General features: G+C 64.2%; 54 protein-coding genes and 1 tRNA gene (1 of these 55 cut by a window edge). 31 read left to right on the top strand and 24 right to left on the bottom strand.

Features of this window, described 5'->3' with window-relative positions:
- Positions 1–1,005: the 3' portion of a fatty acid desaturase gene (locus DBV08_RS02420; protein ID WP_003940700.1), read on the top strand. The gene continues 237 nt to the left of window position 1, outside the view; the window shows 1,005 of its 1,242 coding nt (coding positions 238–1,242); the start codon falls outside the window, past its left edge; it ends in the stop codon at positions 1,003–1,005.
- 101 nt (positions 1,006–1,106) lie between these two features.
- On the opposite strand, the gene rsgA is transcribed toward DBV08_RS02420, so the two are convergent.
- Together rsgA and aroA are read right to left on the bottom strand one after the other, a co-directional pair.
- Positions 1,107–2,144 carry a ribosome small subunit-dependent GTPase A gene (gene rsgA / locus DBV08_RS02415; protein ID WP_124566400.1) on the bottom strand — a complete coding sequence of 346 codons (1,038 nt, stop codon included), beginning with the start codon at positions 2,142–2,144 and terminating at the stop codon, positions 1,107–1,109.
- Positions 2,093–3,406: a 3-phosphoshikimate 1-carboxyvinyltransferase gene (gene aroA / locus DBV08_RS02410; protein ID WP_124566399.1), complete on the bottom strand. Its 1,314-nt coding sequence runs from the start codon at positions 3,404–3,406 to the stop codon at positions 2,093–2,095. Before aroA ends, rsgA begins: the two co-directional genes overlap by 52 nt.
- 49 nt (positions 3,407–3,455) lie before the next feature.
- Between aroA and DBV08_RS02405 the strand changes: the two genes are divergently transcribed.
- Positions 3,456–4,208, top strand: a complete 753-nt coding sequence (locus DBV08_RS02405; protein WP_124566398.1) for an SOS response-associated peptidase — start codon at positions 3,456–3,458, stop codon at positions 4,206–4,208.
- A gap of 3 nt (positions 4,209–4,211) precedes the next feature.
- Here the strand turns inward: DBV08_RS02405 and DBV08_RS02400 are convergent, their stop codons facing one another.
- Positions 4,212–4,925 carry an SIMPL domain-containing protein gene (locus DBV08_RS02400; RefSeq protein WP_058226475.1) on the bottom strand — a complete coding sequence of 238 codons (714 nt, stop codon included), beginning with the start codon at positions 4,923–4,925 and terminating at the stop codon, positions 4,212–4,214.
- Positions 4,926–4,949: 24 nt separating this feature from the next.
- Positions 4,950–5,444, bottom strand: a complete 495-nt coding sequence (gene ybaK / locus DBV08_RS02395; RefSeq protein ID WP_095969104.1) for a Cys-tRNA(Pro) deacylase — start codon at positions 5,442–5,444, stop codon at positions 4,950–4,952.
- 206 nt (positions 5,445–5,650) lie between these two features.
- Here ybaK and DBV08_RS02390 point away from each other — a divergent pair, with 206 nt between their 5' ends.
- Entirely contained in the window at positions 5,651–6,349 is a 699-nt protein-coding gene (locus DBV08_RS02390; protein ID WP_095969105.1) for a sigma-70 family RNA polymerase sigma factor, read from the top strand.
- On the top strand, positions 6,346–6,627 hold the full coding sequence (rsrA, locus tag DBV08_RS02385) for a mycothiol system anti-sigma-R factor (RefSeq protein WP_003940722.1): 282 nt from the start codon (positions 6,346–6,348) through the stop codon (positions 6,625–6,627). The genes DBV08_RS02390 and rsrA overlap by 4 nt, the downstream gene beginning before the upstream one ends.
- A 101-nt stretch (positions 6,628–6,728) precedes the next feature.
- Here the strand turns inward: rsrA and DBV08_RS33210 are convergent, their stop codons facing one another.
- Positions 6,729–6,803, bottom strand: a complete 75-nt coding sequence (locus DBV08_RS33210) for a 50S ribosomal protein bL37 (protein ID WP_022597109.1) — start codon at positions 6,801–6,803, stop codon at positions 6,729–6,731.
- Between the two features lie 136 nt (positions 6,804–6,939).
- On the opposite strand from DBV08_RS33210, the gene DBV08_RS02380 reads away from it, so the two are divergent.
- Together DBV08_RS02380 and DBV08_RS02375 are read left to right on the top strand one after the other, a co-directional pair.
- On the top strand, positions 6,940–7,155 hold the full coding sequence (locus DBV08_RS02380; RefSeq protein ID WP_124566397.1) for a biotin/lipoyl-binding carrier protein: 216 nt from the start codon (positions 6,940–6,942) through the stop codon (positions 7,153–7,155).
- Positions 7,156–7,163: 8 nt separating this feature from the next.
- A complete protein-coding gene (locus tag DBV08_RS02375; RefSeq protein ID WP_124566396.1) occupies positions 7,164–8,666 on the top strand; it encodes a sensor histidine kinase in 1,503 nt (500 codons plus the stop codon).
- 119 nt (positions 8,667–8,785) lie between these two features.
- Here DBV08_RS02375 and DBV08_RS02370 read toward each other — a convergent pair whose 3' ends face one another.
- Positions 8,786–9,040: a WhiB family transcriptional regulator gene (locus DBV08_RS02370; protein ID WP_003940950.1), complete on the bottom strand. Its 255-nt coding sequence runs from the start codon at positions 9,038–9,040 to the stop codon at positions 8,786–8,788.
- 255 nt (positions 9,041–9,295) lie between these two features.
- The gene (locus DBV08_RS02365; RefSeq protein ID WP_095969107.1) at positions 9,296–10,252 is read right to left on the bottom strand and encodes a diacylglycerol kinase family protein; all 957 of its coding nucleotides are present in this window, start codon (positions 10,250–10,252) and stop codon (positions 9,296–9,298) included.
- A gap of 41 nt (positions 10,253–10,293) precedes the next feature.
- Here DBV08_RS02365 and DBV08_RS02360 point away from each other — a divergent pair, with 41 nt between their 5' ends.
- Positions 10,294–10,776 (top strand): hypothetical protein, encoded by a 483-nt coding sequence (locus DBV08_RS02360; RefSeq protein ID WP_124566395.1) that lies wholly within the window; start codon positions 10,294–10,296, stop codon positions 10,774–10,776.
- A 4-nt stretch (positions 10,777–10,780) separates the two neighbouring features.
- On the opposite strand, the gene DBV08_RS02355 is transcribed toward DBV08_RS02360, so the two are convergent.
- The gene (locus tag DBV08_RS02355) at positions 10,781–11,260 is read right to left on the bottom strand and encodes a GNAT family N-acetyltransferase (RefSeq protein WP_003940724.1); all 480 of its coding nucleotides are present in this window, start codon (positions 11,258–11,260) and stop codon (positions 10,781–10,783) included.
- Positions 11,261–11,277: 17 nt separating this feature from the next.
- A complete protein-coding gene (locus DBV08_RS02350; RefSeq protein WP_095969282.1) occupies positions 11,278–11,901 on the bottom strand; it encodes an acid phosphatase in 624 nt (207 codons plus the stop codon).
- A gap of 71 nt (positions 11,902–11,972) precedes the next feature.
- Between DBV08_RS02350 and DBV08_RS02345 the strand changes: the two genes are divergently transcribed.
- The gene (locus DBV08_RS02345) at positions 11,973–12,770 is read left to right on the top strand and encodes a ParA family protein (protein WP_095969281.1); all 798 of its coding nucleotides are present in this window, start codon (positions 11,973–11,975) and stop codon (positions 12,768–12,770) included.
- Between the two features lie 13 nt (positions 12,771–12,783).
- Here DBV08_RS02345 and DBV08_RS02340 read toward each other — a convergent pair whose 3' ends face one another.
- Both DBV08_RS02340 and DBV08_RS02335 read right to left on the bottom strand, forming a co-directional pair.
- Positions 12,784–13,986 (bottom strand): hypothetical protein, encoded by a 1,203-nt coding sequence (locus tag DBV08_RS02340; protein WP_185564403.1) that lies wholly within the window; start codon positions 13,984–13,986, stop codon positions 12,784–12,786.
- Positions 13,987–13,995: 9 nt separating this feature from the next.
- Positions 13,996–15,600, bottom strand: a complete 1,605-nt coding sequence (locus DBV08_RS02335) for a DEAD/DEAH box helicase (protein WP_124566394.1) — start codon at positions 15,598–15,600, stop codon at positions 13,996–13,998.
- A gap of 377 nt (positions 15,601–15,977) precedes the next feature.
- Between DBV08_RS02335 and DBV08_RS02330 the strand changes: the two genes are divergently transcribed.
- Positions 15,978–16,673 carry a ferritin-like fold-containing protein gene (locus tag DBV08_RS02330; protein WP_029255047.1) on the top strand — a complete coding sequence of 232 codons (696 nt, stop codon included), beginning with the start codon at positions 15,978–15,980 and terminating at the stop codon, positions 16,671–16,673.
- Positions 16,674–16,780: 107 nt separating this feature from the next.
- Positions 16,781–17,011, top strand: a complete 231-nt coding sequence (locus tag DBV08_RS02325) for a DUF3107 domain-containing protein (RefSeq protein WP_003942312.1) — start codon at positions 16,781–16,783, stop codon at positions 17,009–17,011.
- A gap of 72 nt (positions 17,012–17,083) precedes the next feature.
- Here the strand turns inward: DBV08_RS02325 and DBV08_RS02320 are convergent, their stop codons facing one another.
- Positions 17,084–17,755, bottom strand: a complete 672-nt coding sequence (locus DBV08_RS02320) for a TetR/AcrR family transcriptional regulator (RefSeq protein WP_095969111.1) — start codon at positions 17,753–17,755, stop codon at positions 17,084–17,086.
- A gap of 328 nt (positions 17,756–18,083) precedes the next feature.
- On the opposite strand from DBV08_RS02320, the gene DBV08_RS02315 reads away from it, so the two are divergent.
- Genes DBV08_RS02315 through DBV08_RS02305 form a run of 3 tightly spaced genes read left to right on the top strand, consistent with a single transcriptional unit; the run spans position 18,084 to position 21,265 of the window.
- Positions 18,084–19,130, top strand: a complete 1,047-nt coding sequence (locus DBV08_RS02315; protein WP_206029098.1) for a DUF3152 domain-containing protein — start codon at positions 18,084–18,086, stop codon at positions 19,128–19,130.
- 47 nt (positions 19,131–19,177) lie between these two features.
- Positions 19,178–20,365 (top strand): adenylyltransferase/sulfurtransferase MoeZ, encoded by a 1,188-nt coding sequence (gene moeZ / locus DBV08_RS02310; protein WP_124566392.1) that lies wholly within the window; start codon positions 19,178–19,180, stop codon positions 20,363–20,365.
- 45 nt (positions 20,366–20,410) lie between these two features.
- A complete protein-coding gene (locus DBV08_RS02305; protein WP_007731227.1) occupies positions 20,411–21,265 on the top strand; it encodes a TIGR02569 family protein in 855 nt (284 codons plus the stop codon).
- Here DBV08_RS02305 and DBV08_RS02300 read toward each other — a convergent pair.
- Positions 21,262–21,942: a FadR/GntR family transcriptional regulator gene (locus DBV08_RS02300; protein ID WP_095969114.1), complete on the bottom strand. Its 681-nt coding sequence runs from the start codon at positions 21,940–21,942 to the stop codon at positions 21,262–21,264. The two genes, DBV08_RS02305 and DBV08_RS02300, sit on opposite strands and share 4 nt — an antisense overlap.
- A 93-nt stretch (positions 21,943–22,035) precedes the next feature.
- Between DBV08_RS02300 and DBV08_RS02295 the strand changes: the two genes are divergently transcribed.
- The 7 genes from DBV08_RS02295 (at position 22,036) to DBV08_RS02265 (ending at position 30,352) form a co-directional block, all read left to right on the top strand.
- Entirely contained in the window at positions 22,036–23,298 is a 1,263-nt protein-coding gene (locus DBV08_RS02295) for an MFS transporter (RefSeq protein WP_124566391.1), read from the top strand.
- Positions 23,299–23,411: 113 nt separating this feature from the next.
- Complete coding sequence (locus DBV08_RS02290; protein WP_085989607.1) at positions 23,412–24,812, top strand: nitrate/nitrite transporter; 1,401 nt, start codon at positions 23,412–23,414, stop codon at positions 24,810–24,812.
- Between the two features lie 46 nt (positions 24,813–24,858).
- Positions 24,859–27,363, top strand: a complete 2,505-nt coding sequence (nirB, locus tag DBV08_RS02285; RefSeq protein WP_124566390.1) for a nitrite reductase large subunit NirB — start codon at positions 24,859–24,861, stop codon at positions 27,361–27,363.
- 90 nt (positions 27,364–27,453) lie between these two features.
- The gene (gene nirD, locus DBV08_RS02280) at positions 27,454–27,867 is read left to right on the top strand and encodes a nitrite reductase small subunit NirD (RefSeq protein WP_095969117.1); all 414 of its coding nucleotides are present in this window, start codon (positions 27,454–27,456) and stop codon (positions 27,865–27,867) included.
- A complete protein-coding gene (locus tag DBV08_RS02275) occupies positions 27,864–29,024 on the top strand; it encodes a uroporphyrinogen-III synthase (RefSeq protein ID WP_095969118.1) in 1,161 nt (386 codons plus the stop codon). The genes nirD and DBV08_RS02275 overlap by 4 nt, the downstream gene beginning before the upstream one ends.
- Positions 29,011–29,760: a sirohydrochlorin chelatase gene (locus DBV08_RS02270; protein WP_124566579.1), complete on the top strand. Its 750-nt coding sequence runs from the start codon at positions 29,011–29,013 to the stop codon at positions 29,758–29,760. The genes DBV08_RS02275 and DBV08_RS02270 overlap by 14 nt, the downstream gene beginning before the upstream one ends.
- Positions 29,705–30,352 (top strand): maleylpyruvate isomerase family mycothiol-dependent enzyme, encoded by a 648-nt coding sequence (locus tag DBV08_RS02265; protein ID WP_124566389.1) that lies wholly within the window; start codon positions 29,705–29,707, stop codon positions 30,350–30,352. Before DBV08_RS02270 ends, DBV08_RS02265 begins: the two co-directional genes overlap by 56 nt.
- Positions 30,353–30,383: 31 nt before the next feature.
- Here the strand turns inward: DBV08_RS02265 and DBV08_RS02260 are convergent, their stop codons facing one another.
- Positions 30,384–31,151: a hypothetical protein gene (locus tag DBV08_RS02260; RefSeq protein WP_095969121.1), complete on the bottom strand. Its 768-nt coding sequence runs from the start codon at positions 31,149–31,151 to the stop codon at positions 30,384–30,386.
- A gap of 89 nt (positions 31,152–31,240) precedes the next feature.
- On the opposite strand from DBV08_RS02260, the gene DBV08_RS02255 reads away from it, so the two are divergent.
- Positions 31,241–31,819 carry a hypothetical protein gene (locus tag DBV08_RS02255; protein WP_124566388.1) on the top strand — a complete coding sequence of 193 codons (579 nt, stop codon included), beginning with the start codon at positions 31,241–31,243 and terminating at the stop codon, positions 31,817–31,819.
- Complete coding sequence (locus DBV08_RS02250) at positions 31,816–32,169, top strand: hypothetical protein (RefSeq protein ID WP_095969123.1); 354 nt, start codon at positions 31,816–31,818, stop codon at positions 32,167–32,169. The genes DBV08_RS02255 and DBV08_RS02250 overlap by 4 nt, the downstream gene beginning before the upstream one ends.
- A gap of 5 nt (positions 32,170–32,174) precedes the next feature.
- Here DBV08_RS02250 and DBV08_RS02245 read toward each other — a convergent pair whose 3' ends face one another.
- Genes DBV08_RS02245 through DBV08_RS02235 form a run of 3 tightly spaced genes read right to left on the bottom strand, consistent with a single transcriptional unit; the run spans position 32,175 to position 35,065 of the window.
- The gene (locus DBV08_RS02245) at positions 32,175–33,920 is read right to left on the bottom strand and encodes an NTP transferase domain-containing protein (protein WP_124566387.1); all 1,746 of its coding nucleotides are present in this window, start codon (positions 33,918–33,920) and stop codon (positions 32,175–32,177) included.
- Positions 33,921–33,969: 49 nt separating this feature from the next.
- The gene (locus DBV08_RS02240) at positions 33,970–34,266 is read right to left on the bottom strand and encodes an MGMT family protein (protein WP_095969124.1); all 297 of its coding nucleotides are present in this window, start codon (positions 34,264–34,266) and stop codon (positions 33,970–33,972) included.
- A gap of 10 nt (positions 34,267–34,276) precedes the next feature.
- On the bottom strand, positions 34,277–35,065 hold the full coding sequence (locus DBV08_RS02235) for an alpha/beta hydrolase (protein ID WP_185564400.1): 789 nt from the start codon (positions 35,063–35,065) through the stop codon (positions 34,277–34,279).
- 52 nt (positions 35,066–35,117) lie between these two features.
- Here DBV08_RS02235 and DBV08_RS02230 point away from each other — a divergent pair, with 52 nt between their 5' ends.
- Both DBV08_RS02230 and DBV08_RS02225 read left to right on the top strand, forming a co-directional pair.
- Entirely contained in the window at positions 35,118–38,480 is a 3,363-nt protein-coding gene (locus tag DBV08_RS02230; RefSeq protein WP_124566386.1) for an ATP-dependent DNA helicase, read from the top strand.
- Positions 38,481–41,873, top strand: coding sequence for an ATP-dependent DNA helicase (locus DBV08_RS02225; protein ID WP_124566385.1), 3,393 nt, complete (start codon positions 38,481–38,483; stop codon positions 41,871–41,873). It abuts the gene before it with no gap.
- Here DBV08_RS02225 and DBV08_RS02220 read toward each other — a convergent pair.
- Positions 41,870–42,271, bottom strand: coding sequence for a hypothetical protein (locus tag DBV08_RS02220; RefSeq protein WP_095969128.1), 402 nt, complete (start codon positions 42,269–42,271; stop codon positions 41,870–41,872). The two genes, DBV08_RS02225 and DBV08_RS02220, sit on opposite strands and share 4 nt — an antisense overlap.
- Before the next feature lie 157 nt (positions 42,272–42,428).
- Here DBV08_RS02220 and DBV08_RS02215 point away from each other — a divergent pair, with 157 nt between their 5' ends.
- Together DBV08_RS02215 and nudC are read left to right on the top strand one after the other, a co-directional pair.
- Positions 42,429–43,496 (top strand): TrkA family potassium uptake protein, encoded by a 1,068-nt coding sequence (locus DBV08_RS02215; RefSeq protein WP_095969129.1) that lies wholly within the window; start codon positions 42,429–42,431, stop codon positions 43,494–43,496.
- Positions 43,497–43,534: 38 nt separating this feature from the next.
- On the top strand, positions 43,535–44,434 hold the full coding sequence (gene nudC / locus DBV08_RS02210) for an NAD(+) diphosphatase (protein ID WP_124566384.1): 900 nt from the start codon (positions 43,535–43,537) through the stop codon (positions 44,432–44,434).
- 30 nt (positions 44,435–44,464) lie between these two features.
- Here nudC and DBV08_RS02205 read toward each other — a convergent pair whose 3' ends face one another.
- Positions 44,465–44,722, bottom strand: coding sequence for a mycoredoxin (locus DBV08_RS02205; RefSeq protein WP_003942350.1), 258 nt, complete (start codon positions 44,720–44,722; stop codon positions 44,465–44,467).
- 103 nt (positions 44,723–44,825) lie between these two features.
- Between DBV08_RS02205 and DBV08_RS02200 the strand changes: the two genes are divergently transcribed.
- Both DBV08_RS02200 and DBV08_RS02195 read left to right on the top strand, forming a co-directional pair.
- The gene (locus tag DBV08_RS02200; RefSeq protein WP_124566383.1) at positions 44,826–46,964 is read left to right on the top strand and encodes an ATP-dependent DNA helicase UvrD2; all 2,139 of its coding nucleotides are present in this window, start codon (positions 44,826–44,828) and stop codon (positions 46,962–46,964) included.
- Between the two features lie 513 nt (positions 46,965–47,477).
- Positions 47,478–47,801 (top strand): WhiB family transcriptional regulator, encoded by a 324-nt coding sequence (locus tag DBV08_RS02195; protein ID WP_095969131.1) that lies wholly within the window; start codon positions 47,478–47,480, stop codon positions 47,799–47,801.
- Positions 47,802–47,827: 26 nt separating this feature from the next.
- Here the strand turns inward: DBV08_RS02195 and DBV08_RS02190 are convergent, their stop codons facing one another.
- From DBV08_RS02190 to DBV08_RS02180, 3 genes are all read right to left on the bottom strand, one after another.
- Positions 47,828–49,171: an AarF/ABC1/UbiB kinase family protein gene (locus tag DBV08_RS02190; protein WP_185564398.1), complete on the bottom strand. Its 1,344-nt coding sequence runs from the start codon at positions 49,169–49,171 to the stop codon at positions 47,828–47,830.
- A gap of 4 nt (positions 49,172–49,175) precedes the next feature.
- Entirely contained in the window at positions 49,176–50,114 is a 939-nt protein-coding gene (locus DBV08_RS02185) for a hypothetical protein (protein WP_124566381.1), read from the bottom strand.
- A gap of 101 nt (positions 50,115–50,215) precedes the next feature.
- Positions 50,216–51,616: a zinc-dependent metalloprotease gene (locus DBV08_RS02180; protein ID WP_095969133.1), complete on the bottom strand. Its 1,401-nt coding sequence runs from the start codon at positions 51,614–51,616 to the stop codon at positions 50,216–50,218.
- Between the two features lie 123 nt (positions 51,617–51,739).
- On the opposite strand from DBV08_RS02180, the gene DBV08_RS02175 reads away from it, so the two are divergent.
- Positions 51,740–52,762, top strand: a complete 1,023-nt coding sequence (locus DBV08_RS02175; RefSeq protein WP_185564396.1) for a PDZ domain-containing protein — start codon at positions 51,740–51,742, stop codon at positions 52,760–52,762.
- 26 nt (positions 52,763–52,788) lie between these two features.
- Here DBV08_RS02175 and DBV08_RS02170 read toward each other — a convergent pair whose 3' ends face one another.
- Positions 52,789–53,391 carry a PPA1309 family protein gene (locus tag DBV08_RS02170; protein ID WP_019747831.1) on the bottom strand — a complete coding sequence of 201 codons (603 nt, stop codon included), beginning with the start codon at positions 53,389–53,391 and terminating at the stop codon, positions 52,789–52,791.
- A 174-nt stretch (positions 53,392–53,565) separates the two neighbouring features.
- On the opposite strand from DBV08_RS02170, the gene DBV08_RS02165 reads away from it, so the two are divergent.
- Complete coding sequence (locus DBV08_RS02165) at positions 53,566–56,481, top strand: UPF0182 family protein (protein WP_251012067.1); 2,916 nt, start codon at positions 53,566–53,568, stop codon at positions 56,479–56,481.
- A 90-nt stretch (positions 56,482–56,571) separates the two neighbouring features.
- On the opposite strand, the gene DBV08_RS02160 is transcribed toward DBV08_RS02165, so the two are convergent.
- Positions 56,572–57,126: a transglycosylase family protein gene (locus tag DBV08_RS02160; protein ID WP_095969135.1), complete on the bottom strand. Its 555-nt coding sequence runs from the start codon at positions 57,124–57,126 to the stop codon at positions 56,572–56,574.
- A 448-nt stretch (positions 57,127–57,574) separates the two neighbouring features.
- Here DBV08_RS02160 and DBV08_RS02155 point away from each other — a divergent pair.
- Positions 57,575–57,648 (top strand) — tRNA-Met (locus DBV08_RS02155).
- The last annotated feature ends 23 nt before the right edge of the window (positions 57,649–57,671 follow it).

The following is a 57,671-nucleotide window of genomic DNA, read 5'->3' as shown; positions in this document are numbered from 1 at the left end:
TCGAAGATCATCGAGAACATGGAACTCGGGCACAACGTGATGCACGGGCAGTGGGACTGGATGAACGACCCGGAGATCCACTCCACCTCGTGGGAGTGGGACGTCACCGGCCCGTCTGCACACTGGAAGCAGACCCACAACTACCTGCATCACAAGTACACCAACGTCCTCGGAATGGACGACGACGTCGGATACGGCCTCCTTCGCGTCACCCGCGATCAGCGCTGGAAGCCCTTCAATGCCGGCAACCTGGTCTACAACACGCTGCTCGCTCTGTTCTTCGAGTACGGCATCGCCGCTCAGCACCTCGAGCTGGGCAAGGTGGCCAAGGGCCGCGCCGACAAGGAAGAGACGCAGCGCAAGCTTCGCGAGGTCGGCGAGAAGATCGGCAAGCAGGTCCTGCGCGACTACGTCATCTACCCGGCCATCACCGGACCGGCGTGGAAGAGCACGTTGTCGGCCAACTTCACCGCCAACACCCTGCGGAACGTGTGGACCAACGCGGTCATCTTCTGCGGTCACTTCCCGGACGGTGCCGAGAAGTTCACCAAGGAAGACATCGACAAGGAAACACAGGCTCAGTGGTACCTGCGTCAGATGCTCGGCAGCGCCAACATCGAGGGCAGCGCGCTCATGGACTTCATGACTGGCAACCTGAGCTACCAGATCGAGCATCACCTGTTCCCCGATCTGCCCAGCAACCGCTACAAGGACATCGCGGTCACGGTGCGTCAGCTCGCGGACAAGTACGACTTGCCGTACACGACGGGCCCGCTTGCCGTGCAGTACGCCAAGTCCTGGCGCACCATCGCCAAGCTGTCGCTGCCGAACAAGTACCTCAAGGACACCGTCGACAATGCGCCCGAGACGGCGTCGGAGCGGATGTTCGACGGCGAACTGACGTCGACCGTCGATCCCGTGACCGGGCGTCGCAGCGGCCTCAAGAGCGCCATCGCACGCAAGCGTAAGAGCGGCAAGCTGCGCAGCCTCCTGGGCCTTCGCTGATTTCCCGCCTGCGCTGACCAGAACAGAAGCGGCCCGACACCATTCGATGGTGTCGGGCCGCTTTGCTGTTCTCGCGCTGGGGCGTCGTGCAGGGGTGTCGCTCAGTACTGATCGTTGGACTTGATCGCTTCCAGCAGTTGTCGCACCGCGACGACGCGTCGAGCTGATTTGCCCTCCAGCAGGTCGAGCTTGCATTCGGGATCCGCCGGCGGCCCCAGATGCGTGCATCCGCGCGGGCAATCCTCGATCGCCGCGGCAAGGTCCGAGAATGCCGCCACCACATTCTCGGGTGAGATATGTGCAAGGCCGAACGAACGGATGCCGGGAGTGTCGATGACCCAGCCGCCGCCGGCGAGGGGGAGTGCCACCGATTGTGTCGACGTGTGCCGGCCCTTGCCGACGCCGGACACGATGCCGACCGCTCGATTGGCGTCGGGGACAAGACGATTGACCAGTGTCGACTTTCCGACGCCGGAATGCCCGATCAGGGCGGTCAGCTTGTGCTCGAGGATCTGCGTCAGTTCGTCCAGTGGATCGTCGCGACCGGCGACGACCACTTGGATGTCGAGGTCGGCGAAAGTGCTCGCGAATTCCTCGGGTGGTTCGAGGTCGCTCTTGGTCAGGCAGACGATCGGTGTCAGGCCGCCCACGTAGGCGGCGACCAGTGCGCGCTCGACGAAGCCGGTGCGCGGCGGGGGATCGGCGAGTGCCACGACGATGAGTAACTGCTGGGCGTTCGCGACGACGATGCGTTCGAAGGGATCGGTGTCGTCCGCGGTTCGGCGCAGAACCGTAGAACGCTCGGAGACCCGGACAATGCGAGCCAGAGTATCGGTTTTACCCGACAGGTCGCCGACAATGTCCACCTGATCGCCGACGACGATCGGGGTGCGGCCCAACTCGCGGGCGCGCATCGTGACGATCAGCCGGTCGGGATCACCGCCGAGGACGCAACCCCAACGGCCACGATCCTTCGACACCACCATCCCCGATTCAGCCGAGAGATGTTCGGGCCGAGTCTTCGTACGGGGGCGGGATCCGCGTCCGGGGCGTACCCGGACGTCGGACTCGTCGTACTGCCGCGGACTCAGAAGCTTGCCTTCGGCGTCGCAGTCGAACTCTCGAGCATGTCGACCCACATGTTCTCGAAGCCGGGCAGTGTCTTGGCGGTGGTTCCTACATCGTCGACCTCGACGCCGTCGACGACCAGGCCGATGATGGCGCCGGCTGTTGCCATGCGGTGGTCGGCATACGAGAGCCATTGTCCGTCATGAAGTTCCGCGGGAACGATCGTCAGGCCGTCATCGGTTTCGGTGACGGAGCCGCCGAGCTTGTTGATCTCGTCGGCGAGGGCGGCCAGACGGTCGGTCTCGTGCCCGCGCAGGTGTGCAATACCCCGTAGATGCGAGGTGCCCTCGGCGAGGGCGGCCAGGGCCGCGACGGTGGGGGTCAGCTCTCCCACGTCGTGGAGATCGATGTCGATGCCGCGCAGTTTCTCCGGGCCGCGAACGGTCAGCACACCATCGGCGAGAGTGACGTCGGCGCCCATCGAGGCGAGGATCCCGCGGATCGCGTCGCCGGGTTGCGTGGTCGACGACGGCCACATCGGAACGCTGACGGTTCCGCCGGTCACTGCGGCAGCGGCCAGGAACGGGGTGGCGTTGGAGAGATCGGGTTCAATCGCCCAGTCCACGGCGCGCACCGGCCCCGGTGCCACACGCCAGGTGTCCGCGTCACCGCCCGTGGCTGGTGTCGTCACGGAAACTCCGGCTTCGCGGAGCATCTCGACGGTCATGTCGATGTGCGGCATGGACGGGACGGGCTTGCCGTCGTGGTGGACGGTGACACCCTCTTCGAAGGCAGCAGCCGAGAGCAGGAGACCGGAGACGAACTGCGACGAACCGGATGCGTCGATGGTGACCGTCCCGCCGCGTAGGGATCCGGTTCCGGTGACGGTGAACGGGAGTGCGTCACCCTCGATGTGTGCGCCGAGACCGCGCAGGGCTTCCAAGATGGTGCCGAGTGGTCGTGTGCGTGCCTGCTCGTCGCCGTCGAAGCGAACGATGCCGTCGGCCATCGCGGCGAGCGGCGGCAGGAAGCGCATCACGGTGCCGGCCAGGCCGCAGTCGACCTCGCCGCCGCGCAAGGGCCCCGGGGTGATGCGAAGCGTGGTCGGATCGCCGGCTTCCTCGATACCGATGCCGAGGTCGCGCAGAGCTGCGATCATCAGGTCGGCGTCACGGCTGCGGAGTGCACCGGTGATCGTGGACGGGCCATCCGCAAGTGCGGCAAGAATCAGAGCTCGATTGGTGATGGACTTGGATCCGGGCAGCGTCACCACTGCATCGACGGGTGCTTGGGCCCTCGGGGCGCTCCACAGACTCAGACTCACATGGTCCATCTTCTCTCATCGGTGGGGGAATGGTCGAAACCGTGCCACCCTGGGTGTCATGTGCGGAAGGTATGCGACCACAGCGGACCCGGCCACCCTGGCGGTGGAACTCGATGCGCTCGACGAGACGGACCACTCGGCGCCCGTCGAAGCCGACTACAACGTGGCCCCCACGACCGAGGTGTTGACCGTCGTCGAACGCCACGATCGGGAGAACCCCGACAGCGATCCGACCAAGAGGATTCGGCGGATGCGCTGGGGATTGGTCCCGTCGTGGACCAAGGAGCTGGGCAAAGGCCCGGTCCTGTTCAACGCCCGCGCCGACTCGCTGGCGGAGAAGCCGGCGTTTCGGACCGCCTTCAAGTTCAAGCGTTGCCTGGTCCCCATGGACGGGTGGTACGAGTGGCAGACCGAGGCCACCGGCGGGAAGAAGGCCGCGAAAATTCCTTACTACATGCATCCCGACGACGGATCACGGCTGTTCATGGCGGGTGTGTGGTCTGCCTGGCGGGACCCGAGGGTCGAGAACGCGAGCCCCGTCCTGAGCTGCTCGATCGTCACAGTCGACTCTCTCGGTCACCTCGAGCAGGTTCACGACCGCATGCCCCTCGCCCTGCCTCGCGACCGCTGGGAGCCATGGCTCGATCCCGACAACACCGTCGATTCGGCCCTGCTCGAGCCGGTACCGGACCTCTTCGAACGAATCGACGTCGATCGAGTCCGGCCGCTGGTCAACAGTGTCAAGAACAACGGACACGAGTTGATCGAGCCGGACGTCGACCGTGCCGGCGAGCAGATCAGCCTGCTCTAGCAGTCAGCCGAGAGCCCAGGTAACGGTCACTTCGAACGAGACCTGCTGGGTTCCCGGGGCGAGAACCATGTCGGACATCGAGGCGTCGGGAGCGCGCATGGTCTGACCGCCACTCGTGTCGTGCGCCTCGGTGATGGTCACGACGTTCTCGAGCGAAGTGCCGGACAGATCCGCGTATTGCTCGGCACGGTTCTTCGCGTCCTCGAAAGCTCGGGTGCGGGCGTCGGCCAGAAGCTGAGAGTCGTCGTCGATGGCGAAGGCGACGTTGCCGAGCCGTGCCGCGTTTCCGCCCGCCGCGATGCCGGCGTCCAAGACAGAAGAGGCCTTGTCGAGATCGCGGACGACGATCCGTACCGAGTTGGTTGCCCGGTAGCCGGTCACGTTGCCGCCGATGAACGGTCCACCACTGGCGTCGTACTGCGGCTGGACGGACAGATCGCTTGTCTGCACGTCCTCGGGGGCCACGCCGGCGGCGACTATCGCGTCGATCATCTGACGGGCCTTGTCATTCGACTCGGAGACCGCTCCCGATACATCCGGGGCAACAACCTCGATGCCGATGTCGGCATTGAGGATGTCCGGCGCTCCGCGGACCTGCCCTGATCCGACTACCGTGACTTCCTTGGCGGCATTGTCCGAACTCCCGCAGGCCGTCAGCGAGACGGTGAGGGCTGCCGCTGCAGCGGTCAGTGCCAGAGTTTTCAGGTGTGGTCGCATGGTGAGACCGTAGCGACCGGGTACTCAGCCCGCCGTGATTTGCGCCGTGACCGCGCCACTCAACTGCACGAGGTCCGTCGGAGCCAGCTCGATCTCGAGCCCGCGTCGACCGGCGCTGCAGAGAATGCGGTCCCAGTCGAGCGCCGACGCATCGATCACGGTCGGCAGTTTCTTGCGCTGGCCGAGCGGTGAGATACCGCCGAAGACGTAGCCGCTCGAGCGCTCGGCTTCGACGCGATCGGCCATGACTGCTTTGCTCGCACCGAGGGCAGCGGCTGCAGCCTTGAGCGAGAGCTTGTCCGGGACCGGCAGAACCGCGACGGCAAGCTTGCCGGTGTCGAGTTTGACTACCAGGGTCTTGAAGATCTGGGCAGCCTCGACGCCTGTCGACTCGGCCAACGCGTCCACGGCTTCGTCGCCGAACGATTCGGCGCGAGGATCGTGGTCGTAGCTGTGGACGCGGTGCGGTGTCTTCGACTTGTCGAGAAGTACGGTCGCAGGGGTCGCTGTTCCGGCCATGAGGACACCCTATGTGGATCGCCCGCAGGTGCATCCGACCAGGCCGGGAACAGAGTCGCAGACTCCCGTGTTGGTACCAGTTGATGAAACTTGTCCCGAGAAGCGAAGGAGCGACCGTGCTGGCTGTGTGTGAGCCACCACCGGCCCGTGGGTCGGATCTTCAGTTGGCGGTAACCTTGATCCCTACGGCTAGTGAAGGGATCAGAGTGCTGGAACACGACCGGCCCAAGGACGAACCGTCAGGGGTTACCGAACCTGCCGACGGCGCAGTGTCCGAAACGCCCGAAACTGCGGATGAGTTGATTGCCCGGTTCGAGCGCGACGCGCTCCCGCTGCTCGACCAGTTGTACGGCGCTGCCCTGCGTATGACTCGGAATCCGGCTGATGCCGAGGATCTCGTGCAGGAGACGTACGTCAAGGCGTACACCGCTTTCCGCTCGTTCCGTGCCGGTACCAACCTGAAAGCCTGGCTGTACCGGATTCTCACCAACACCTACATCAACTCGTACCGTAAGAAGCAGCGCCAACCCGCGCAGTATCCGACGGACGAGATCACCGATTGGCAGTTGGCCGCGACCGCTGAGCACACGTCCACCGGTCTGCGTTCGGCCGAGGTGGAGGCGCTCGACGCGTTGCCCGACGACGACATCAAGGCGGCGCTGCAGTCGCTTCCCGAGGAATTCCGGATGGCGGTGTACTACGCCGATGTCGAAGGATTCCCGTACAAGGAGATCGCGGAGATCATGGGCACACCCATCGGAACGGTGATGTCGCGACTGCACCGTGGTCGCAAGCAATTGCGTGGTCTTCTGGCCGATGTCGCAAAAGACCGGGGATTCAATCGGGACGGCGCAGTCGACACAGCCACAGTCGCAGCCACCGAGACGGAAGGTGTCACACGATGAGTGAGCAGGACGAATTCGAAAGGCTCGACTGCTCGGCAGTCATCGCCGACGTCTGGTTGATGCTCGACGGTGAATGTGACGATTCCAGTCGTGCTCGCCTGCAGCGTCATATCGACGATTGCGGATCGTGCCTCGAGGCCTACGGGATCGAAGAGAAGGTCAAGAGCCTGATCAACCGTAAGTGCGGCGGAGACCACGCGCCGGAAAGTCTGCGTCAGCGGCTCACCGTCGAGTTGCGTCGGACCATCGTCATAACGACTACCGAAACCGACAGCTAGCCCGTCAGCGACGATCTGAGCGGTAGTAGCGTAAGGCAGTAACGCCGAGGGGCGGGGAAGCAATGCTTCCCCGCCCCTCGGACGTTTTGTTGCGCTACATGTCAGGCGTTTGGACGCTTGCCATGGTTAGCGGCGTTGCCCTTACGGCTGCGCTTCTTACGACCACGCTTACCCATGATTGGTCTCCCTTCTGTTTCTTTCGCGTCATTGTTTCACGCCGATGCCGGTGTGGTTCCATTGGCAGGTCGATCGAGTGATCCGTCGACGTATTTTCGTGGTCAGGGTGCAGTTCCGACAGAAGTGAGGTTCACGATGGCAGAAGACGTGCGCGCCGAGATGGTTTCGACGGTCTACCAGGTGGTCGTGAGCGAGGGAGACGTCGTTGCGGACGGCGACACCCTGGTCATTCTCGAATCCATGAAGATGGAGATTCCGGTCCTGGCCGAGGTTCCGGGAACGGTGACGACGGTGGGCGTCGAGGTCGGCGATGTCATTCAGCAAGGCGATCTGATCGCCGTGATCTCCTAAGTCGGACGATGTCCACTCTCAGTGACCTCCTCGCCGAACACACCGATCTCCCGGGTGCGGCGGTCGACCACCTCCAGCGAGTAGTGGGCGAGTGGCAACTGCTCGCCGACCTCTCCTTTGCCGATGTTCTTCTGTGGGTGGGCACCGAATCGGAGAAGAACCGTTCGGAGGGGTCGGTCATCTGCGTCGCGCACTGCCGGCCGACAACGGCATCGACGGCTTTTCCGGAGGACGCGGTCGGGACGGTCGTTTCCGAGTCCGAGCACCCGCAGGTTCTCCGCGCTCTCGTGGAGGGCCGCGTCGTTCGCGGCGAAGACGAGACGTGGCGTGAAGGAATGCCGCCACGTAAGGAAGCCGTTCCCGTGCGTCTGGACGGGCGCGTCATCGCGGTTCTGAGCCGCGACACCAACCTGTCGCACCAGCGAGCGCAGAGTCCGCTCGAGCTCGCGTATCTCGATTGCGCCGAAGACCTGTGTCAGATGATCAGCGACGGAACCTTCCCGATCCGAGAATCGCGCTCCGACACGAACTCGAGCCCACGTGCGGGCGACGGGTTCATCCGTCTCGACACCGAAGGCACCGTCGTCTACGCCAGCCCGAACGCGCTCTCGGCCTATCACCGGATGGGCTTGAGTTCGGATCTGGTGGGCCAAGACCTCGCGGCGTTGACCCGTTCGTTGGTCACCGACCCGTTCGAGTCTTCGGAAGCTGCGGGATACATCCGGGATACGTTGGCGGACAAGCCCGGTCGCCGTATGGAGATCGAGGCGCGCGGGGCGACCGTTCTGCTGCGAGCCCTGGTTCTCAAGCCGGGCGGTCGGCACGTCGGTGCTGCGGTCGTCGTCCGCGACGTCACCGAGGTCAAGCGTCGTGATCGCGCGCTCCTGAGCAAGGACGCGACCATCCGCGAGATTCACCACCGAGTGAAGAACAACCTGCAAACCGTCGCGGCGCTTCTGCGTCTACAGGCCAGACGAACCGGCAACGACGAAGCGCGACAAGCGTTGACAGAATCGGTGAGGCGCGTGACGTCCATCGCCCTCGTTCACGACACCTTGTCGATGTCGGTGGACGAAGAGGTGGATCTCGACGAGGTGATCGACCGGTTGGTTCCCATGCTCTCCGATGTCGCGGGAGTAGGTGTGCCGGTGACGATTCGGCGTGAGGGAAGTTTCGGAGTGTTCTCCGCCGAGCGTGCCACCCCGTTGGTCATGGTGCTGACGGAGTTGGTGCAGAACGCAATCGAGCACGCTTTCGATCCAGGTAGTACCGGCACGGTCACATTGAGCGCCGAGCGTTCTGCACGCTGGTTGGACGTGATCATCCACGACAACGGGCGCGGGCTCCCGGAAAATTTCGACCTCGAGAAATCCGATCGCCTCGGACTGCAGATCGTTCGGACTTTGCTGGGCGCCGAACTCGGCGGCTCACTCGGACTGCACCCGGGGAGCGGTGGTGGCACCGACGCGGTTCTGCGTGTGCCGCTCGGTAGGCGTACTGCGCGTTACTGATTCGAGCATCGTTACTGATTCGAGCAGACAAAAAGCCCGGCACCATGTGGTGCCGGGCTGTCGTCTTCGACTGTGCGGAGGGGCTGTTCTCCGTCGCGAGTCGAACGTCTCGGTTCTACCTAGACGGAAGTGCGTGCACGGGTACGTGCGTTACGACGCTTGAGTGCGCGACGCTCGTCTTCGCTCATTCCGCCCCAGACGCCTGCATCCTGACCGGACTCGAGAGCCCAGGACAGGCACTCGGCGGTGACGGGGCAGCGGTTGCAGACAACCTTGGCATCAGCGATCTGAGCGAGGGCCGGTCCGCTGTTTCCCACCGGGAAGAACAGTTCGGGATCCTCGTCGCGACAGATTGCGTTGTGGCGCCAGTCCATCTTTTTTCGCTCCTTAATTGGGTGTGTATTCACACCATTTGGTACCAATGAGTTTGTGTGTGCGTCATCAATGTTTCCGCACTGTTACTTGTGAATGCTTTCACGAACTCGCGGTATGTCAATAGGTTTGAACGGGTTCGTGGGCCAACTCACTAATTTGTGACACACCTGACGGCCACCTGGGCGTCACCGGCATTTTACCCGATTTCGGCTATTCGGCACCAGAGTTTTTGCAGGTCAAACGTGTTGCCTGACTCACGTCGCAATCGGCGCGAACACTTCCAGTGCATCCGGGACCGAGGTGAATTCGACCTTTTCGCGAAGTCCGATGTAGTCGCCGTCCATCTGCAGTCCGATCGGTCGCGACGATTCGATGGTGATTGACGGGACGTCGTCGGTGCGGAGAAGAACCTTCGATTTCGGCTCGGCGCCGCGTGCGAGGAGCTGTCGCACAACCCGCAAGGACGGTAGGACTTTGGTGCTCGTCATGGCGAAGATGCCGAGTCCGCTGTCGAAAGTCGTTCCCGGATTGGTGTGTACGGGGCGCTCTTCCAGATATGTCCACGGGCTCGAGTTCGACACGAACGCGTAGTGGACTCCGGAGACGGGATCCTGATCGGGAAGGTGGACGGTCAGTGCTGGTTCGGCTCGCTTGGCACGGAAGAACGCCGCGATTGCGGTTCGGACGTACCGGGCGGGTGTGGCGGCGTCCCCGTTTTTGCGGCTGGCGTCGACGGCCTCGCAGACATCGGCGTCGAGGCCCATTCCGGCGTTGAACGTGAACCAACGGTTGTCGCAGTGTGCGAGTCCGATTCGGCGTCGCGTGCGCTCGGAGAGAAGGTCGACGAGTTGGTTCGTGGCATCGATCGGGTCGGCGGCGATACCGAGCGAGCGCGCGAAAACGTTTGCCGAGCCTCCGGGGACGACTGCGATTGTCGGGATCGGACCGACCGGAACCGATTTCATGGACGTGGGATGCGGTGACCCGAGCAGTCCATTGACCACTTCGTTGACCGTGCCGTCGCCGCCGTGGACGATCACCGAGCCGAACCCGTCTTCGTGGGCTTCGCGCGCCAGTTCGGCAGCGTGTCCCCGATGTGTGGTGTGCGCCACAGTAAGTCGCACCCGACTCTCGAGGGCGTGTGCCAACAGGTCACGACCGGCAGCGGTGGTGGAGGTGGCATTGGGGTTGACGATCAGCAGTGCGCGCACGGGGCATGAGCCTATCCGGTGTCGTGTTCTAGGCTGGCCTCGTGCCGAATACCGCCAGTCCGAACGCCCTGCCCAAGACAGTCACATGGGCAGGTGCCCTCGTGACGCTGCAAGGGCTCGTTGCCGCCGGGTTCGCGATCGTCGCAGTGATTCGCGGTGCAACCGGCCACGATCAGAGCGTCACCAACGGATACGGATTTGCCGCCTGGGTCGCGATCCTCGGCGGTGCGGTGTTGGCTGCCGGTATCGCCCTGTTGACCGGTCGCCGGTGGGGCCGGGCCATCGCCGTCGTCGCCCAGCTGCTGCTCCTGCCGGTTGCCTGGTCGCTGCTGACCGATTCACATCAGGTTCCGCTCGGCATCGTTCTGGGTGTCGTCGTTCTCGGTGCCCTCGGCTGCCTGTTCTCGGCTCCGACGTCTCGGTGGATGGCAGCGGAGTACGGAGCCTATGCCGACGAGGCGTCATCGGACGAGGAACGTCCGGACGCCGAAGGAACCGGCGACACCGGGCGCAAGAAAGACTGAACTCCTACTCGGCCTCGGCCGCGAGCGCCCCCAGGTGGGTGCCGGTCAGGCGATACGTGGTCCACTCCGTCTTCGCGTCGGCACCGAGTGACTCGTAGAACTTGATCGAGGGGGTGTTCCAGTTGAGCACCGACCAGGACAGCCTGGTGTAGTCGTTGTCGGTGCACTCCTTGGCGAGCGCGGCCAGAAGAGCCTTCCCGTGCCCTGATCCGCGCTGGCTGGGCTTGACGTACAGGTCCTCGAGGTAGATGCCGTGCGCGCCGTCCCACGTGGAGAAATTGCGAAACCACAGCGCCATGCCGACGACGTCGTCGGCGGAATTCACAGCGACGTGCGCGAAGGCCGTCGCGGCCGGTCCGAACAAAGCCTCGCCGATCTGTTCCGCCTTCACGGTGCACTCGTCGAGGGCCTTCTGGTAGTCCGCCAACTCGTAGATCATGTCGGTGATCGGCTGGACGTCTGCGGGCGTGGCGCGTCGGATCATGCAGAGGATCTTAAGCCTCACGCCTCCACGAGCGGTGGCACGTTGTGGTGGAGGAGGTGAGTAGCCCCGTGCTCGTAACCGAGAACCGTGTATGCGCCGGGCGACAACGCGAAGCGCTTTCCTTCCGTCACGGGGAGTTCGAGCCAGCGAGCGATGAGTGCGCGTGAGAAGTGGCCGTGCCCGATCAGGATCACGTCCCGCTCGGGTAGCTGCGAACGCACCATCGACAGCACCATGTCGGTGCGGGCATGGATCTGGTCGGCCTGCTCACCGCCGGGGCACGGGTGCGTCCAGACGGTCCAATCGGGCACCGTTGCCCGGATCTCGGGTGTCGTGAGGCCCTCGTAGTCCCCGTAGTCCCATTCGGACAGTGCATCCCAGGTCCGCTCCTCCGGAAGGCCGGCAAGATCACCCGTCAGCTGTGCGCGCAAACGCGGACTCGTCAGAATCATGGGATTGCGGAGGTCGAGTGTCCGCAGTCGGTTTCCGGTCGCGGTGGCCTGCATTTCGCCGAGCGGAGTCAGTGGAACCTCGGTCCGTCCGGTGTGTTTTCCGGTCCGTGCCCACTCGGTTTCACCGTGGCGCATCAGTACGACGCGAGCACCGAGAGGGATCGACGAGGGGGTGGACTGGGAGGTCATGTCGACCATCATTGCAGGCTGCCTCGCGTGTGTAGCTCGCCTCCTGGCGCGAAGTGCGCAAGGATCTACGTGTGACGACGGTTCTCGCAGTGGCGAATCAAAAGGGCGGCGTGGCTAAGACCACTACCGTCGCCTCTCTCGGTGCGGCTTTGTCCGCGCTCGGACAACGAGTCCTGGTGGTGGATCTCGACCCGCAGGGCTGCCTGACGTTCTCGCTCGGCCACAACCCGGATCGCCTCGAGCGTTCGGTCAACGAGGTCCTGGCGGGTGATCTCGACGCGGTCGACGCCGTGCTGAAGACGGACGACGGCATGGACCTGCTGCCGGCCACGATCGATCTCGCGGGCGCTGAAGCGTTGCTTCTGATGCGACCCGGCCGAGAGTTCGCGCTCAAGCGGGCGCTGTCTCCGCTCCTGGGTTCTTACGACGTCGTCATCATCGACTGCCCACCGTCGTTGGGTGTGCTCACACTCAACGGATTGACTGCGGCGCAGTCGGTTCTGGTTCCACTGCAATGCGAGACCCTCGCGCACCGCGGCGTCGGGCAGCTGCTGCGTACGGTTCGTGAAGTCCAAGCCATCACCAACCCGGATCTTGTTCTGCTCGGCGCACTTCCGACTCTGTACGACGCTCGAACCACGCACAGTCGCGACGTGCTCGCCGACGTCAGCGACCGTTACTCCCTCGCCGTTCTGGCGCCGCCGATCCCACGCACCGTCAAGTTCGCCGAGGCGTCCGCGTCGGGCGCGACGGTCCTCGCCGGACGAAAGAACAAGGGCGCGGATGCTTATCGCGAACTCGCCGACAATCTCGTAAAGCATTGGGCTGGAAACGAAGTCGTGACTTTCGCGCCGGAACTGGCGCTCTGAGGAAGGCGAGCTTCTAGCGCAGCGCGAACAAGGTATCGCCGCGCTGTTCCAGAATCGTCTCGCCCGCACTGGCGAGCACGATCGGTGTCGCCGTCTCACCGCGGTCGACGGCGATCATGCGCTGCACCGCTCCGTCCGACGGGCTGACGGCTGCAATGCCGCCCGGAACGGGGATGAGCATCTGACCGGCGACCATGCTTCCGGGCCCGGACGTTCCGTTGACGATCCACGTCGGAGCCAGATCGCTCAGTCGGAGGTTGACCGTCTGCGAGCCGGTCCACCATGTGATCGAAGCCTTGTCGGCGTGGGTGCGGGCACCCTCGGTCACCGCTCCCTCGATCGGATAGTCGACGATCGGGCTGCCGGATCCGTCGAAAATGCTGATGCGAGAAACAGTTCCGTTGGCGGCGGGGAGGTAGACCGCCGTTTTCTCGCCGGCCACGGACAGCAGGCGGGCGCCCTCGGAGTCGAGGAGAATCGAGGATCCGTACTCCTCGGGTTCCTGGGCGTCCTTGGGAGCGGGATTCATCACCGTCAACCTGTTGGAGGCTTCACCGGGGCAGCGTTCGAGTACCGAGACACGGTTGGCGCTCGACGCGGCGTCGAGCAGCGTGCATCCGGTGCGAGGTTGCTTGTTGGGATTGACCTTCGCGTCGACCCGGCCGTACTCGAGGGTTCGGACAAGGTCCGAGCGCCACAGTTCCATTCGCTCACTGCCGCGTGAGATCAGGTAGGTGCCGTCCGCCGACAAACTGACCGCGGAATCGGCGTCGCTGTTGCGCTGGTCTTTTCGGGCGCCGGTGTCCGCGACCAGTGACGTGACCTGGGAGCAACCGCGATCGTCCTGATAGACGCTGACGACGCGATCCCATGAACCGATCGCACCGCACAGGGGTATGTTGCGCGCGTAACGCCACACTTCTTCACCCGTTGCCGGATCGCGGCCGATCACTTCGGAGCCGTCGGCGGTGACGACGGCATTGCCGACGGTGATCGGCGCCGTCGAATCGGCACTGGCGGATTCCCACGTCTGCTTCAGGATGTCGGGCAACAACACCGACGTCGAGAGAGGCGGGAGAGACGTGTCTGCGGTGACCGAGGTGGTTCCGTGCGCATCACTGCGCAACCACACCACGGTCACCGCTACGACTACGGCCAGCGCGAGAGCCAGCGCACCGATCAGATCTGAGCGAGTACGCCTTTCGGGAGCCAGCACATCGGCAGCTTACTCTGCGGCGCCTGCCGTCGCGGTAGCCGCGGGGCGACGACGCCGACGGCGACGCGGCTTGGCTGCTCCGTCGTCGTCCGTGTTCTCGGCACCGGTTGCGGCAGGTGCCGAGGGGGGAGCGGTGGTCGCGGTAGCGGTGGTGGACGTCGCGGCGTCGGCCGAAGCGCCGGCGCGGGTGCGGCGACGGGTCCGGTTGCGGCGGGGAGCGGCCTTCTCTTCGTTGCCGTCGGAGTCGGTCGTATTCGGCGCGTCGGCCTTGTCCGTTGCGGCTTTGTCGGTTGCAGCCTTCTCAGGCGCGGCCTTGGCCTTGCGAACAGTGCCCTTGGCGTCGGCCGGGATCGACAGCTCCTCGTAGAGGTGCGGCGAGCTCGAGTACGTCTCGACCGGATCGGGGATTCCGAGGCTCAGTGCCTTGTCGATGAGCTGCCAACGAGGGATGTCGTCCCAGTCGACCAGCGTGACGGCGATGCCGGTGCGTCCGGCGCGGCCGGTACGACCGATGCGGTGGACGTACGTCTTCTCGTCTTCGGGGCACTGGTAGTTGATGACGTGAGTGACGTCGTCGATGTCGATACCGCGTGCAGCGACGTCGGTGGCGACGAGAACGTCGACCTTGCCGTTGCGGAAGCCCTTCAGTGCCTTTTCACGGGCGATCTGTCCGAGGTCGCCGTGGACCGCGCCGACGGAGAAACCACGCTCGGCGAGATCGTCGGCGACTTTCTGGGCGGTGCGCTTGGTACGGGTGAAGATCATCGTCGCGCCGCGGCCTTCGGCCTGCAGTACGCGGGCAACCATCTCGGCTTTGTCGAGAGCGTGCGCACGGTAGATGTGCTGGCTCGTGCGGTCGTGCACTGCGGAGGATTCGGCTTCCTCGGCGCGGATGTGCGTCGGCTGCGTCAGGAAGGTGCGAGCCAGAGTGATGATCGGGCCGGGCATCGTGGCCGAGAAGAGCATTGTCTGACGCTTGTCGGGGACCATGCCCATGAGGCGTTCGATGTCGGGGAGGAAGCCGAGGTCGAGCATTTCGTCGGCCTCGTCGAGGACGAGAACGCCGACCTTGCCCAGGATCAGGTGCGACTGGTTGGCGAGGTCGAGCAGGCGACCCGGGGTGCCGACGACAACGTCGACGCCCTTCTGGAGTGCCGAGATCTGCGCCTCGTACGGCCGGCCGCCGTAGATGGGCAGAACCTGCAGACCACGGTCGCCGACGCGGAGGTACTTGCTGGCGTTCTCGAGGTCGCGGGCGACCTGGATGCACAGTTCGCGGGTGGGAACGATGATCAGCGCGCGGGGAGTGCCGTCGAGGACCGCCGTGCCGTTCTCGGCGGTGACGATGCGATGCAGGAGCGGGACGCCGAAACCGAAGGTCTTGCCCATACCGGTTCGTGCCTGACCGATGAGGTCGTCACCGGCGAGAGCCAACGGGAGGGTGAGTTCCTGGATGGCGAAGGTGCGCTCGATGCCGATCTCGTTCAGTGCGCGGACGATTTCGTCGCGGACACCGAGTTCGGCGAAGGTCGGGGGTACATGGGTGTCGTCGAGCTGGACGGAAACGGTGTTCTCGGTTGCTTCGTCTTCGTGGTCGACAGTGATCTTGCTCAGGGGACTAGCCTTTCCTCGTGGCGGTACGCACGCACAAGGTAAGGGGCCAGGCCGTAAGTCGGCCGATGTCGATGCCCTCTTTTTCTTCGGTCATGCCTACGCCTCAGCACTGAATTCCACTCGGACGAATTCGAACCGTCCGGCGATCTCGGCGAAGCGGGCAACAACCGTCGATGCAGGTGCGCGCACATTATCGGTGGGGTTCGTGTGAAGACAGCCGTCCCGGCTAACCAAATGGCCCGGGGGAACTGGCGAACTCCCAAGACCATTGTAGCTGCACGTTGTCCGTCCCTCGCGATGACATGTCGAAGATCACCGAATCGGACATGCGGTCCTCGGCAGTCGCGTCGGCCGTCGAAGCACTACAGTTCGTAGTCATGGGCGCACACGATCTTGATGCTTCGACGGACGCTGGAACCGGAGGCCGAGTCGCTTCCGATCACCCGGGCGTGATCGATTTGTTTGCCGTTCTCGCGTATGGCGAGATTTCGGCGTTCTACCGTTTGGCGGAAGACGCACAAATGGCTCCGGACCTGCGCGGCAAGGTGGCGTTTGCCAGCATGGCCGCCGCCGAGATGGACCACTTCGAGACTCTGGAAACGGCCCTGACGGAACGTGGCCACGAGATCTTTGCCGTCATGGATCCGTTCGTGCGCGCGCTCGACAACTATCACGCGTCGACGACGCCGTCGACGTGGCTGGAATCGCTCGTGAAGGCATATGTCGGAGACGGAATCGCTGCCGATTTCTATCGCGAGATCGGTCACTCCCTCCCGGCGGACGTCGCCGAGATCGTGGAGGACGTTCTCTCGCAGACGGGCCATTCGGAGTTCGTGGTGCTCGAGGTGAAGGCCGCGGTAGAGGCCAGCACCCGCGCCAAGGACCGGTTGATGCTGTGGGGACGCCGACTCCTCGGTGAGGCGATCACCCAGGCACAGTTCGTGCTGGCGCAGCGTGAGGACCTCACGGATCTGGTGATCTCGGCCTCCGGTGACCTCAACGGAGTTGTCGCGTTGTTCGACGGTATGCAGGCAAAGCACGCCGAGCGGATGGCGATTCTCGGACTCGTCTAGGTGACTGTTCGCTCTAGGCACAGCGTGCAGAGGAGCGTGGGCGGTCGCTGCTGCATTAGCCTTGCGTCGACAACGGATGTAATTCACGAACAGTTCGGAGGTTGACCGTGGAGGTCAAGATCGGTGTAATCGACAGCCCGCGTGAGCTCATCGTCAACAGCGAACAGACCCCTGACGAGGTCGAGACACTGGTCGCGGCTGTCCTCGGTGGCCGCGAGCCGGTTCTGGCTCTCGTCGACGACAAGGGCCGCAAGTTCCTGGTGCAGGCTTCTCGTGTGGCGTACGTGGAGATCGGTCCGTCCGATATCCGCAAGGTCGGATTCGCGCCTACCGTCTGACGCGTAGCTGTAACAGCAGAAAGGGCGGGCAGTCGTGAGACTGCCCGCCCTTTCGCGTGTGAGTGTGGCCGATTACTTGGTTTCGGCTTGCAGTGGCACATGGGAGAGACCGCCCCACGCCAGGGTCACCGTGATTTCCACGGCCTCTTCCTTCGGGATCGGCCGCGCAGCTTCGAGCCAGTATCGAGCGGTGAACTGGCTGGCACCGACAAGACCGACCGCGAGGATGCGCGCGCGATACGGATCGAGTCCGGAATCCTGGCTGACCAGGTCGAACACGGCGTCGACGCAGGCTTCGGTGGCTTGTTCGACGCGTGTCTGGACCTGAGGTTCGCCCATGATGTCGGACTCGAACACCAGGCGGAAGCCCTGGGAGTCGTTGTCGACGAAGTCGAAGAACGCCTGCACTGCGGCGCGGACACGCTGTTTGTTGTCCGTCGTCGATCGCAGGGCCTGGCGTACACCCGAGATGAGGCTGTCGACGTAACTCTGCAGGACTGCGACATACAGTTCGAGTTTGCCTGGGAAATGTTGGTACAGGACTGGCTTGCTGACACCCGCACATTCGGCGATCTCGTCCATGCCGGCCGAGTGGTACCCGTTCGCGACGAATACCTCGCTTGCAGCTGCGAGGAGCTGGAGGCGGCGCGCATCGCGGGGGAGTCGGGTGCTGCGACGTGTTCCGGCAGGCTTGCCAGCCGATGTACCGCGATCGGAGTCTGTCCGATCCGCGAGTTCTGTCATGTCGCTTCCAATCTGAGCAAAAGTAATTCGGTCGGCGCGCGGATCCGCGAGTCGCGTGTGCGTACCCGCCAGTATCCTCCGTCACACCGGTCGTAGCCGAATGAACGATACCGTGTGTCGGCCGGGCGAGTCGCGCGCGCCTCGGTGAGCGAGACCAGCAGTCTTTCTCGTTACAGGACGGGTTGCCATGACACGCCAGGACCAGCGGGTTTCGGTCAGCCCGGGCGAGCGACTTGCCGTGTGTGAGATTCTGGACGACGTGACTGACCCAGGGGGACCGCGCATGCGTGGACGAACTACGCAGAACCCTGAACGTGAGGAACGTCGAATGCGTAGCGGAACTGGAGCGCCTCGCGACGAACGTCGGCCAGAGGTGCCGGATGATCGTGCCTACGGCGAACGCGACTATCGCGGCATTTCCTCCCATCAGCCCTTGCGTGCCCAGTGGGATCCGACCAAACGAGAAGTGGGCCGAACCCCGCGTAATCCGCGGCCGGACCGGGCAGCGCGAAAGCAGAGCAAGCTCGGGCGCTTCGTCTCGACCTACGGCTGGCGTGCGTACGCGATTCCGGTTCTCGTGGTGCTCACCATCCTCGTCATCGTCGACGCCGTACGTCCGGACACCACCGACTCCGCGAGCAAGACGTCGGCCACCGCCGACCTCGCACACAGCACGGACGGAACCGACGTCATCGGCGCGCCGCCGGCCGGGGACGGAACTTTTGCGTCGTCGATACCGTCCGGCGCACTTCCCGACGGTGGTCCGTTCACCGTCGCGGGCGGCGGAACGTGGCACGTCGTACCGGGTACGACGGGCAAGGTGGGTCAGGGAACCGAACGCGAGTTCACGTACACGGTCGAGATCGAGGACGGCGTCGACACGACCGGCTTCGGCGGTGACGAATCGTACGGACGCATGGTCGATCAGACCCTGGCCAATCCGAAGAGTTGGACCAACGATCCCAAGGTCGCGTTCCGGCGTGTCGACGCGGGCGAGCCGGACTTCCGTATCTCCCTGACCTCGCAGATGACTATCCGCGAAGGCTGCGGATACGAAATCGAGCTCGAAGGATCCTGCTACAACCCGAGCATGGACCGAGTCCTACTCAACGAACCGCGATGGGTGCGAGGCGCTATTTCGTTCCAGGGTGACATCGGCTCGTATCGGCAGTATCAGATCAATCACGAGGTCGGCCATGCCATCGGATACGCCGCTCACCAGCCGTGCGAGACCGAAGGTGGGCTCGCACCGATCATGATGCAGCAGACCTTCGGAACCGCGAACAACGACATCGCTAGGCTTGATCCTGAGGGCGTCGTTCCGATGAACGGACTCACGTGCCGCTTCAATCCGTGGCCGTACCCCCGAGCGTGACCGGATCGAGAACCCACGATCTCGTCTTGAACTAGGAGTGTTTCGCGGTGTCTGCAACACCCGTCGTATTGCCACCACTGGTGGAGCCGGCAGCCGAGTTGAGCCGGGAGGAAGTTGCCCGGTACAGCAGGCACCTGATCATCCCGAACGTCGGTATGACCGGCCAGAAGCGTCTCAAGAATGCACGGGTTCTGTTCATCGGCGCCGGTGGATTGGGTTCGCCTGCACTGCTCTATCTCGCGGCCGCGGGAGTGGGCACCATCGGGATCGTCGAGTTCGACGAGGTCGACATGTCGAACCTGCAGCGTCAGGTGATTCACGGACGCTCGGACGTCGGACGCCCCAAGGCGGTCAGCGCCCGCGAGTCGATTCTCGAGATCAACGAGCACGTCGACGTCCGATTGCACGAGTTCCGTCTCGACAACTCCAACGCGGTCCAGCTGTTTTCCGAGTACGACCTGATTCTCGACGGCACGGACAACTTCGCGACGCGGTACCTCGTCAACGATGCCGCAGTCATCGCCGGAAAGCCGTACGTGTGGGGCTCGATCTACCGCTTCGAGGGGCAGGTGTCGGTCTTCTGGGAAGACGCCCCGGACGGCGCGGGACTGAACTATCGCGACCTCTACCCGGAGGCCCCGCCGCCGGGCATGGTCCCCTCCTGTGCCGAGGGCGGTGTTCTCGGAGTCCTGCCCGCGACCGTCGGTTCGATCATGGCGACCGAGGCGGTCAAGCTCATCACCGGAATCGGTGAACCGCTTCTCGGACGCCTGATGATCTACGACGCACTGGCGATGACGTTCCGGACGATCCGCCTTCAGCGAGATCCGACCCGCGTGCCCGTCACCGCCTTGATCGACTACGACGCGTTCTGCGGTGTCGTGTCCGAAGAGGCGAGCGCTGCTGCCGTCGGTTCGACGATCACGGCGCCCGAACTGGAGGCCATGATCGGCGAGGGACGATCGATCGAGCTGGTCGACGTACGAGAACCGGTTGAATGGGACATCATGCATCTGCCGGGGGCTGTGCTGATCCCGAAGGACCGCATCCTTTCCGGCGAAGCTCTGGCGACGTTGCCGCAGAACAAGAAGATAGTGCTGTACTGCAAAACCGGCATCCGTTCGGCCGAGGCACTGGCCTTTCTCAAGAACGCCGGCTTTTCCGACGCAGTTCACGTTCAAGGCGGCGCGATCGCCTGGGCGAACCAGGTGGATGCGAGTCTGCCGGTCTACTAGGCGCGCCTCGCGGGAGGCGGCGCCGCGCACCGGTAGCGTTGGGGTGTGAGCACAGGCCAACCTCCCCAGCACGTGTGCTCCACCTTCGGCCTCCGTGAAGTCGATCCCATCCCACTCGGTGCGGATTGGGACGGCGGGTGGCTGTGTGGAGACGTCGTCCTTTCAGCAGTTGCGGATCATGCCCGCGCAGCGTGGTCGGCGAAGGTGCGAGAGAACCTCGAAGTCGACGGCGTCCGGCTCGCTCGACCGGTCCGTTCGACCGACGGTCGTTACGTCGTCTCGGGCTGGCGCGCCGACACATTCATCGTCGGATCGCCGGAACCGCGTCACGACGAAGTGGTCTCGATGTCGTGCCGACTGCATGCGGCGACGGCCTCGCTCGAGCGCCCGCGCTTCCTTGCACAACCGCCGGTTCCGCCGTGGGCCGAGGTCGACGTATTCGTAGCCGCTGATCGCGCGGCGTGGGAAACGGTTCCACTGAGGATCGCGAAGGGTGTCGAGCAACTCGAGACGCCTACTCCGGACGGTCGCAAGAGTCTGGAACTGATTGCCGGACTCGCCACGTTGCGTAAGCCGGTGCAGAGCCCGGACCAGCTCGTGCACGGCGATCTGTTCGGAACAGTCTTGTTCTCGGGCAGTATGGCGCCCGGAATCACCGACATCACGCCGTACTGGCGGCCGGCTGCGTGGGCCGCCGCCGTCGCCGTGGTCGACGCGATCTCGTGGGGCGGGGCAGACGAGGCACTGGTCGGCCGGTGGGAAGATCTCCCCGAGTGGCCGCAGATGCTTCTACGTGCGGTGATGTTCCGCTTGGCAGTTCATGTTCTGCATCCCCGCTCGACGGCGGACGCGTTCCCGGGGTTGGCCCGAACGTCCGACATCGTGCGCTTGCTGCTCTAGATCGGGGCGCCGGTACCGAAGTCCGAGACCAGGCCCTCGAACAATTCGCGTGCGGCGTTCGAGGCGGCCACGGTGTTCCCGTCGACGACAGCGTTGACGAGGTTCGCGTGCTGCGAGTGAAATCCCTCACCGGTTGCATCGATGTGTTGTTGGATCGTGGTTTCGATGACCGGGAGCAGGGAATCGTAGAACTCCAGGTAGACCTCGTTGTGGCTGGCCGCGACGATAGCTCGGTGTAGGGCGACGTCAGCGGTGGTTGCGGCGTCGACGTCCTGACCCTCCCACGAAGCGGTGCGAAGCGCGAGTAACCGCGTCAGTTCGGCGATGTCGTCTTCGGTTCGCCGTGCGGCGGCGAGGGTGGCCGCGGTGATGTCGAGTGCGCGCCGAAGTTCGAGTACATCCCGCTGGTGGGCGCCGGCAAAGTAGTTCCCCAGAGTGCCGCCGAGGTCGGAGACAGCAACGACGTAGGTGCCCGATCCCTGACGACGTTCCAGCATTCCGGCGTGAACGAGCGCCTGGACCGCCTCGCGCACGGTATTGCGACCGGTGCCGGTCAGCTCCGACAGTTCCGGTTCGGTGGGGATCTTGGAACCGATCGGCCAGGTTCCGCTTCGGATCTCGTTGCGGAGTTGTTCGGTGACCTGCGAGATGAGACTTGCGCGTCGAACGGGTTGCACGTGGTTGTTTCCTCGGGTCCGGGTAAGTGGTGTGAATGTGACGTTAGATTACCGCGCTTGTGCGAGTTCGTCCGGTCATCCTATGATTTGCCGGTGACTGCTCAACTGGAGAGAACCGAAACCCGCTCGTTGATACAAGGCCGTGTGCTCGTCTTCGCAGCGATTGCGATGTCTGCGCTCGTACTTCGACTTGCGGTGACCTCGTTCTCGCCCTTGGCGGCCGAGATTCGCGACGAGATCGGCTTCTCCGCCTCGATCGTCGGTGTCTTCGGCATGGTTCCGACCGCAATGTTCGCCATCTTCGGTCTCATCACTCCCGCCATCGCGAAACGTATCGGGCTCGAGCGAACGGCCCTCGTCGCGATGCTCATGGCCGGCGTCGGAATGCTGTTGCGTGCCATGATGTCTCAGACGTGGTCGTTGTTGGCCCTCTCGGCTCTGGCACTCGCAGGCATGGGAATCGGCAATGTCGTCATCCCGCCGTTGGTCAAGCGGTACTTCTCGGATCGCCTCGCCACCATGAGTTCGGTCTACATCGTGGCCGTGCAGATCGGCACCATCGTCCCGGCGTTCGTCGCAGTCCCGGTTGCCGACGCCTTCGGTTGGCGGTTCTCGATCGGCTGGTGGTCCGCCTTCGGATTCGCCGCAGCAGTGCCGTGGTTGATCACCCTCGCTCGCTCGCGCAAGGCACGCGCGAATGAAGCCGGGTCCACCGACAATGCATCGGATTCGGTTGCAGCAGTAGCAGAACAGCCACGTGGTCAGGTCTGGCGTTCGCCCGTGGCCTGGGGTATGGCCGGTATGTTCGGCATGACCTCACTGATCACGTATTCGATGTTCACGTGGATTCCCTCGATCCTTCGTGATGCCGGCGCCAGTGACGCCTTCGGCGGAACGATGGTCGGCATGTTCTCGGTGATCGGACTCGTCGCAGCCTTCGGTGCACCGACGCTGTGTGCCCGCATGGCCAACCCGTTCCCCGTCGTGATCGCGTGCGCCGTCTGTTACCTCGTCGGAATGGGTGGACTCTACTTCGCCCCCATGGCCGCGCCGATCGTGTGGGTTGTGGTCCTGGGCCTCGGTCCGAGCACGTTCCCGATGTCGCTCACGCTGATCAATCTGCGGACGCGTTCGCATATCGGTTCCTCCGCGCTGTCCGGCTTCACCCAGGGCATCGGTTACTCCGTTGCCTGCCTCGGCCCGCTCCTGTTCGGCGTTTTTCACGACGTGTCCGGTGGATACGCTGCGCCGTTCGGCCTGCTCGTCGTTGCTGTGATCGTGGTGCTTCTGGGCGCCTACCAGGCATGTAAGCCTCGGATGCTCGAGGATTCCTGGCACGCACCGGCGAAGAACTAGCTCACACCCGGGTTTGTCACCGGGTGAGGATCAATTGACTTCGCGGTCATCGCGCGCAGCACCGGCGCAATAACCGTTTTCTACCTTTGGGTCTCCAACATATTCAGGAGGCCCTGGTGAGTCATTACATCGAGCATTGGGATGCAGAGGACGTCGACGCCTGGGAATCCGGCGGCAAGGACATCGCGAAGCGGAACCTGATCTGGTCAGTGGTAGCCGAACACGTCGGCTTCTCGATCTGGTCGATCTGGTCCGTGATGGTGTTGTTCATGCCGACGGATATCTACGGCATCGACGCGGCCGGAAAGTTCTTCCTCGTCGCAGTTCCCACACTTGTCGGGTCGGTCCTCCGTATTCCCTACACGGTTGCCACCGCACGGTTCGGCGGTCGTAACTGGACCGTCATGAGTGCGCTGTTCCTCTTCGTACCAACACTTCTCACGCTCTACCTGATGATGAACCCGGGTGCTTCGTACACCACGTTCATGTTGGTAGCGGCCACGGCCGGTATCGGCGGCGGCAACTTCGCGTCGTCGATGACCAACATCAATGCCTTCTACCCGCAGCGACTCAAGGGCTGGGCGCTCGGTCTCAACGCCGGCGGCGGCAACATCGGTGTGCCGATGATCCAGCTGATCGGTCTGCTGGTGATCGCCACCGTCGGCAACCGCGCTCCGTGGATCGTCTGCGCCGTCTATCTCGTGTTCATCGCGGCCGCTGCCGTCGGTGCCGCGCTGTTCATGGACAACCTGGGCAACCAGAAGTCGGACCTGCGCTCGATGGCCAAGGCGCTGAAGTTCTCCGAGTCGTGGGTGATCAGCTTCCTGTACATCGGTACGTTCGGTTCCTTCATCGGATTCAGCTTCGCCTTCGGTCAGGTTCTGCAGATCAACTTCCTTGCCGGTGGTGCAACTCCGGCCGCAGCGGCGCTGCACGCAGCACAGATCGCCTTCATCGGACCGCTCCTCGGTTCGATCGCTCGGCCCCTCGGCGGCAAACTGGCAGACCGCATCGGCGGCGGCAAGATCACGATGTGGACGTTTGTCGCCATGGCATTCGCTGCATCGATCCTCGTGACGGCCGGAACGATGGACGACAACACCGCGGGCGTCGCCAGTGCCGGAATCATGGTGACGTTCGTTCTCGGATTCATCGCCCTGTTCCTGCTCTCCGGGATCGGAAACGGATCCGTCTACAAGATGATCCCGGCGATCTTCGAGGCGAAGGCTCAGAGCTTCGACCACATGGATCGAAGCGAGAAGGCAACGTGGTCGCGCAGTATCTCCGGCGCTCTCATCGGATTTGCCGGTGCGGTAGGCGGTTTGGGTGGCGTCGGCATCAACCTGGTGCTGCGCGCGTCGTACAGCAGCCCCGCGAAGTCGGCGACCATGGCCTTCTGGGTGTTCCTGGCCTTCTACATCGCCTGCATCGCAGTCACCTGGTTCGTCTTCCTGCGTAAGCCGTCGACGCTGACCACAGACGTCGACGAGGCGAAGGTCGCAGTCACGGCGTGAGCGGTCCGCGGAATCTCAGAACTATCTCGTACCTCAGGAAGTAGGCGTGATGAGCAAGTCGGTTGTTGTCATCGGACACGGAATGGTCGGACACCGATTCGTCGAGGCACTGCGTTCGCGCGACGAAGCGAACACCTGGTCGGTGACCGTACTCTGCGACGAGCAGTACGCAGCGTACGACCGAGTCGGGCTGTCCTCGTACGTCGGAGCGTGGGACCCCAAGGAATTGGCACTGGCCGGCAACGATTACGTCGGTGACGGCCTGGTCGATCTTCGGGTGGGGGAAGGCGCGCTCTCGATCGACAAAGATGCACGCATTGTCACGACGACCACCGGCGACACGATCTCCTACGACGCTCTGGTGATGGCGACCGGTTCGTATCCGTTCGTGCCTCCCGTGCCGGGGCACGACGGCGACGGATGTTTCGTCTACCGCACCCTCGACGACCTCGACGGTATCCGGGCCGCCGCCGAGAAGGCAGGTCCTGGCGCTGTCGGCGTCGTGGTGGGCGGTGGCCTTCTCGGACTCGAGGCCGCAAATGCTCTCTCGCTCATGGGAATGACGGCACACGTCGTCGAGCACAATGCGCGTCTGATGCCGATGCAGGTCGACGAGGGCGGCGGCGCACTGCTCGCTCGGCTCGTCACCGAACTCGGGCTCACTGTTCACACCGGAGTCGGGACGGCGGGAATTTCGCAGACCGACAACGGAATCGTGGTCGAGCTGTCCGACGGCTCCACCATTGACGCGTCGCTGCTCGTCTTCTCGGCCGGAGTACGTCCGCGTGATCAGTTGGCTCGCGACGCCGGTATCGCTGTGGGTGAGCGCGGCGGCATCCTGACCGACCTCGGCTGTGTGACGTCGGACGAGAACGTCTATGCCGTCGGCGAATGTGCTGCGGTGGAAGGCCGTTGCTACGGTCTGGTCGCTCCCGGTTACACGACGGCCGAGATCGTGGCCGATCGTCTGCTCGGCGGCGCCGCGGATTTCCCGGGCGCCGACATGTCCACCAAACTCAAGCTCATGGGCGTGGACGTCGCCAGTTTCGGTGACGCGATGGCGACCTCACCGGGCGCTCTCGAAGTTGTCCTCAGCGACGCGTCCAAGGGGACGTACGCGAAGCTCGTGGTCTCCGATGACGCGAAGATCCTGCTCGGCGGCATTCTTGTCGGTGACGCGTCGGCCTACGCGTCACTGCGCCCGCTGGTCGGTCGCGAACTACCCGGTGACCCGGCGACATTGATCTCGCCCGCGGGGGAGAAGCCGGGTGCAGGCTCGCTGCCCGACGACGCCGAGGTGTGCTCGTGCAACGCGGTGACGAAGGGCGCCATCTGCGGCGCAATCGCGGCCGGTGCCTGCGACATCGCTTCGGTGAAGGCGTGCACCAGTGCCGGAACCACCTGTGGCGGTTGCCTTCCCACCGTGAAGCAGCTGCTGGCTGATTCCGGCGTCGTGATGTCGAAGGCACTGTGCGAGCACTTCGCGCAGTCGAGGGCCGAGTTGTTCCAGATCGTGCAGTCGACGCAGACCAGAACCTTCTCGGCGCTGATCGCCAAGTACGGCAAGGGCGCAGGCTGCGACATCTGCAAGCCCGTAGTCGCGTCGATTCTGGCATCGACGGAATCCGATCACATCCTGCACCGCCAGCAGGCGTCGTTGCAGGACACCAACGATCACTTCCTCGCGAACATCCAGAAGAACGGTACGTACTCCGTGGTGCCTCGGATGCCTGGCGGCGAGGTGACGGGTGAGCAGCTCATCGTCATCGGCGAGGTGGCGCGTGACTTCGGCTTGTACACGAAGGTGACCGGCGGTCAGCGCATCGACTTGTTCGGGGCTCGTGTCGAACAGTTGCCCGCGATCTGGAAGCGTCTTGTCGACGCCGGGATGGAATCGGGTCAGGCGTACGGCAAATCGCTCCGGACGGTCAAGAGCTGTGTGGGTTCGAGTTGGTGCCGCTACGGTGTCCAGGATTCCGTGGGTATGGCTGTCGACCTCGAGAACCGCTACCGCGGTCTGCGTTCGCCGCACAAGATCAAGTTCGGCGTCTCGGGTTGTGCGCGTGAATGCGCCGAAGCGCGTGGCAAGGACGTCGGCGTCATCGCGACGGAGAACGGTTGGAATCTGTATGTGGGCGGCAACGGCGGACAGTCGCCCAAACACGCTCAGCTGCTTGCCGGAGGCCTCGACGACGCGACCTTGGTCAAGTACATCGACCGCTACCTCATGTTCTACATCCGTACCGCCGATCGCCTGCAGCGCACGGCGCCGTGGGTCGAATCACTCGAAGGCGGACTCGATCACCTCAAGGCTGTGATTTGTGAAGACAGCCTGGGAATCGGTGAGGAACTCGAGGCGCTGATGGCCAAGCACGTCGAGGGGTACCAGGACGAATGGGCTGGTGTGCTGGGTGATCCGGAGAAACTGTCGAGGTTCGTCTCGTTCGTCAACGCACCGGAAGAAGCCGACCCGACGGTTGTGTTCGACGAGACCGGAGTGCGCAAGGTTCCGGTCCTGATGGGCATGCCGAGCATCCCCACGCGCCGGTAATAGTCGCGTAACCCGTGGGAAACACGGGATCCGTAGAAACGTAGACAAGAACCCGCGCGACGTTGTCGCCGGATCGACAGGAGGACTTCGATGAGTGTCATCGATGCGCAGATCGCCAAGCTGGATTCGGATCGACTCGAATGGACGTCGGCCTGCCCGCTGAGCCATCTGATCCCTGGGCGCGGGGTCGCCGTGCTTCTTCGCGGCGGCGAGCAGGTGGCACTGTTCCTGCTGGAGGACGGCACACTCCGGGCCGTCAGCAACTTCGATCCGTACGGCCGCGCCGCGGTGATGTCTCGCGGACTCGTCGGCGACCGGGACGGTGAACCGATCGTCGTTTCGCCGCTGCTCAAGCAGGCATTCTCACTGGTCGACGGCAGAGCGCTCGACGACTCTGCGGTCGCGCTGCCGGTTTACGGGGTTCGCGTGTGGGCCGGAGTGGTGCAGGTCCACAGCCTGCAGATGCAGGGCGTTCGCTCGACTGTCCACGATGCAGTCTCGTGAGTGACGACATGCCGTTGGCTGGATTCACGGTAGGTATCACCGCTTCGCGCCGCGCCGAGGAATTCGCGACGTTGCTGACCCGCCGGGGAGCGGATGTCGTTCACGCTCCGGCGATTCGAATCATCCCGCTCGCCGACGACCGCGAGCTCGAAAGGGTGACACAGCAGATCATCTCGGATCCTCCCGAGGTGGTCGTCGCCACCACCGGCATCGGGTTCCGCGGCTGGTTGGAAGCGGCCGACGGATGGGGCGAAGCCGAAAGTCTCGGCTCTGCGCTCGGTTCGGCTCGTCTGCTCGCGCGTGGGCCGAAGGCCAAGGGAGCAATCCGCGCGGCCGACCTTCGTGAAGAATGGTCACCGGCATCCGAGTCTTCCGCCGAAGTGCTCGAACATCTTCTTGCAGAAGGTGTCTCGGGAAAGAGAATCGCTGTGCAACTGCATGGTGCGACCACCGAGTGGGAGCCGATTCCCGACTTCTGTCAGGTGCTGCGCGAGGCCGGCGCCGAGGTCATCGCGGTTCCCGTCTATCGGTGGGAACCGCCGGAGGACCCTACGCTGCTCGACCGGATGATCGACGCCATCGCGTCAGCCGGAATCGACGCCGTCAGTTTCACGAGTGCGCCGGCCGTTGCGTCGATGCTGATGCGCGCCGACAAGACCGGCGATCTCGGCGACATGCTCGAGGCCATGCGAGGTCCGGTGGCGGCCATGTGCGTCGGCCCGGTCACCTCGGCGCCGCTCGAAGCGTTGAATGTACCGACCACAGCCCCGGCGCGGGCACGCCTGGGAGCGCTCGCGCGGCATATCGTCGACGAACTCCCGCAGCGAGCCAACAAGATTCAAGCCGGTGAACACGAAATCAGTATTCGTGGGGGGTGCGTCGTCGTGGACGGCGAAGTGAAGCAATTGCCCCCCGCTGCGATGTCGTTGATCCGCACACTCGGGGCCAGTCCCGGCCGGGTCGTATCCCGCGACGAACTCCTTGCCTCCCTTCCCGGTGGCGGCGGAGACACTCACGCCGTCGAGACCGCCGTCGCCCGGTTGCGTGCGTGCCTCGGCGCCCCCAAAGCCGTTCAGACCGTGGTCAAGCGGGGCTATCGACTTGCCCTCGATCCCGGTGACTACATACAGAATCCAGGTGACTATGCAACGCGATGACGATGTCCTCGTACTGGTAGCTCACGGCACGCGTAGTGCACGTGGCGTGGAAATGGTTGCCGCCCTGGCCGAAGCAGTCGGCAAGCGCGTCGGACGCACGCGCGTTGCCTTTGTCGATGTGCTCGGCCCGTCACCTTCGGAAGTCCTCCGGGACACTCCGGGGCGAGCGATTCTCGTACCGGCCTTCTTGGCGTCCGGCTACCACGTTCACACCGATGTTCGACGCGAGGTGGCGATCAGTGAGCACCCTGCTGTGACTGTGACGCCCGCCCTCGGACCTGATCCGGCGCTTGCACGCGTGCTGCTCCGACGCTTGACCGAAGCGGGGTGGAATCCGGGTGACGCGATTGTGCTTGCTGCCGCCGGGTCCTCCGATGCGCGGGCGCTGCGAGACGTCGAGCGTGCCGCGCTGATGCTCGCCGAAGCGGCGGGGATCCGGGTGGACATCGGATACATCGCGACCGGGGAACCGAAGGTAGCCGATGTTGTTGCAGCAGCACGCGTTCGCGGCACGAAGCGAGTGTTCGTCGCCTCGTACCTCCTCGCGCACGGACTGTTCCACGAGCGGTTGCACGCGGCAGGGGCCGACGGTGTCACCGAACCACTCGGTGTCGACCAAGGAGTGGTGGACCTTGTCGTGAATCGGTATGAGAGTGCGCGAGGGGAACTAGTATCGCTGCATGACGTCTCACTCCATGACACCGACGTATGCCGACCTGGTCGCAGCAGTTCGTGAATCCGACGTCAAGGCACAGGCTCTCGTCGGTGCACTGACCGACGAGCAAGCCCGTGAGTCGTCCGGGCTACCCGGTTGGAGCCGGGGACACGTCGTCACACACATGTCGCGCAACGCCGACGCGCTGGGCAGATTTGTTGCCGGTGTGCACAGCGGCGAGTCGGGGGAGATGTACCCCGGGGGACCCGACGCGCGCAATGCCGCAATCGAGGAAGGCGCCGATCGCCCGGCCGAGTTGTTGGCACTCGACTACCGCTTCTCGGGAACGAGGCTGGTCGACGCATTGGCTGACCTGCCGACGGATCGGCTGGACACTCCGGTTGCGTGGCGCAAACCTGTCACCGCATTCGATCTACCGATCCTGCGCTGGAACGAGATCGAGATTCACCTGATCGACCTCGACATCGGTTACACCTGCCACGACTGGCCCGCCGAATTCGTGGAATTCACTCTCGCCAGTCAATTGGGCGCATTGGAGACGGCTGTCCCGGGTGTACGAGTTCCTTCGCTGTCCGACGCGGAGACCTTGGCCTGGTTGGTCGGGAGGCCGACGAGAGTGGGGCTGCCTACCCTCCCGGCCTGGCCGTTCTGACAGTCGTTCCGAGATCCAGCCGTGTCGAGGATTAGAACAGGGTGGGGGAGCTGACGTCGTTGCGTGCTTGGGCCAACCGCGCACTCCACCTTTTCACCAACCACATCTCGACGATCTCGGGTTGGGTGCCGGCCGCATAGGCCCAACTGTCGAGGAGTTCGCAGTACCGGCGGTAGCGGCGTGTCGTGAAGCCGGTGACGGAAGGATCCTCGAGCCAGCCCTCGTGGATGAGCGTCGAGACGCCGTACTGGTCGATCATCTGAGCGCGTCGGCCCTCGTCCTGCACGCCTACCGCCCACATGAAAGCGGCCATCAGAGATACCCCGACACCGGGGGTGAGCGGCCAGCCCGACCAGGTGTCGCGTCGGACTACCGGCATGGACTTGTTCTTCGAACAGTGATCGAGAATGGCTGTGATCTGGGTCAGCGGATCCTCGTCCTCGCGGTGATGCGGATTGAAGACGTTGGGGAATCTCCGCGTGAACCGTCTGCTCTCGTGCGAGCCCTGCCAGGCCGCACAGAGAAACAGCAGTCCGAGACCGTCATGCTCGGCGACGACGAGATCGCTCGACGGGCGAAGGTCGTTGCGTTGAACGATGGCTCGGCCTTCGGTGATCACTTTGCCGTCGAGATCACGCCCGCGCAGGCTGATGGTGTGGCCGGCGTCCTTCAGGTGTGCGTTCCACCAATCCAGGTCGACGGTGGCTTCGTCGTCGAGGACGTGCAGTGGAAAGGTGCGCGAGCGGCACCACTCGACCAATGCGTCCGGCGGTTCGAATCCTTCGTCGACACGATTCATGGCGCGATGATCCCACGAGTCTCCGACAGTAATTCGTGCGACGCGCAGTCCACCGGGATGGAACCGGACACTCGCGGTACGCTCCGCTGATGAAACTCGCGTCCTCGCAGGTGCGGTCGGCGCTGTGGACGGTAGCGATCGCCTTGACGGCCGCGAGTCTGAGCGGATGTATCGGTGCCGTCGATCGGATGGATTTCGACAACCAGATGCGTGAACGTGGTGGTGGGCTGACGTCGGAGTTGGTGCGGGACGGATTCGACAGCCTCGCACACAGTTACGGTGTCGGCGCAGTGTCGGTGACCAGCGTCGACATCAGCCCGATCGAGACGCTCGGGGTCACCGTTCGAGACCCCGGGAAGCCGTCACAGCTCGACCGGTTCTCTTTCGACGGCGTCATTCTCGGCGAGCCGAGTCCCGTGCAAGTCAGCGTCACCGACGACCTCGATGCTCGATCGTTCACGCTGGATCAAGTGCCGGCATTGTCGAATGTCGAGAAGTTGGTCGACGACGCGCTGGCGAGCAGCGGTGTCGACGACGGCGAAGTCACCGGGATCTCGGTCTCTCGCACCGAGGCGATACACGCTTCCGTGATGGTGGAATCCCCACGCTCGCGGGTGCTGGTGGTCTTCGAGCCTGACGGCACACCTTATCTGGTGCAGCCGCTGTGAGCCGCCGTATCGCTCCGTTGCTGATCTCCGTAGTGGTGATCGTGGTCGTGGGAATCTTTGCCGCACTGCTGTCTTCGGTGATCTGGCCCGGCCAGGTGGCTCACCTGGCGCCGATCTTCTGTGAAGATCCCACATCGAGCGCGATGGTCGTCTCCGATACCTTTACCGACGGCGACGGTACGTCCACCAATTTCACGCTGTATTGCGTCGGACCGCGTGGTCAGACCGTCGATGCCGGGTGGCTGCTGCCGTTCTTGGTGCTGTGGGGCGCGTATTCCCTGGTGCTCGCGATAGTTGTCGGCGTGATCGGGATGGCGGAGGTCAACCGGCGTAGGCGCCGAAACGACTGACCCGATCAGCGGGGGAGGACAACCACTTCGGCGAGGGCACCGTCTTGCGCGTGCGCCGGAACGAGAGCAAACGCGGAGCGCCCGATCAACCCCGCCAGGTGTGCAGTACGTACAGACGGATCGGCGCGCCAGCGGCCGTCGGTGGATTGTGTGACCGGCAACAGGCGTACCGCATCGGAACTCACCGCAGCAGCGTTCTCGATGATGCCGAGCAGTGGCGGAGGCGTCTCGCTCCCGGTCAGGGCGGCCACGACGGTAGGCAGCATCGTCAACAGGGTGGTCACCGCGGCGTACGGGTTGCCGGGGAGGCCGAGAACCACCCGGCCACTGGGCAGGACCGCCGTTATCTGAGATCCGCCCGGGCGCGAGGCCACTCGCCCGACAATCGTGCGAGCGCCGAGTCGATCGAGCGCACTGCGCATTTCGTCGGCAGCGCCGCCACCCGTCGCACCGATGACGACAAGCAGGTCCTGTTCGGTCGCATCAGCCAGTACACGCTCGAAACTGTCGGCCGTGTCGCGCAAGTGCGAATTCGACACGCACCGTACGCCGTTGCGTTCGAGCAGGTAGGGAAGAATCCCGCCCACGGAGTCGCGAGTCTGACCTTCCCGCAGTGGGCCGGTCCGGCGGATCTCGTCGCCGGTGACTACGACGCGTGCCCGGACCGGGCCACGGACGAGGGCGTCGAATACCTCGCCACTGGCAGCAGCGGAGATTACCGCCGGAGTCACCGCGGTACCGGTCGGAGCGATCGTGAATCCGGTGCCCCAGTCTTCTCCCCGTGGGCGAGCGTCGTTGCGGTGCGGCGCATCCGGTAGTCGCCGCAGCGTTCGAGACGGTGCGTCGACGGACAGGTACTCGTCACGAATCACCGAGGTAGCGCCGGCAGGTAGGTGAGCTCCCGTGGCAATGCGGATTGCTTCGCCTTCGCGGAGGTCGAGTTGCCCGTCGGCGCCCGCGATGCGGATCTCGGTGCGCACCCGCCACGGACCATCGCCGGAGACGGCGTACCCGTCCATCGCCGAAACGTCTGACCTGGGGAGATCACCCAGGGCGACGAGAGGCTGCGCGAGCGTTGCTCCGAGACTGTCGGCGAGATCGGCCCGGTGCGGGGTTAGCGGAGTCAAGGCATTCGTGATGACGATGCGGGCTTGCTCGATCGTCAGGCGGGGATGGCTTCTCGCGCGATCGATGTCCGCCGGCGTGTCGCAGTCGGTGGTACCCGCCACGCGTAGGGTCGAGAACGGCTCGGTGGCAAGCGCTTTCATCGGTTGATTCTCGAGCCCCGAACTCCGGCGCAGAGCAGCGAGGCGTTGTCGGAGTTCGCGAAGGGTCCACGCGGAGAACAGGAATTGGGTTCGGTTGTTCTCGTCCACCGCACACGTCACCGGATTGTCGGTCGATGTCGCAGCGATCAGCGCGTCGACCGATCCGGCCTCGACGTACGGCAGGTCGGATGCCAGCACCACCACCACGGCGTTCTCGGGTAACCGGGTCGCGGACAACCCGGCCCAGATCGCCTCGACAGGGCCGGCGCCGGCCGGAGATTCCTGGGTCTGGGTGATGTGTGCAGCAAGTTCAGGTCGATGCGGGCCGACCACGACGACGGCGTCGAGATGCGCCGTCGCTGACAGCGCGATGTCGAGGAGTCTGCGGCCGTGCACGATCAGGCCGGGTTTGTCGACGCCGCCCATTCGGGTCCCGCGACCACCCGCCAGAATGACGGCGGCGGTGGGCGGCGTGGTGGTCATGTCTCCATGCTGCCCCATGGCAGGGGCGACGACGACCGGTGACACGGGATCAGAAGTGATACCGAGCTTTCTTCAGGTCGATTCGACCGTCCTTGATCGGTACTCCTTCGAGTTCGAGCTTGGCGATCTGACGATGAGCCAGGTGTGCCGACGGTTTACCGGAGGCGCCGAGCACCCGGTGCCACGGCAAGTCGGCAGAGTCCGTCCGCATGATCCACCCGACCGTGCGAGCGCTGGAAAGTCCTGCGGCTTCGGCTATGTCGCCGTACGTCGCCACGAAACCGGCGGGAATCGAGGCGATGAGCCGCCTCACCTCTTCGATCTGCTCTTCCGTGGTGGTTGCCATCGTTGCCTCGTCAGAGCACTGTTCGGACGAGGTCTGCCACCTCGTCGGCCCGCACGTGCGGGACCATGTGGTCGCAGTCGAATTCGACGCTGATGAGATTTTCACCGAGGTGTTCGGTCAAGGCTGCTCGGAACTCGTCGGTGACGTACGGCGGCTGAACCTTCATCGCCTGAACCAGCACGGTGGGCATCGACGACGGGGGCAGCACGATCGGGCGGGCAAGTTCTCCCCACGCGGTGACGACGGCCGGTGTGGACAGGCGCCAGTTGACGCGCCCGTTGCCCAGTCGGATCAGGTGCTCGGCCATCTCGACGTCGAGGTCCTGGGTGGGAACCTCACCCCACGAGCCGTGAATCTTCTCCGAGTACGCCTCGGCGGCATCGGTGTAATCCGGTGAGCCGATTGTGAGTTCGGCCACTTCCTGCATGAAATTCGGATCCAAGCCGATCGCCGGATCGAGCAGGACGAGACCACGAACGCGTTCCGGTGCGGTGGCAGCGAGGTGCAGCGCCAGCATTCCGCCGAACGAATGCGCGAGAATCACCACCGGTCCGGTGGCATGTTCGTCGAGTGTCTCCAGCAAGCTCGCCACGTGGGATTCGAGGTTCCACGGGGGAGCCCAGGTCGAGCGCCCGTGACCGCGTAGATCGGGCGAGATCCAGCGTGCTTCGGGCAGTTGGTTCTCGGCCATCGACTGCCATCGTCGACCGTGACCCGTCAGGCCGTGCAGCGAGAGGATCTCAGGCGCCCCGGCGGGTCCGTAGAGATACGTATGGAGTGCAGACACACGAGCAATCATGCCGGATGCAGGCGATGTGTGAGTTGTCGGTGCGCTCTGGTGGAATGCCTGGGTGAGTGAGACGGCAACACGCAGCAAAGTGACCATTCCGCGGGCGCGGTTGGTGCACCGAACTGCGCCGTCTCGGACACCCCGAACATGGGACGAAGGGACGGCCCGGCTGTTCGCGCCGCCGTCCGATGATCCGTTCCAGCTCGCGTTCGGCCCTGCTTCATTCGGCTCGGCGGACGCCTGGAATCCCTGGCAGGTACTCGGCAGCCCCGGAACCGGCAAGACGTCCCTTCTCGTGGATCTGGCGGTGCAGAGGATCTCCGGTGGCGAAGACCCCGAATCGGTCCTGGTGCTGACGCAATCCCGTCGGGCTGCGACGCAGGTTCGTGAGCAGATCACAGCCGGATTGCTGGGGTACGAACAGGAACGCGGACCGCAGGCAACCCGTGAGCCGCTGGTACGCACCGTTCACTCCTACGCCTTTGCCGTGCTGCGGCTCCAAGCCGCCGCACACGGCAACGCGCCGCCACGATTGATCACCGGTGCCGAGCAGGACTCGGTACTGCGCGAGATGTTGCGTGGGGACATCGAGGACGGCGCACTGCGCTGGCCCGAGCGCCTGCGTCCTGCGCTGGGTTTGAACGGTTTTGCCGTCGAACTCAGAGACTTGATGCTGCGCGCCAACGAGCGCGGGCTCGGTCCCGAAGATCTGGTCAAGCTCGGCAAGAAGCGCGGCCGCCCCGAGTGGGTGGCGGCCGGCCGCTTCGTCGAGGCTTACGAGCAGGGTGTGCTGCTGCGTGGCAGCGTGGGCGTCGAGGCCCCGGAGGCCACGGCGCCGGCACTCGACGCGGCTGAGTTGATCGGTGCGGCGTTGACGGCGTTCGCCACCGATCCCGAGCTCCTTCGCTCCGAGCGCGCCCGTATCCGGCACCTCTTGGTCGACGATGCACAGCATCTGGATCCGCAGGCGGCGCAACTGGTTCGACTGATCGGCACCGGCACTGCGGGCACGGTCGTAGCCGGCGATCCCGATCAGTCGGTCTTCGGATTCCGCGGTGCTGATTCGGCTTTTCTACTCGAACTCGCCGAGCGCGGAGACGAGCGCCAAGTCATCCTGCCCACCACGTTTCGCAACAATGCCGACGTCGCGTCGATTGCGGCCAAGATCGCTGCGCGACTGCCCGGCAACCTCGCTCACCGCATCGCGGTTCCGTCCGATCTCACCGATGAGGACCCGGGACGGGCGTCGGTGCGTGTTCTCGGTACGACGGCCAAGGAAGCGGCAGTCGTCGCAGATACCTTGCGCCGGGCGCATCTGCTGGACGGGATTGCGTGGTCCGACATGGCGGTTGTCGTGCGCTCGGTCCCACGCACCCTTGCCCCGCTACGGCGAGCTCTGCTCGCAGCGGGGGTACCCGTGACGACTGCTGCCACCGAGTTGCCGCTCGCCCGGCAACACGGAGTGTCCGGCCTGCTGCTGGTCCTCCGGGCGCTCGGCGGCGATCACTTCACCGGCGACGACGCCCTGGCCCTGATGGCCGGCCCCATCGGCGGCGCCGAACCGGTCACCCTGCGCCGGCTGCGTCGTGGTCTGCGCCGCGTCGAGTTGGCGTCGGGAAGTGATCGGGATTCGTCGGAGTTGTTGCGGCTCATCCTGATCGACGAGGATCGCGCGCAGTCCAAGCGGCTCATGGGCAAACTGACGGACGTCGAGGCTGCTGCGCTGAATCGCGTGCTGTCGGTCCTTCGCAAGGCCCGAGTACCGCTCGAGCGAGGTCTCGGGGTCGAGGAAGTTCTGTGGGCTGCCTGGCAGGCGACGGGCCTCGAACGACGCTGGGCGGCTGCGTCGGCGCGCGGGGGACCGATCGGCTCACAAGCCGATCGCGACCTCGACGCCGTAGTCGCGCTCTTCGACGCCGCGGCCAACTACGTCGACCGGCTGCCGCGTTCGCAACTCGCCGGCTTCGTCGACTACTTGACCAGCCAGGAGATACCGACCGACTCGCGGAGCCGATCGGTCATCGCTCGCGACGCCGTCACCGTGGTCAGCGCTCACGCCGCAGCGGGGCGCGAATGGGCGGTCGTGGCGGTGGCGGGTGTGCAGGAGGGGCTCTGGCCGAGTTTGCGGGCACGCGGCTCGCTGCTGCGTACCGAAGCACTGATCGACCTGGTCAACGGAGTCTCTGACGGCAGTGACTCGGCCGCCGAACGACTCTCGCGAACCGCGCCGCTGCTGGCCGAGGAACGCCGGTTGTTCCTTGTCGCTTGTAGCCGTGCTCGTCGCCGCCTGCTGATCACCGCGGTCGAGTCGGCTTCGGGTGACACCGATCTGGTGCCTTCGCGTTTCGTGGACGAGTTGATCCGTGGCGACGCGTATTCGGATGATCCGACGTCCGATCTCGACGTCGTTGCACCCGAGACCGGGGATACCCGGGTTCTGTCGCTGCCCGCGCTGGTCGCACAGCTTCGCAGTGTGGTGTGTGATCCCGACATCGCGCATTTCGACCCCGAGAAGCATTCCCGTGCAGCTCGCCAGTTGGCGCGTCTGGCTGCCGCCGGAGTACGAGGCGCGCATCCGGATCAGTGGTACGGCACAGCCGAGCCGAGCACCGCGGATCCCATGTGGCAACCCGAGGACGGACCGGTGTCACTCTCGCCGTCCACCATCGAGCTTCTCGAAACATGCCCGCTCCGATGGGTGTTCGAGCGTCATGGCGGCAGCGACGGAGACAATACCCACGCGATCGCCGGCACTCTCGTCCATACCCTGGTCCAGGCGCTGGCCGGTAGGATTCCGCCGGACCAGGTCGAGAAGGCACTCGAAAATGCTTGGGAATCGATAGACCTGGGATCGCAGTGGTATTCGCGCCGCGAGCTCAATCGAACTCGGGAGATGCTGGCGACGTTCACCGCCTGGATGAATGCAACTCGCGGTGAACTGACCGAAGTCGGCGTCGAGGTCGCGGTCGAGGGGGTCCTCGAACCGCGCGAAGAAGGAGCGCCCGCGGTCAAGCTTCGCGGCCGGATCGACCGGCTCGAGCGCGACACCGAAGGTCGTCCGGTGGTTGTCGACGTCAAGACTGCGCGAAACCCCGTCAGCAACGAGGCCGCGCAATCTCACGCGCAGTTGGCGGCGTACCAGGTCGCAGCGGCCGAAGGTGCGATTGCAGGCGAACCGGCCACACAACCCGGCGGTGCACGCCTGGTATTCGTGGCCAAGTCCAACAAGAAAGACGGTGCGGCGCAGCGAGTTCAGTCGCCGCTGACTGCCGAGGCCGTCGAGATGTGGCGAGACGTCATTCACAATGCTGCGGCAGCGACGCAGGGACCCGAATACCTGGCCCGCGTCAACGACGGATGTAGACATTGCCCGGTGCGGTCGAGTTGCCCGGCACACGACGAGGGACGACAGGTGAGTAACTAAGTGGCTGCCGCAACGCCCAAGGCACGCCGACCGAAGATCGACCCCGTCGACCTGGCGGTTGCGCTCGGTCAGCACCCGCCGACGCCCGAGCAGGCGGCAGTGATCGCCGCACCGCTCGGTCCGACGTTGGTGGTCGCCGGTGCCGGTGCCGGTAAGACCGAAACGATGGCTGCTCGCGTCGTGTGGCTGGTGGCCAACGGCTTCGTCGATCCCGAGGCGGTTCTGGGCCTCACCTTCACGCGTAAAGCGGCGCAACAGCTCACCTCGCGAATCCGCAAGCGGTTGGCGCGGCTGGCGGGTTCGGACGTTCTGCGGGCACTCGACCCGACCGGCGGAGTGCGTTCCCGGATCCTGGCCGGCGAACCCGAAGTCAGTACCTACCACGCGTACGCGGGACGGTTGCTGTCCGAACACGGACTCCTCTTGCCCATCGAGCCCTCGGCGACGCTGTTGTCGGAGACCGAACTGTGGCAGGTTGCGCACCGCGTCGTGAGCGGTTGGGACAGCGATCTGGACACCGACAAGAATCCTGGGTCCATCACCGAAACCGTCCTGGCGCTTTCCGGTCAGTTGGCGGAGCATCTGGTCGATCCCGAGCAGCTGCTCGAGGCACACACCGAGTTGGACAAGCTGATCCACACTCTGCCTGCCGGCCCGAAACAGCGGGGTGGACCGAGCAAAGAGCTCTTGAATTACCTTGACGTGCAACATAAGCGCATCGAGCTGTTGCCTCTCGTCGCCCGGCTGGCTGAGACGCTGCGGCGTGAAGGCGCTTTGGATTTCGGCAGCCAGATGTCACTGTCGGCCCGGGTCGCCTCCGAACATCCGGAGGTCGGGCAGACCGAGCGTGAGCGCTTTCGGGTAGTTCTTCTCGACGAGTACCAGGACACCGGTCACGCTCAGCGAGTGTTGTTGTCCTCGTTGTTCGGTGGGGGAGCCGACGGCCGCTTGGCGTTGACGGCCGTCGGTGATCCGATGCAGTCGATCTACGGTTGGCGCGGCGCGTCGGCGGCCAACCTGCCGCGGTTCGCAACCGACTTCCCGCTTGCCAACGGAAAACCGGCTCCGACACTCGAACTGCTCACCAGTTGGCGTAACCCGCCGGAGGCTCTCGAGCTGGCCAACCTGTCTTCGGCGCCGTTGCGTCGACGCGGCGTGGCTGTCAGCACTCTTCGTGCGCGGCCCGGAGCCGTCGCCGGAGACGTTCGACTGGCGTTGCTGGGCGACGTCGAACAGGAACGCCAGTGGGTGGCGGAGAAGATCGCCGAAGAATACGAGGCGGCACGTGCCGAAGACCGCCCGACGCCCACGGCGGCTGTGTTGATCCGCCGGAATGCCGATGCTGCCCCGCTGGCCGAGGCCTTGCGGTCCAAGGGTCTGCCGGTCGAAGTGGTCGGACTCGGTGGGCTCCTGCATACACCCGAGGTGGCGGACGTGATCGCCATGCTCCGGGTGGTCGCCGATCCGCTCGCGGGCAGCGCTGCCGTTCGGCTGCTCACCGGCGCGCGATGGCAGCTCGGCGCGAAAGACCTCGCGGCACTCTCTGAACGCTCCCGCGAACTTGCCATCTCCGCGGGATACGGAACGGCGGGTGCGGTCACCGACGCCGAGGCGCTCACCTCGGCGGTCCACGATGCTCTGCCCGGGGAGAACGCCGAGCAAGCAGGATTGGTCGACTCGATCTCCGATCCAGGCCCGGCAGAACGCTATTCGGCTCTCGGGTACACACGCATCAACGCGATAGCGGCAGAGTTGGCGTCGTTGCGCGAACGTATCGGCCAGCCGCTCACCGAATTGGTGGCGGAGGTCGAGCGGGTGCTCGGGATCGGAATCGAGGCGGGCGCGCGGACCCGAGTCGGCGTCGTCGGGACCGCGGGCCGCGAGCATCTCGACGCATTTGCCGACGTTGTCGCTAACTACGCGACGCGTCCAACGGCCAATCTGACCGGGATGCTGGCTTTCTTCGCGGCAGCCGAACAGATCGAAAAGGGCCTCACGCCAGGCGAAGTGGAGGTGGCGCCGGATCGGGTCCAGATCTTGACCGTGCACTCGGCGAAAGGGCTCGAATGGGAAGTGGTGGCGATCCCGCATGTCAGCGACGGGGTTTTCCCCTCGTCCACAGCGTCCGGATCATGGCTCGGGGCGCTCGCCGAACTGCCACCGTCGTTGCGCGGTGACCGGGCCGTCGACGCGGATTCGGCGGACGGTGTGCCCGTGCTCGACCTCGAAGAGTTGTACAACCGCAAGGACCTCGAGAACGCCATCACGGCGCACAAGAAGGCACTGTCCAACCGTCGACTGGACGAGGATCGGCGGTTGTTCTACGTCGCGCTGACCAGAACCGAACGGGCACTGTTCATCTCGGCTCACCACTGGGCGGAATCCGGTTCGGAACCGAAGGGGCCTTCGGAGTTCCTGGACGAGCTGCATCAGATGGTCACTGCCGAAAACGATCCCGCTGAAGAAGACTCGCAACGTGCGATCGGCGTCGTGGAGGAATGGGCACCGGCCCCGGAACCCGACACCGAGAACCCGTTGGCCTCCACACCCCGAACCGCGCAGTGGCCGCCAGATCCGCTGGGTGCGCGCCGCGGCGCCGTCGAGGCCGGAGCCGCGAGCGTCCTGTCCGCTCTCGCATCGCTGCCGAACGACAGCGAAGAGACGGAAGAACCGGAGGACGATCCGGAGAACTGGGCCTCGGACGTCGACGTGCTCCTGGCCGAGCGTGAAGCCCGGGCGAACGCGCGTGCCGAAGTGATTCTCCCGGCGCAGCTTTCGGTGACTCAACTCGTCGACCTCAAGGCAGATCCGGACGAACTCGCGGCACGGCTGCGTAGGCCACTGCCGTACCCACCGAATCCGCTCGCTCGGCGAGGCACGGCTTTTCACGCCTGGATCGAGCGAAGGTTCGGTGCGACCCGGCTGTTGGATCTCGACGAGCTACCAGGCGCCGCGGATACCGGCGCGGGTCCCGAGACCGATCTGGTGAAACTTCAGGATGCGTTCCTGCGGTCCCCGTGGGCCAATCGCAGCCCGATCGAAGTGGAGGTTCCCTTCGAAACATCCATTGCCGGAACCGTTTTGCGAGGTCGGATCGATGCGGTGTTCGCCGATCCCGACGGCGGGTGGACGGTGATCGACTGGAAGACCGGGGCCGAACCGTCGGCTGCCAACGAGGACGCTGTTGTCATGCAGCTGGCCGCGTACCGGGTGGCCTGGGCCGAATTGATGTCGGCCAGGGCTCGTTCGGCCGGGCGCAACGAACAATTTCCGGCCGACAAGGTGCGGGCGGCGTTTCACTACGTTCGATCGGGTCGCACCATCGCACCTGAGAACCTGCCGGACGGTGAGGCTCTCGCTCGACTCATCCGAACGGCAGGCGCGCAAGATTAGCTTGCGTTTCGACGAGCCTTGAGTGCTTCGGTCACCAGCGGAACCTGCAGGGGGAGACGTGCGATCGAACCGATCTTCTGCGGTGTGGACGTCTTCGGGCTTCGGCACCAGTCGATCGCCATCTGGATGTTGGCGGGGAACACGGCAACAAAGAGCGCGGCGGCAAGGCCCGCGCCGAGCTTGCGGGTCTTCGGCACGGCCAAGGCAGCGCCGATCGCCAGTTCCGCGACGCCCGACACCTGGGTGTATGTGCGCGCTTGGCCGGGAAGCTGGCGGGGAACGGTGCTGTCGAAGAAGGAAGGCGCTACGAAATGCATGGTGCCGGCGCCGAGTAGGAGGGCCGACAAGCGAAGAGCTGCTGCTTGGCTGGGAGTGGACGTCGAACTGGTGAAAGGCATTTGCCCAGCCTGCCTCACGGTGGACCTTCTTGCCAGTATCGGCGCCCACAACCGGTGCGCTAATGGGCGCCCGAGTTCCGAAGTCGATCTTCGAGGGTTACGCTGCCTGCCGATGTCCGTGTAGGTATTTCGTAAATTCGAGTGAGAGAGTCGATGTATGGCCGGTAAGCTCCGGGCGCGTTTGACCAGGTCGGAAGCATTGACCGATCAGCCTGACTTCGCCCTTGTCGGGGTGCTGCGCATTCCCCAGCTACAGACCAGCCCGGCGCGGGCCATCTACAAGCGAGTTCTCATCGCTCTCGGTGCTCTCGCCGCCGCCGTCTTGATCGTGTACATCGATCGCGCCGGATACCGCGACGCGCAGGACAACGAGCTTTCGCTGCTCGACTGCATCTACTATGCGACGGTTTCGCTTTCGACCACCGGCTACGGCGACATCACTCCGTTCACGCCGTCGGCGCGCCTGGTCAACGTCCTGTTGATCACGCCACTTCGAATCTTCTTCTTGATCGTGTTGGTCGGAACCACACTTTCAGCTCTGACCGAGAGTTCGCGTCAGGCGTTCAAAATTCAGCGTTGGAGGCAGCACGTGCGTAATCACACCGTCGTCGTCGGATACGGGACCAAGGGGCGGACGGCAATCGAAGCAATGCTCGGTGACGGAGTACCGGCGTCGGAGATCGTGGTCGTGGACACCGATCAGACCGTCCTCGATTCCGCGGCGAGCAAGGGCCTGGTGACGGTGTTCGGTTCGGCGACGAAATCGGACGTACTTCGCTTGGCCGGCGCACAGAACGCGTCGTCGATCATCGTGGCCACGAATCGTGACGACACCGCCGTTCTGGTAACCCTGACTGCGAGGGAAATCGCACCCAAAGCGAAGATTGCCGCGGCCATCCGTGAAGCCGACAACGCGCATCTGCTGCGCCAGTCCGGTGCGGACTCCGTCGTCGTCTCCTCGGAGACGGCAGGTCGGCTCCTCGGCATCGCGACCACGACGCCGACTGTCGTGGAGATGATCGAAGACCTTCTGACTCCGGAAGCCGGATTCGCGATCGCCGAGCGTGCCGTCGAGCGCGACGAGGTCGGCGGCTCTCCGCGCCACCTCTCCGACATCGTGCTCGGCGTCGTTCGCGACGGCCGCCTGGTTCGCGTCGGTTCGCCCGAGGTGGACGCTGTGGAGGAGAACGATCGCCTGCTGTACATCCGCCGCGTCACGAACTGAGTGTTACCGAGCTTCGTGCGCGCAGTAATGTCGTGAGCGTGAACGACTTCCAGCTGACCGAAACACCGCTGCTCTCACGCTCGAGCGTCGGCCGCGCCGAGGAATTGCGGTCGGACGCCGCTGCACTGACGACGGGTTGGTCGGATGCGCTGCTCCTTCGTGTGAATTCACGGGGGCAGGTCAAGGTGTCGCCGGAAGGTCAATTGGTCTTCGCCGAGGCAACCGAGTTGGGGCCCGAGCCGGTGCGCGGCGCGGTGTTCCTGGGAATTCGGGAGAATCGCCACGTCTGGGCGGTGCGAGTATCGCTGCTGGCCGGCACGTTGTCCGAACTGCGGATGCTCGGCGGAACACTCGACGACGCGGACGCCGGCTTGTTGACCGGTGCCGTCGCGATCCTCAACTGGCACGACAGTGCCGGATTCAGCGCTGTCGACGGCGCACCGAGCGAACCCACGATGTCCGGTTGGTCACGCATTTCCACGTCCACCGGTCACGAGGAGTTTCCCCGAACGGATCCGGCGGTCATCTGCCTGGTGCACGACGGCGGCGATCGAGTTCTACTCGCGCGTCAGCCGACCTGGCCGCAGCGGCGTTTCTCGATTCTCGCGGGATTCGTCGAGGCCGGTGAGTCTCTCGAAACCTGCGTTGTCCGCGAGATCAAGGAAGAAGTCGGTATCGACGTGCACAGCGTGCGATACCTCGGGAGCCAGCCCTGGCCGTTCCCTCGATCGGTCATGTTGGGCTTCGCCGCTATCGGCGACCCCGCCGCTCCGCTTCTGTTCGCGGACGGCGAGATCGCCGAGGGCACCTGGTTCACGAAGGACGAGGTGCGTTCCGCTCTCGAACTCGGCGACTGGGGTTCGGAAGCGGACGCGCCACTGCTGCTGCCCGGGTCGATCTCCATCGCTCGCGGAATGCTCGAGAGCTGGGTCAAGTAAGAGCCGGGTCAAGTAGCAGACGGAGAAGATCTACAGACCCAGGGCCTGCTTGACCTGGTTGAGCGACGGGTTGGTCGCGACGCTGCCGTCTCCGTACTTCACGGTCGGAACGACGTGATTGCCACCGTTGACGCTGCCGACGAAATCGGCTGCCGCCGGATCGTTCTCGATGTCGATCTCGGTGTACTCGATCCCCGACGCATTGAGCTGCGTCTTGAGGCGGCGGCAGTAGCCGCACCACGTGGTCGAGTAGATGGTCAGGGCAGGCGCATTTTCGGTAGAAGTCACGGCCGATATAACACCACGACCGTGAGCGTTGTTCCGTATCGGGCCGTGTTCTCTTGCCCACATACCGTCGGGCGCGGCGTTCGGAGTGTCGGAACGTCCTGCCATGATGGTCCCCATGCCTGCGGACACCGGACTGGATCCAGAACAATCGGCCGCCGTGCTCGCGCCACGCGGCCCGGTGTGCGTCCTCGCGGGCGCTGGAACAGGCAAAACCCGAACAATCACGCGCCGGATCGCGCATCTGGTTGCCGACGGTCATGTGTCGGCCGGGCAGGTGCTTGCCGTGACATTCACCGCGCGTGCGGCCGGGGAAATGCGCGGGCGTCTTCGTGAGCTCGGCGTCGGTGGGAGTGGGCCGCAGGTGCAGGCTCGTACCTTCCACGCGGCCGCCCTCCGGCAACTGAAGTACTTCTGGCCGCAGGTGGTCGGTGACACGCCGTGGCGTCTGCTCGATCGAAAGTTCGCGGTCGTGAGCAGTGCCGCGGCCCGGGTGGGACTGTCCACCAGCACGGAAAGCGTCCGCGACCTCGCCAGTGAAATCGAATGGTCCAAGGCGTCGCTGATCGCACCGGAGGACTACCCACGCGCGATAGCCAAGATTCGTCGCGAGGCGCCGGTCGATGCTGCCAAAGTGGCCCAGGTCTACGCGGCATACGAAGAACTGAAGGCTCGCGGCCAGGACGGCATGCTCCTCGATTTCGACGATCTCCTCCTTCACACAGCGGCTGCGCTCGAAGAGCATTCGACGGTTGCCGACGAGTTCCGCGAGCGGTATCGATGCTTCGTGGTCGACGAGTATCAGGACGTCACCCCGCTGCAGCAGCGCGTGCTCGACGCGTGGCTGGGGGACCGCGACGACCTGACCGTGGTGGGCGATGCAAATCAGACCATCTACTCCTTCACCGGCGCCACCCCGAACTATCTGTTGGACTTCTCCCGGAAGTTCCCCGAAGCGACCGTCGTTCGGCTCGAACGGGACTACCGCTCCACCCCTGAGGTCGTGTCGTTGGCCAACCGTGTGATCGGTGCGGCGCGGGGGCGGATCGCGGGGACGCGCCTGCAGTTGATCGGGCAACGAGCACCGGGCCCTGAACCGGAGTTCATGGAGTTCGACGACGAACCAGCCGAGGCACTCGGGGTTGCGCGGGCGATCAAACGGCTGATCGCAGCAGGTACCCCCGCCGCCGAGATCGCTGTTCTGTACCGGATCAATGCTCAGTCCGAGGCGCACGAGCAGGCACTCACCAAGCTCGGCATCCCGTTCCAGGTGCGTGGCGGCGAGGGCTTCTTCACTCGCACCGAGGTTCGTCAGGCGGTGGCGGCGCTGCGTCAGGCCGCCGGACGAGACGACCTCCCCGAAGGCGCAGACAACGGCGAAGCACTGGTGTCACTGGTTCGTGCTGTACTCGCACCACTCGGTCTGACCAATGAAGAACCTTCGGGCACCCAGGCCCGCGAGCGCTGGGCGTCGCTCTCGGCTCTCGTGGCGCTGACCGAAGAACAACTCGTCCACGAGCCCGAACTGTCGCTCACCGGGCTTCTGCAAGAGCTCACAGCCCGAGCCGAGGCGCGGCACCCACCGACCGTGCAGGGCGTGACATTGGCTTCGCTTCACGCCGCCAAGGGGCTCGAATGGGATGCGGTGTTCCTGGTCGGCCTCAATGACGGCACCCTGCCGATCCAACACGTTCTCGGCGACGCCAATTCGGGTGCCGACGACGTCGCCGTGGAGGAGGAGCGTCGGCTTCTGTACGTGGGGGTTACTCGCGCCCGCGAGCATCTGCAGCTGTCGTGGGCATTGGCTCGCAACGAGGGTGGCCGCAAGTCCCGTCGCCGGTCGAGGTTCCTCAACGGGCTCATTCCCGAGGACTCACCGGCTTCACGCGTTGCCGCGCCGTCATCGGGGAACAAGAAGCGTCCGCGTTGCCGAGTCTGCGGCAAACCGCTGATCGGGACGTCGGCGACAATGCTCGGACGCTGCGAGAAGTGCCCGTCCAATGTCGACCTGGAATTGCTCGAACATCTCAAGGCTTGGCGTTTGGACAAATCCCGAGAACTCAAAGTTCCGGCTTATGTCGTCTTCAGCGACAACACGCTGATGGCTATTGCCGAACAACGACCACAAGACAATCGTGGACTGGTCTCGATTCCCGGAATCGGGCCGAAGAAACTCGACAATTTCGGCGAAGACGTACTAGCTGTCATTCGCGGTGAACTGCGAGCGGCAACACTCGATATCTGACAACACATCCGAATCGACAACCGTGAGTTGCATAACCGCAGGTCAAAAATAGGTTGTGCAGATTCGACGGATTCTCTACTCTGGTTTTCAGTGTTACGGGGCAACCTGTGCGCAGAAACTATCCGGACCGACACGAAATGGAGGTGGCAAAAAAATGACGAACTTGATCTCTTACGAAGCGTGCGCAAGCGCAAAGTTCGCTGTTGCCGCCCCCATGCTGCCGCGTGCAGCGGGATGGGCGCAGCATGCGTTCCGCCTGCGCCCTCAAGCAGCAGCAAAGAAAGCAGCTGTCGAGTCCGTGTTCTTAAGCCATCGAGGTATTCCTCGGTAGGACACATCCGTTCACTTACGGCCACGGACCCGCAGCCCCTGCGGACCGTGGCCTTTGTGTTGGATACTCCTCTTGATCTGGTTTCCGACTCGGCTCAGGTTCGCACCCATCGAACCCATATCGTGCGACACAGTTTCGCATCCGAGCACTAGGAGACCGAGTTGTCTGCCCAGACAATCCGCGTGGAATCCGAAAACTCCACCACTGCAGTAACTTCCACCGACGTCACTTCGGCTGCAGTCACGTTCATCGAGGCCGCGTCCACCCGCCGCGACCTGCCGTGCCGGGCATCCAACCCCGATCTCTGGTTCGCCGAAGCTCCGGCCGAACTCGAGCAGGCCAAGGCACTGTGCGCGCAGTGCCCCATCCGTTCCCGTTGTCTCAGTGCGGCTCTCGACCGCGCCGAGCCATGGGGGGTGTGGGGAGGCGAGATCCTCGATCAGGGGGCCGTCATAGCGCGCAAGAGACCGAGAGGGCGCCCACGCAAGCAACTTGTGTGCGCGTGAGAGCCCTGTTCGGCGGAGCCGGTGTCTTATTCGGCGGAGCCGGTTTCATCCAGAACCGGCTCCGCGAACCCGGGCAACCAGCGAGTCAGGATTTCCATGTACGGGGCATATGCGTCCAACTGGGCGCATATGCCGACCGAACCGAGAAGAACTCGGAAGATCATCAAATACTCGGCCGGAAGGTTGAGTGCACGGGCCGTTCGGAACTGCGCACTGTTGAAGTCAGTGGCAGTTCCGGCGGCCTTTTGCAGCCACGCTCGAGTGAAGTGAAATGACTCGGTCTGGATCGGGTCGGTGAATGGTCGCAGGTAATCCGCGATCTCCTTGTCGGTCACTGTGCGTCCAGGAATCACGAAACCGTTGGCGCGCAACAACTCCGTCAATTCGTCGAATTGTTCCTCGACCGCCAAGCGCACCATCGTGCCGAGAACCCGCGGCAGCCCGTTCGGGAACGGCGCAGCAGCACCGAAGTCGATGACGCCGAGTCGACCGTCTTCGAGAAGCATGAAGTTGCCGGGGTGCGGGTCACAGTGGAGCAAGCCGACACGGGCCGGAGACGCGAAGTGGAATTCGGCGAGCAGTGCACCGGCAGCATTGCGCTGCTCCGGCGTTCCGCTCTCGATGATTCTGGTCAGCGGGGTTGCCGTCATCCATTCGGTCACGACCACTTTCGGCGCGCTCGCCACGACGTGCGGGATCACGAACTGCGGATCGCCGTCGAACTCTCTGGCAAAAGCTCGCTGATTGTTCGCCTCGATCCGATAGTCGAGTTCTTCCTCCGTGCGAGCGGTGAACTCCTCGATCACGGGCCGCACATCGACCCCCGGCATGACCGAACCGAACAGGCCGGCGAACCTGCCCAAGGTCTTGAGGTCGGCGCGCAGAGCTTCGTCGGCGCCGGGGTACTGAACTTTGACGGCTACATCGCGGCCGTCGGCCCAGACCGCTCGGTGAACCTGCCCGATGCTGGCCGACGCAGTCGGTTCGTCGTCGAACGACTGGAATCGGTCACGCCACTTGGTTCCGAGTTGCTGGTCGAGCATCTTGTGTACTTGCTTTGTCGGCAGTGGCGGGGCGGCGGCCTGAAGCTTGTTCAGCGACTCGCGATACGGCTCCGCGAATTCCTCCGGAATTGCCGCCTCCATGACGCTGAGCGCTTGGCCCAGCTTCATCGCGCCGCCCTTGAGTTCGCCCAGCACCGCGAACAGTTGCTCGGCGGCCTTCGCGCTCAACTGCGCGTCGATCTCGCCTTTGTCGCCGCCGGCGAGCTTGCGTCCGAAGCCCATGGCGGCGCGACCAGCCATCCCCAAGGGGATGCTCGCGAGTTTGGCAGTACGGGCAGAACTCTTGCGTGGGATCTCGGACACCACACCATCATGTCTGACTGGGGCGTCCTTTGCCCGAAACAGGTGCCAGGTATTGGCAACTGCAGGATATTTGCCGAGGCCAGCGCCTGGTTGTGATCCGATACGGACGCAGCGCGATCTCGAGCGTCGACGACAGACTGGCCGCAGTAGCCGCACTGGGCAGGTCCTCGACACCGGGTAGGTCCAGGGCACCGAGAGTCGCGTCGATCTCGGCCAAGGCGAGCGCGACACTTGCATGGATCATCGCTGATTCCGCGTGACCCGCGCTGCCGAGTAGCTGCGCGGACAGATGAAGCCAATGAGGGTCGAGTTCGGATCGGATGATGTCGGCGCACCGCAGGCAACTCGACCGACCAGGCAGGACCAGAGGGCCGACCACACCGTTACCGTCCCGGATGCGGACGGAAAGGTGGGGGAGTCCGCAGCGAACGAGATCGCTCACCAAACGTGGATCGGTGACGACGTCGTCGGCCAGGACCACCAGTTGCTCGTTCCACGAGCGCACGACATCGGTGTTGCGATACCCGCGCGAGCGGCGCGTGCTGACCCCGCCGGTGACCAGTGCGCGCTCGACGGCGTCCGAGAGTGGACCGACGCCGTGGATCCGGACCGTCGCGGTGTTACTGCGGGCAGTGTGGACGAAACCGGAATCGGCGAGTTGCACGAGAAACTGCTCCGTCACCGACGTGGGAATCCCGCGCCTCGACGCTTCCCAGAGGATGGCGGCGCGGGATTTCGATCCGTCCATCGTGCGCAGGATCGACTTCACTGCGCGAGCATCGACCCCGGCAGGCAGCGTCAGCAGGACGGCACGTCCGGGTGTCCATCCCAGCTGCAGTCGACCGTCCGGGCGCGACAGAACAGCGATCCGCGGGTCCCATCGGGGCCCCGCGGATCGCTGTGAAGTGCTGTTCTGTGTGGCGTCGTGTTGCCTGTCACCGGTCATCGTTCGATGCTGGCATGGCGTACGTCCTGCGAGTCTGCCTCAGCGGCAGTTATCCACAGGCCGTCATCGTGGCTGATCTGCGAAAATGTGTCACGAAGAGATTACTTGTCTTCGTCGTCCTCGCGGGTCTTGTCCATCGCTTCCTCGGCCGCACGCTCTTTTGCCAGGACGGCTTCGAGCTGGGCGATCGGGTCGTCGAAATTGCCGGTGTCGCCGCCGCCGAGGACACGGGCGACAAACCCGTCCGGTGCGTCGAGATCGCTCGAATCAGGCATCAGGTCGGGATGTGACCAGACGCCGTCGCGAGTATCCATACCGGCTTCCGCGGTGAGCTTCTGCCACAATCCGGCCGCTTCGCGGACCTTGCGAGGACGAAGTTCGAGTCCGACCAGCGTCGCAAAGGTCTGTTCGGCGGGGCCGCCGGTGGCACGGCGACGACGCAACGTCTCGCTCATCGCGGCAACACCGGGCAGTCGCTCGCCGAGTGCGGCGGTGACCACCGTCTCGACCCAACCCTCGACCAGTGCAAGCAGTGTCTCGAGACGCTCGAGAGCAGCCTTCTGCTCTGGAGTGTTCTGCGGCTCGAACGTGCCCTGCTGCATCAGCGCCTCGAGCTTGCTCGGATCGGTGAGAGCGGAAGGGTCGAGGTCCTTGGCAAACTCTTCCATCGCCGAGAAGTCCATCGTGATCCCGCGGGCGTACTCCTCGACTGTGGCGAGAACACGCTGGCGCAGCCACGGAACGTGACTGTAGAGGCGCTGATGGGCCGCTTCACGTGCGGCGAGGAACACGAGAACTTCCTGATGCGGCTGTTCGAGACCCTCACTGAACGCCTGAACCGCAGCGGGGAGAAGGGCCGCGGTGCCTTCGGGTCCGAGGGGCAAGCCGATGTCAGTGGAGGAGAGCACCTCGGTGGACAGTTGGCCGAGTGCCTGGCCCAATTGCGAGCCGAACGCGAGTCCACCCATCTGGCCGAGCATGCCCAGCATCGGGCCCGCCATCTGCTGCGCTTCGGCGGGAAGTCCTTGGACCCACATGCCCGCTACCTTCTCGGCCACCGGATCGCAGAGTCGCTTCCACGTGTCGATCGTGTTGTCGAGCCAGTCGTTGGGAGTCCAGGCGAGAGTGCGGCTCGCTCCGGCCGGGAGCGTTGTCGCGGCGTCCAGCCACATCTCGGCCAGGTGCGCTGCGTCGGCGATCGCCTTGACGTTGCCCTCGGTGATCGGTGTGACCGATCCGATCTGTTGGCGTGCCAGCTTCTTGGCGATGTCGTAGTTGACCGGGCCGGACGTACCGCCCTGGCCCATCGACGAGCCCATTCCGCTCAGCATCTGCCCGAACTGGGTGAGCATCTGGCCGAGTTGAGCCGGATCGAATCCCTCACCGCCCGCGCCGAACCCGAACGGCATGTCACCACCCCCGAACGGATTGCCACCCGCCGCGTTCTTGTCGCGATCGGGATCGTCGTCGGAGTTGGAGAAGCCGAACGGCATATTGCTCATACCTCAACGGTACAAGGCTCGAGCGGTCGGAGTCGCCCTCCGAGTCACGCTGACGGCGAACACGCGCGGCGCTCAGGCGGTGCGATCGGCGCTCCGGCGCCGTCGCGCTTTACTCTGGATCAGGTGAATCGACGGATAGTGACGCTCTTGGCCGCACTCGCACCCATCGTCGTGTTGGGAGTCGTCGGAACAATGGTCACTGTTCCTTATGTCGCACTCGGTCCGGGCCCCACTTTCAACACGCTCGGCGACGTCGACGGTAAGCCCGTCGTCGACATCCAGGGGACCGAGGTCGATCCCACCGACGGCAACCTCAACATGACAACGGTGTCGGTTCGCGACGGCCTCAACATCTTCGAAGCGTTCGGGCTGTGGGCGAGTGGCAGCAACGGACTCGTCCCACGCTCGGAGATCTATCCGCCCGAGAAGTCGAAGGAAGAGATCCAGCAGGCCAACACCGCCGATTTCCAGCAGTCCGAGGACAGCGCCGAGTTGGCTGCACTGCACTTTCTCGGCAAGCCGGTGGCACTCACTGTGTCCAAGGTGACTCCGGACGGCCCCGCTGCGGGTGCCCTGCAAGAGGGCGACGTCCTGGTCAAGATCGGCGACACTCCGGTAACCACCATCACCGGCGTTCAGGACACGGTCGGTGAGATCGCGCCCGGCACCGCGATCGATGTCACCGTCCTTCGTGAGGGTGTGGAGACCGTTGTGCCGGTCACGGTCGGGGCGCGGCCCAACAAGCCCGAATCGGGTTACCTCGGCGTCACGCCGAACGAGGTCCCGGACGTTCCCTTCACCGTGCAGTTCAACCTTGCCGACATCGGCGGTCCCTCTGCCGGACTGATGTTCACACTCGCCTTGGTGGACAAGCTGACACCGGGGGAGCTCAACGGCGGAAAGTTCGTGGCCGGGACGGGCACCATCGACTCCGCCGGCGAAGTCGGTCCGATCGGCGGCATTCGGTACAAGTTGATCGCCGCCTCCGAAGCCGGTGCGGAGACCTTCCTCGTGCCGGCCCAGAACTGTGACGAGGCGAAACAGAATGCGCCGGACGGGCTTCGACTCGTCAAGGTCGACAACCTGCCCGGCGCAGTGGACTCACTCGAGAGTCTCAACACGGGCGGCGACGCACCCCGCTGCTGAAAGCTGTTTGCAGAATAGAGAGTCCGTCAGTCTTCTTCGACCTCGTCGAGCGTCGCGTACAGCGCGTGCACGAGGTGAGGTGCAAGACCGTCGTAGGTGAGCAGTTCCAAGTCGCCGTACGGATCCGCATCCTCGTCGGGACGCATCTGTAGAAGCGACAGCGAAGGACCGTCTCGCAGCACGCCGACGAACAGTCGCGCTTCGCGTCGATCGGGATGCGCGTTGGCAGTCAGTCGGGCGACCTCGTCCGCCGCGTGCTGATCGGTCAACACCGGCGCTGTCGCGTGATCGAGATCCGATTCCGCCTCGGGCGGCAGGACGACGATCTCCTGCACCAGGATGCAGCCCTGCACCGACTCGGGCCAATGGGTCGTAGCCAGGAACTCGTCGAGTGCGCGAGAACCGCCGATGATGTCCTCGGGAAGCGATTCCTGTTCGATCGGTGTGTATTCGGCGCCCTCGGCGAGTTGGTCGAGCAGTCCGGGCTCGGCCGCGGCGAGCATTTCGGTGGGCACCAACGCGTACAGCTTCGGCGGTTGATCCCAGCCTTCGGCGTCGATGTGGTCGACAACTTCATGAACGCACCGGGCGAGGGCACTCGGTGATCTGCTCATATTCTCTTCACTCACACGTTCATCCTCCCACCTTCTGTCCGTGTCCCCGCTCTCCGTGTTGTCAACCCGTGACCGTTGGTACGTAGAGTGGTCGGAAACGGCCAAGTCCACTCGGGCGTGGCCGCAGTGATCGATGCAATCGGTTGCGACGCCACGGCGTCGCCAAATCTTGGAGCGTGGCACGTGGGCATGCGGCCCCCCGCAGGTTTACCCTCTCTGTCCAGACGCAGTCGAATCTTGTTGGTGGTGGCTGTCGTAGTGGCGGCCTTGCTGCTCGTGGGGCCGCGACTGATCGGCATGTACACGGACTGGTTGTGGTTCGGTGAAGTCGGCTTCCGTGGTGTGTTCACCAAGGTTCTGCTGACGCGATTCGTACTCTTCCTCGTCGTCGGAATTGTCGTCGGAGCCATCGTGTGGCTCGCGATGCTTCTCGCGTACCGCGCGCGTCCGGTGTTCGTCCCGGTTTCCGGACCCAATGATCCGATCGCGCGCTACCGCACCACCGTCATGTCGCGGCTTCGTCTGTTCGGCGTGATCATTCCGGTGGCGATCGGCATCCTGTCCGGTCTCATCGCGCAGGCAAACTGGGTCACCATCCAGTTGTTCCTCAACGGCCAACCGTTCGGCATCACCGATCCGCAGTTCAACATGGACGTCGGCTTCTACACGTTCGATCTGCCGTTCTACCGTTTCGTGTTGAACTGGTTGTTCGTCTCGATCCTGCTGGCCTTCGTGGCAAACCTGATCACCCACTACGTTTTCGGTGGAATCAAATTGGCCGGGCGCGCTGGAACATTCACCACTGCCGCTCGTATTCAACTCGCTGTGATCGCTGGAACCTTCGTGCTCCTGAAGGCGGTTGCGTACTGGTTCGATCGGTACTCGTTGATGTCGAGCAGTCGTAAGGAACCGACGTTCACCGGTCCGGGCTTCACTGATATCAACGCGGTGCTGCCGGCGAAGCTCATCCTGTTGTCCATCGCAGTCATCTGCGCCTTGGCGTTCTTCGCCTCGATCTTCACGCGGGATCTTCGGATACCGGCCATGGCGGTCGCTCTCCTGGTTCTTTCGTCGGTGCTGGTAGGTGCGGTCTACCCGATGATCGTCGAGCAGTTCTCCGTCAAGCCCAATGCGGCGCAGAAGGAGAGCACGTACATCGAGCGGAACATCGAAGCCACTCGTCAGGCGTACGGGATCACCGAAGAAAACGTCGACTACGTCGACTATCCGGGAGTTGGCACCAAGCAGCCCCAGGATGTTCCGGCCGACCGGACCACGATCGCGAATACCCGCTTGTTGGATCCGACCATTCTGTCGCCGACGTTCACAGCTCAGCGTCAGCTCAAGAACTTCTACGGGTTCCCGCAGACGCTCAACGTCGACCGTTACGAACAAGACGGCCAGTTGCGCGACTTCGTTGTCGCAGCGCGTGAGCTGTCGCCGAACAACCTTTCCGGCAACCAGACGGACTGGATCAACAAGCACACGGTCTACACGCACGGCAACGGTTTCGTCGCGGCCCAGGCAAACGAAGTCACGGCCGTACAGGGCGACAGCCAGAACAACACCGGTGGCTACCCGATCTACTCGGTCAGTGACCTGACGACCACACCCGAGAACGAGAATCTCAAGGTGGACAATCCGCGTTCGTACTACGGCGAGGTGATCAGCCAGTCGGACGCCGATTACTCGATCGTCGGTTCCGTCGACGGCGAGGGACCGCGTGAGTACGACACCGACACCTCGAAGTACACCTACACGGGTTCGGGTGGCGTTTCGATCGGCAACTGGTTCAACCGTCTTGCATTCGCGGCGAAGTACACCGAGCGCAACATCCTGTTCTCGAGTGCAATCGGCTCGAACTCCAAGATCATCTTCAAGCGTGATCCGAAGGAAAGGGTCGAGGAGGTCGCGCCTTGGCTGACGACCGACGGCGCTGCCTACCCCGCAGTGGTCGACGGCAAGATGCAGTGGATCATCGACGGCTACACCACTGCCCAGGACTACCCGTACGCGCAGCGCAGTTCGCTCGACGGGTTGGTCGAGGACAGTATCGACCAGACGACCGGGCGCCTCATTCCGCGTCAGGAGTTCTCCTACATCCGTAACTCCGTGAAGGCTACGGTCGACGCCTACGACGGCACCGTCACGCTGTATCAGGTCGACGAGCAGGATCCGGTTCTGAAGGCGTGGATGGGGGTCTTCCCGAACACCGTCAAGCCGAAGAGTGAAATCTCGGACGACCTGCAGGCGCACTTCCGCTACCCGGAAGACATGTTCAAGGTTCAGCGAGAGATGCTCGCGAAGTACCACGTCGACGATCCGAGTGAGTTCTTCACCAACAACGCGTTCTGGTCGGTTCCGAGCGATCCGACGATCGACACGTCGGCCAACCAGCCGCCGTACTACGTGCTGGTGGGCGACAAGGACACCGCGAAGGCGGATTTCCGTCTGACCAGTCCGATGGTCGGGTTCAGTCGTGAGTTGCTGTCGGCCTACATCTCCGTGGCGAACGACAAGGAGAACTACGGCAAGTTCACGGTGCTTCAGTTGCCGACCGATACACAGACTCAGGGTCCACAGCAGGCTCAGTCTGCGATGACGTCGGATTCGCGTGTTGCTTCGGAAGTGTCACTGCTCAAGCAGTCGAACAAGATTCAGTACGGAAACCTGCTGACTCTGCCGATTGCCGAGGGCGGAATCCTCTACGTCGAGCCCTTGTACTCGCAGCGAAACTCGCAGAACGCGTTCCCTCAGTTGGCGCGTGTGCTGGTGAGCTTCAGCGACACCAACGGCATTCGGATCGGTTATGCACCGACCGTCTCCGAGGCGATCAGTCAGATTTGGCCGGGCGCAGGTTCGGCAGCGACGGTCACCCAGCCGGCACCCGATCCGGATACCGGAGCGCAACCGGAAACGCCGACAACTCCGACGGCGCCGGCCCCGCCGGCTTCTTCGGATGACGTATCGAAGGCGCTGGCCGAGGTCAATTCGGCAATGGCGGCATTGAAGTCGGCGCAACAGAGCGGTGACTTCACCAGCTACGGTGCTGCGCTCGACCGCCTGCAGAAGGCTGTCGACGCGTACCAGGCGCTGCCGAGGTAAGCGGAGTCAGTTCGTGAACAAGAGAAGGCCCACCATCCGATCGGATGGTGGGCCTTCTTGTGTGCTCAGGGTGAAGCTGTACGAGCTGAATCAGCGCAGTGCAGCAACGATCGGTGCGTTGGCATCGGCGAGCTGCTGGAACTGTGCGGCGAAGCCGTACTGGCCGGCGAGGTCACGAGCGGTCTCGTAAGCCTGCTGTGCGGCGGGCTTGAGCTCGGCCGGAATCTCGATGGCGGGAGCAACTGCGGGTGCCTCGGCGACGGGAGCCGGTGCTGCGGCGGGAGCCTCTTCGACTGCAGGCTCGCTCGCGACGGTCAGACGCTGGCCGCAGACGGGCCATGCGCCGGGGCCCTGGCTCTGCAGGGTGTTCTCGGCGACGCGGATCTGCTCTTCCTTGGAAGCGTTGGCCGGCGAGCCGGTGCCACCGTTGGCGGTCCAGGTGCTCTGCGAGAACTGCAGGCCGCCGTAGTAGCCGTTTCCGGTGTTGATGTTCCAGTCGCCACCGCTCTCGCACTGTGCGACGCCGTCCCAGTTGTGGGTGGCTGCGGAAGCGGTGCCGGTGCTCATGGTGAGGGGCACTGCGACAAGTGCGCCGGCTACTGCCAATGTGCCGAATGCACGCTTGCTGATGCTGGTGTACGTCATGTCGGGGTAAATCCTCTCCGCGCTTGCTGACATCGGCGGGCCTGCGGGTCGCGGTGATGCTGACTTCCCGGGCGCTTGTCTCTCCGTGCCTCTGCCCCTCGAAGGTTTCGGGGGTTCCGATCCCGCGGGGCAGAGTCGAGCAGCGGCGGGTCGGCGTTCGCCCGGTTGATTCGGGCCGGGACCGACCGTACGGGAGCGCTGAACGAGGGTCGATTCGCGATTTTCCGGACTGCCCGGTCGGCTCTTGTAGGCGAATTTTGCAGTTTGCGCTGGTAGGGCCGTTCCGATGCGGTTTCGAGGTGTGTTCGTTACATACCTGTTATGTGTTGATCCTCACGAGTATTTTGTGAACCCAGTCACTCGAATTTGTGACTTTCAGGCGTGTATTTCGCTCCAGCGCAGGCGATTTGCGTTCCGTTCATCTGCTCGTGTAACTTTGTCCATGCATCGCGGGGTGGAGCAGCTCGGTAGCTCGCTGGGCTCATAACCCAGAGGTCGCAGGTTCAAATCCTGTCCCCGCTACTAGAAAAGGACCGCCGCACTGG

Origin of the sequence: Rhodococcus sp. KBW08 (assembly GCF_003852455.1) — a bacterium.
In the GTDB taxonomy this organism is placed as follows: domain Bacteria; phylum Actinomycetota; class Actinomycetes; order Mycobacteriales; family Mycobacteriaceae; genus Rhodococcus_F; species Rhodococcus_F baikonurensis.
The sequence above is the reverse complement of the archived record's forward strand: the minus strand, read 5'-3'. Positions and strand labels throughout refer to the sequence as shown.

Bases quoted from the DNA above. Each gene is read 5' to 3' on its own strand.
- DBV08_RS02330 (WP_029255047.1), top strand. From the start codon at position 15,978: ATGGGCGCACACGATCTTGATGCTTCGACGGACGCTGGAACCGGAGGC.
- DBV08_RS02200 (WP_124566383.1), top strand. From the start codon at position 44,826: ATGATGGTCCCCATGCCTGCGGACACCGGACTGGATCCAGAACAATCG.
- DBV08_RS02180 (WP_095969133.1), bottom strand. From the start codon at position 51,616: ATGAGCAATATGCCGTTCGGCTTCTCCAACTCCGACGACGATCCCGAT.
- DBV08_RS02400 (WP_058226475.1), bottom strand. From the start codon at position 4,925: ATGCGACCACACCTGAAAACTCTGGCACTGACCGCTGCAGCGGCAGCC.
- DBV08_RS02375 (WP_124566396.1), top strand. From the start codon at position 7,164: ATGTCCACTCTCAGTGACCTCCTCGCCGAACACACCGATCTCCCGGGT.
- aroA (WP_124566399.1), bottom strand. From the start codon at position 3,406: ATGGACCATGTGAGTCTGAGTCTGTGGAGCGCCCCGAGGGCCCAAGCA.
- DBV08_RS02160 (WP_095969135.1), bottom strand. From the start codon at position 57,126: ATGACGTACACCAGCATCAGCAAGCGTGCATTCGGCACATTGGCAGTA.
- DBV08_RS02255 (WP_124566388.1), top strand. From the start codon at position 31,241: ATGAAACTCGCGTCCTCGCAGGTGCGGTCGGCGCTGTGGACGGTAGCG.
- DBV08_RS02240 (WP_095969124.1), bottom strand. From the start codon at position 34,266: ATGGCAACCACCACGGAAGAGCAGATCGAAGAGGTGAGGCGGCTCATC.
- DBV08_RS02320 (WP_095969111.1), bottom strand. From the start codon at position 17,755: ATGACAGAACTCGCGGATCGGACAGACTCCGATCGCGGTACATCGGCT.
- DBV08_RS02370 (WP_003940950.1), bottom strand. From the start codon at position 9,040: ATGGACTGGCGCCACAACGCAATCTGTCGCGACGAGGATCCCGAACTG.
- DBV08_RS02245 (WP_124566387.1), bottom strand. From the start codon at position 33,920: ATGACCACCACGCCGCCCACCGCCGCCGTCATTCTGGCGGGTGGTCGC.
- DBV08_RS02235 (WP_185564400.1), bottom strand. From the start codon at position 35,065: ATGATTGCTCGTGTGTCTGCACTCCATACGTATCTCTACGGACCCGCC.
- DBV08_RS02220 (WP_095969128.1), bottom strand. From the start codon at position 42,271: ATGCCTTTCACCAGTTCGACGTCCACTCCCAGCCAAGCAGCAGCTCTT.
- DBV08_RS02355 (WP_003940724.1), bottom strand. From the start codon at position 11,260: ATGATCCGACGCGCCACGCCCGCAGACGTCCAGCCGATCACCGACATG.
- DBV08_RS02270 (WP_124566579.1), top strand. From the start codon at position 29,011: ATGCAACGCGATGACGATGTCCTCGTACTGGTAGCTCACGGCACGCGT.
- DBV08_RS02315 (WP_206029098.1), top strand. From the start codon at position 18,084: ATGCGTAGCGGAACTGGAGCGCCTCGCGACGAACGTCGGCCAGAGGTG.
- nirD (WP_095969117.1), top strand. From the start codon at position 27,454: ATGAGTGTCATCGATGCGCAGATCGCCAAGCTGGATTCGGATCGACTC.
- ybaK (WP_095969104.1), bottom strand. From the start codon at position 5,444: ATGGCCGGAACAGCGACCCCTGCGACCGTACTTCTCGACAAGTCGAAG.
- rsrA (WP_003940722.1), top strand. From the start codon at position 6,346: ATGAGTGAGCAGGACGAATTCGAAAGGCTCGACTGCTCGGCAGTCATC.
- DBV08_RS02260 (WP_095969121.1), bottom strand. From the start codon at position 31,151: ATGAATCGTGTCGACGAAGGATTCGAACCGCCGGACGCATTGGTCGAG.
- DBV08_RS02265 (WP_124566389.1), top strand. From the start codon at position 29,705: ATGACGTCTCACTCCATGACACCGACGTATGCCGACCTGGTCGCAGCA.
- DBV08_RS02185 (WP_124566381.1), bottom strand. From the start codon at position 50,114: ATGACCGGTGACAGGCAACACGACGCCACACAGAACAGCACTTCACAG.
- DBV08_RS02380 (WP_124566397.1), top strand. From the start codon at position 6,940: ATGGCAGAAGACGTGCGCGCCGAGATGGTTTCGACGGTCTACCAGGTG.
- DBV08_RS02350 (WP_095969282.1), bottom strand. From the start codon at position 11,901: ATGACCTCCCAGTCCACCCCCTCGTCGATCCCTCTCGGTGCTCGCGTC.
- DBV08_RS02165 (WP_251012067.1), top strand. From the start codon at position 53,566: ATGCGGCCCCCCGCAGGTTTACCCTCTCTGTCCAGACGCAGTCGAATC.
- DBV08_RS02405 (WP_124566398.1), top strand. From the start codon at position 3,456: ATGTGCGGAAGGTATGCGACCACAGCGGACCCGGCCACCCTGGCGGTG.
- DBV08_RS02215 (WP_095969129.1), top strand. From the start codon at position 42,429: ATGGCCGGTAAGCTCCGGGCGCGTTTGACCAGGTCGGAAGCATTGACC.